This is a genomic window from Amycolatopsis circi, assembly GCF_003385235.1.
Taxonomy (GTDB): domain Bacteria; phylum Actinomycetota; class Actinomycetes; order Mycobacteriales; family Pseudonocardiaceae; genus Amycolatopsis; species Amycolatopsis circi.
This window is the reverse complement of sequence record NZ_PQIA01000049.1, coordinates 1-57,671: the sequence shown is the minus strand read 5'-3', so window position 1 is coordinate 57,671 and position 57,671 is coordinate 1. Positions and strand designations below refer to the sequence as shown.

Here is a 57,671-nt window from a genome sequence, read left to right as displayed (position 1 = left end):
CCGCACGGAGCGCAGGTCTTCGAGATCGCCAGCTTGGGCGAAGTTGCGGTCTCAAGGGCGATAGGGAAGACGGCAGACGCCGACCGTCGGTGGAATCGTTGCGCTGCAGCAGCATTTGACGAGCGACATGCCGAACGCGCCGCGGCAGGTGAAAGAGTGGCCGTGGCGAATGGCGGCGGGTGGCGGAAGCGTTGCGCCACAAGAGAACAACTACATCGTCCACAACGGACGACACGGGGACAGGTCCAAGATCCATATTTCCAAACTACCGCTGCCAGTCGAACATCTGCACGGTATCGATCCGGTGAATCAGGTGCGCGCGGTGGCGCGGTCTAGGTGGTCACGTCTCGCAGGCAGCGCGAAGAAGAGCAGCGCCGGGTCCACGATCCCTACCCGTTGCCGGTGCGATGGCAGCTGGCTTCAGGAAGCTTTGGACCGCGCGGAGGCGGCGGTCTGGGGCTCAGGCGTGCACGGCGGTGCTGTCCAGGTAGGTCAGAACGGCGCGGATGCGGCGGTTCTGGTCCCGGCTTGCCTCCAGGCCGAGCTTCGCGAAGATGTTGCTGATGTGGTTCTCGACCGCTCCCTGAGTCACCACCAGGGCCTTGGCGATGGCCGTGTTCGACAGGCCCTGTGCCATCTGCGCCAGCACCTCGGTCTCCCGTGCAGTCAAGGCCTCCAACGGATCCCGGCTGCGGGACAGCATCTGCGCGACCACGTCCGGGTCGATCGCCGAGCCTCCGCCGGCGACGCGGCGGACTGCTTCCAGGAAGTCCGCGACATCGGCGACTCGTTCCTTCAGCAGGTAGCCGACGCCGGAGGTGCCTTCCGCAATCAGGTCTACCGCATAGCTTCCTTCGACATACTGCGACACCACCAGCACCGGCAGGCCGGGGATTTCCTTGCGGGCGGCCAAAGCTGCGCGCAGGCCCTCGTCGGTGAAGGTCGGGGGCATCCGGACGTCGGCGATGACCAGGTCGGGGCGGTGGTCTCGGATGGCCACCAACATGTCGTCGCCGTTGTCCACCGCGGCGGCGGTTTCGATGCCGACGTCCGCCAGCAGGCTTTGCACTCCGGCGCGCAACAACACCGAGTCTTCCGCGATCACGACGCGCATTTTCTTGCCTCCACAACAGGATTCACCAGCGGACGGGCAGATCGGCTCGCACGACGGTGGGGCCGCCGGCGGGGCTGACGACGGTGAGCACACCGTCGATCGTGGCGGCGCGGTCGGCCAAGCCGGTCAGACCGCCGCCGGGGCGCATCGACGCGCCGCCGTGGCCGTTGTCGGTGATTTCGACGACCACGGTGTCGTCGTCGCGGGTCACTCGCACGGACGCGCGGTCGGCGCCGGAATGTTTGGTCACGTTGGCGAGCGTTTCGCTCACGATGAAGTACGTCGTCGTTTCCACAGGTGCGGGAGGACGGGGTTGTACGGTAACCTCGACCTCAATAGGGATAGGCATTCTTGCGGTAAGAGAAGACAACGCTGCGTCCAGGCCACGATCCTGGAGCACCGGCGGGTAGATGCCGCGCGCCAGGTCGCGCAACTCCGAAACCGCGAGTTTCGCGTCGGCGTGCGCGGCTCCGATGAGTTCGCGGACCGCGGTCGGGTCGTCGAGATCGAGTTTGAGCTGGGCCCGGCCCAGGCTCATCGCGACGGACACCAGCCGCTGCTGTGCGCCGTCGTGCAGATCGCGTTCGATCCGGCGTCGTTCGGCCTCCACCGCGTCCACTCCGCGTGCTCGCGAGTTCTGCAGCTGCACCGTGCGCGCTTCCAGTTGCGCGGTGCGGTTCGGGCCGAGGAACGACGTTGCCAGTTCGCCGTGCATCGCCCCGATGCGCGGTGCCACGAAAATCCCGAAAGGAGGTACCGCGGTGGACACGACGCCCGCCACGAATTCCACGATGCCCAACGGAAAAGCGATCAGCACGAACGCGAACTCGCGCCAGGTGGCGGGGTCGAGCAGCCGCGCCTGCCACACCGCGAGCATGCCCGGGCCGGCCGGACGGCGGCGGACCGGTTCGGCAATGGTCACGCCGAGCATCTGGTGCGCCCAACGGCGTTCGAAGGCACAGTACGAACGCATCAAGGAGGTCGCGACCAACAGGATCGGGATGCCGATCCACAGCATTGTCGTCCCGACGCCGACCAGCATGGTCACCAGGATCAGCACGAACGCCGCGAGCCGGATCGGGAGGCTTAGCACGAGAAACCCGATCGTCCGCATGGTCGGCGGCCGCGTCACGGGCATCGCGCGATCCGTTCCAGTTCCGGCACGAGGTCGTCGAGAGTGGGCGTCGCCAGCATCTCGTCGCGCACCTCGAGCGCACAGTCTCGAAAGGACGGTTCTTCCAACAGCCGGCACACTCCGTCGCGGACGCTCGACGACGTCACGTCCTCGAGGTCCACCAGCAATCCGTTGCCGCGCTTCACCTGAGCCACCGCGGAGCCGCGTTCGCTCCACGTGGTGCCCGGGATGACCAGCTGCGGGACGCCGTTCACCACCGCGTTGCCGATCGTCGCGCCGCCGCCCTGGTGCACGATCGCGGAGCACGAGGCGAGGAGTTCGTTCATCGGCACGAAATCGACCGCGCGGACGTTGTCCGGGATCGCGCGCACGGACGCGAGCTGTTCCGCGTTGAGCGTGGCGATCACTTCGATGTCGAGGTCGGCGAGCCCGTCCAGCAGGTCCCCGACGGAGGTCTCCTCGACGCCGAGCGTCTGCCGGTTGGAGATGCCGAGGGTGAGCATCACTCGCGGCCGCTCCGGCCGGTCCAGCACCCAGGAAGGGATCGCCATCGGCTTGTTCTGCGGCACGAACCGGGCCGGGAGGTAGTCGACGTCCACGCCGTCGTAACGCAGATACGACGGATGACAGTCGATGGTCCGCACGCCGTAGCGGAGGGCTTCGTCGTAGTCGGCTCCGAACCGGCCGACCTCGGCGGACATCCACGTCTCGAACGGGTCCGGCGAGCTGTCCTCAGGGCGGCTGGCTCTGAGGTCGCGGTACTGCGCGCCGATGCGGGCGGTCTGGTCGGCGGCGTACATCATCCGCAGGTGCGGCACCCCCATGGCGTGCGCGACGATCGGCGCGGCGTAGATCAGCGGGTCCCACACCACGAGGTCCGGCTGCCACTGCCGGGCGAAGCGGACGAGTTCGTCGAGCAGCAGGTCAGGCGTGGTCCAGCGGAACACGTCGACCCAATGCTCGTACACGTTGCGCACGTACTCGTCGGTGTAGCGCTCGGGACGGCTTTCCGAGAGCCGGAATTCGCCGTGCATCGCGTTGTTGCCGTCGACCTGCTGCTGCCGGTGGCGGGCGATGTCGAGTTCGTCGCCGAACCACATGGCGTCCAGCCCGGTTTCGGTGAACGACGCGACCTCGCGCGGGTTGCGCTGCCCGACGAAGCGCACCTCGTGCCCGGCCGCGGCCAGCGCCCAGCCCACCGGAGCCATGCTGTAAACGTGCGTCCTCGTCGGGAAGACCATCAGCATCACGCGCATCGTGGCAGCTCCGGGTTCGTAGTCGCAGAGAGGGCAAGGGAAACGGTAGGGCCGCGCCAGGCCCAGGCCCACCCGGTAGGGGACCCCTGAATCCGGTGCCGGGCAGGAGGATTTGGCTCGGCTTTAGATGCCCCTTAGGGGCTAGTGGCGCGCGGGCCGCGGCGGATAGACAGGTAACCGGATCCGGCCGCGCTGCGCCGGAGACGGACGAGGGAGGCGAACGAGGTGATGAGCATGGCTCTGGAGCCCGCCGCGAAAGGCTGGGTCCCGTTCGGCGAGCACCGCACCTGGTACCGGGTCACCGGGCAACCGGGAGGAGCGGCGCCCGCGGTGGTCGTCGTGCACGGCGGGCCGGGCAGCACGCACGACTACCTGCTGAGCCTGGCCGAACTCGCCGAGCACGGATTCCCGGTCGTGCACTACGACCAGCTCGGCAGCGGCGGGTCCACCCGGCTGCCGGACGCCGGACCCGGGTTCTGGGACCCGGAGCTGTTCGGCGACGAGCTGGACAACCTGGTGCACCGGCTCGGCATCGAGGACAACTACGTCCTCTATGGACAGTCGTGGGGCGGCCTGGTCGTCGCGCGGCACGCCGCCGAGCGTCCGGACGGCCTGCGCGGGCTGGTGATCGCCAACTCGCCGGCGTCGTACGAGCTGTGGCGCAGCGAGATGGACCGGCTGCGCGCGCTGCTCCCGCCCGGCGTCGACGAAGGCCTGCGAGCGCACGAAACGGCGGGCACCACGGACACGCAGGAGTACTTCGACCTCATGCGCGTCTTCTACGACCGGCACGTCTGCCGCGTGCTGCCGTGGCCCGCCGACTATGTCGCCTCGTTCATGGAGATGGCCGACAACAACACCGTTTACTCGGTGATGAACGGCCCCAGCGAGTTCACCGTCACCGGCACGCTCGCGGACTACTCGGTGATCGACCGCCTCGACGACATCGAGGTGCCGACCCTGCTCATTTCCGGCGCGCACGACGAGGCCACCCCGGCCACCGTGCAGCCGTACTACGACCGGATCCACGACGTGCGCTGGGAGATCCTCCCGGAATCGAGCCACGTCCCCCATCTCGAGGAGCCGGAACGGTTCCGCGAAATCCTGCTGGGTTTCCTGCAGGAAGTCCATTCCCCCGCCGAAAGAGAGGTCGCCAGTCATGGATGAGGCCAGCCAGGCCGGATCGGCGGTCGTGTTCCCCGGGATGAGCCCGTGCCGGTTCGTCGACTTCGGCAAGTTCCTGCTCATCAACCCGTTCGCGCGCAGGCTCATCAAGGACGCCGACGACCGGCTGGGCTACTCGCTGGTCGACCGCTTCCGCGAGGCCGAGGGCGACTACTCCGAGTACGCCCAGGTCGGGTTCATGCTCACCTGCGTCGCGCTCGCCGAGTGGGCCGAACAGGAGTACGGGATGAGCCCGGACTACTGCACCGGCCCGAGTTTCGGCGAGAAACCGGCCAGCGTGTATGCCGGTGCGCTGACTTTCCCGGACGCGGTGTGGATGACCGCGAAGCTCGCGCAATGCCTCGACGAGTTCTTCGCGACCGAGCACACCGACGTCGTCACGCACTCGTTCGTCCGCACCCCGGAAGAGAAACTGCGCGACGCGCTGACGGAACTCGACGGGCGCGGCGAATGGGCCGACATCTCCTGCTACATCGACCACGACTTCTACATGGTCTCGGTGCGGGAGCGGAACCTCGACTGGCTCAAGCAGACCGTGCGGAGCATGGGCGGCCTGTCGCTGTACACGATGCGTCCTCCGCTGCACTCGCGCGCGTTCGGCGCGTTGCGGCGCAAGGCCGAGGACGAGGTGCTGGGCGGCCTCGACTTCCATGATCCCCTCCTTCCGATCATCGCTGACCAGGACGGTTCGGTGCTGCGGTCCGGCGAGCAGGTCCGCACGATGCTGCTGGACAGCATCGTCGAGCCGCTGCGCTGGCCGGACGTCGTCTCGTCGCTCGAACAACTCGGCGTGCGCAAGCTGTGGGTGGCCGGGCCGGACACGCTGTTCGGCCGCGTCCGCGCCACTACCAGCCGGTTCGAGGTGACCACGGTGAACCCGCGGCTCGCGCTGCAGCCGCGGCGGCGCGGCGCGGGTCCCTCGCGGGTCAGCTAGCCGGCTGCAGCTTCGACAGCGTCGTCCAGAGGCGTCCGGGGTTCTCGAACGTCTCCAGGTTCAGCGCGTCGTCGGAGAACCGGACGTTGTACTTCTCCTCCAGCACCGCCAGCAGTTCCACCGTGGCGAGCGAGTCGAGGCCGTACTCCTTGAGCGGGGTCTCGGGGCTCAGCGCCTCGTCGGCGGGCAGGAACGGGAGGTACGGGCGGAGGGCTTCGTCGAAAGAGCTGTCCCACATGGCTACTCCGGTGGCTGGGTCGGGCACTTCACCAGGCAGGGAAACCGACCGCCCGGTTCGGTTTTGAACTTTACCCCGCGCAGCCGCTCCCGGGCGACGCGTCGGCACCCCTATTGCTAATCCGGCCAAAAGCAGGCCGACCCCCCACCCGGCACGCAACCGTTGCTACGAAGCCACGAGGCCGTGACTGTGGTCGGGTTGGCAGCGATCGGCACAGTACGCGGAGGACCACGATGGACACGACGACCACCTCGGGACTGCACGCGCGGTTTCTGCGCGGGCTGGCCCGTTCCGAGTCCCGGCCGGCGGTCAGCGTCGGCGGGCAGACGCTGACCTACGGCGAATTGCACGAGCGGGCGTTGCTGTGGGGCGGGGCGCTGGCCGAGTCCGGCGCCCGCACGGTAGGGGTGCTGGCCGGGAAGGGCGTCACCGCCTACGCCGGGATTCTGGCCGGGCTGTACGCGGGGGCGACGGTCGTCCCGCTGCGGCCGGACTTCCCGGAGGCCCGAACCGCGCAGATGGTCGAGGCCGCGGAGGTGGACGCGCTCATCGCCGACGAACGCGGCCTGACCGTCGCTCCGTCGGTGAAGACCCTGCTGGCTCCGGAGGTCAGGCAGAAAGGACTGAAAGCGGCCCAAGCCCTCAGTGAGCCCAAGGACGTGCGGCCTGAGGACTCCGCGTACGTGCTCTTCACCTCGGGCTCCACGGGACGGCCGAAGGGAGTCCGGATCGGCCACGGCTCCACCGAGCACTACTTCGGCCTGCTCGACGCGCGGTACGACTTCACCCCGGACGACGTCTTCTCCCAGACGTTCGACCTGAACTTCGACTGCGCGATGTTCGACCTCTTCTGCGCCTGGGGCGCGGGTGCGGAAGCGGTGGTCCTGCCGGGCGCGGCGTACCGGAACGTGCCCGCGTTCGTGGAGGAGCGCGGCCTCACCGTGTGGTTCTCCACGCCGAGTGCGATCGATCTGGTGCGCCGCACCGGCCGTCTCAACCCGGGCGCGCTGCCGGGCCTGCGGTGGAGCTTCTTCGCCGGGGAAGCGCTGACCGTCCGCGACACCGCGGACTGGCGGGCAGCGGCGGGCAATTCCGTGACTGAGAACCTCTACGGCCCGACGGAGCTGACCATCACCGTCGCCGGGTACCGCTGGGACGACGAGGAAACCCCGCGCGTAGCGGTGAACGGCGTGGTGCCGATCGGTGCGGTGCACGAGGGACACGAGTACCTGCTGCTCGACGAGAACGAGGCGGGGGAGGGCGAACTCGCCATCGCCGGACCGCAGTTGACGCCGGGTTACCTCGACCCGGCTGACGAGAAGGGCCGGTTCCTCGACCGCGACGGGCAACGGTTCTACCGCACCGGTGACCGGGTGCGCCGTCTTGGCGGGGACGATCTGGCTTACCTGGGGCGGCTCGATTCGCAGGTGCAGGTGCTCGGCTGGCGCGTGGAGCTGACCGAGGTGGAGCACGCGCTGCAGACGTGCGGGGTGCAGGCGGTGGCGCTCGGCGTCCAAGGGGACGGCGGGACCGAATTGTTCGTCTTCTACACCGGCCCGCGGCGTCCGGTGATCGAACTGGTGCGGGCGTTGCGGGCGGTGCTGCCCGAGGGCGTGATCCCGCGGCGGTACGAGCACGTCGAGGAGTTCCCGCTGAATTCGAACCGCAAGATCGACCGGAAGACGCTCGCCGCGCGCGCCGCCGACCTCCGGAACCCGGTCCCCGCTTGAGGTCCGTGAAGGGCTCCTTGAGGGAATCAGATTCCCGGAAGGAGCCCTTCACGGACCGGCAGAGTGCCAGCTAGGGGCCGTTAGGGGTGTGGATCACCGCCTGCGCGCGGATAGCTTTCCGACGTCGGGGAGCTGTCCCGCGCAGGCACGGTGATTCTACGAATCCTTTCGGGAGTGGCAGTCGTGAACGAATCCGGTTCTCTCGTCCATGCCCTGCTCGACGCGGCGGTGGCCAGTGCGCCGGACGCCGCCGCGGTGCGCGACCGGGCGGGGGTCTGGACGTATGCCGAGCTGGCCGCCTGGAGCCACGCGGCGGAGGCGGTCCTCGCGCGGCGCGGGGTCGGACGCGGCGATCGCGTCGTGGTGCAGTTGCCCACGGACCGGGCGCTGGTCGCGCTCTTCCACGGCACTTCCCGCCGGGGCGCGGTGTTCGTGCCGATCAACCCCGCGATGAAGAAGTTCCATTTCGATTCCGTCGTCGAGAACGCCGAACCGGTGCTGATCGTTCAGCCCGCAGAGTTTGCTCCACTGTGGACGGAAGTCGAGGCAGCGTACCGCGAAGGAACGCGCGTCGAGCCGACTGACGTTGACCTGGACGACGTCGCAGTCCTCGTCTACACCTCCGGAAGCACGGCCGCGCCCAAGGGCGTCATCGGACCGCACCGGCAGGTCACCTTCGCCGCGGGAGCGATCCAGGCGGTGCTCGGTTATCGCCAGGACGACGTCGTCTTCTGCCGGTTCCCGATGTCCTGGGACTACGGCCTGTACAAAGTCCTCCTCTCGACGCTCGGCCGCAGCGAGATCGTGCTCGCCGACGCCGAGTCCGATCTTCGTCTCCTGCAACGGATGCGCGAGGTCGGCGCGACGGTCGTCCCGATCGTGCCTTCGCTCGCGACGATGATCGCCACGCTGGCCGAGCGCGACCAAGGCGAAGCGGCTCCGGTCCGGCTGTTCACCAACACCGGTGCGGCGCTGCCGGATTCGACCATCGAGAAGCTCCGCAACGCTTTTCCCGGCGTCCGCGTCGTCCGCCAGTTCGGCCAGACCGAGTGCAAACGGATCACCGTGATGCCGCCGGAGGAAGACACCGAACGTCCGGGATCGTCGGGCCTTCCGCTGCCCGGCACGACCGTGCACATCCTCGCCGCCGACGGAACTCCGTTGCCTGCAGGAGAAATCGGCGAGATCGTAGCCGCCGGACCGCACGTGATGCCCGGCTACTGGCGCGCCCCGGAGCTGTCCGCGCGAGCGTTCCGCCGTGACGAGGCCACCGGCGAGCTTCGCCTGCACACCGGCGACTACGGCCGGCTCGACGAGGACGGCTACCTCTACTTCGAAGGCCGCCGCGACGACATGTTCAAGCGCAAGGGAATCCGGATGTCCACTTTGGAGATCGAGGCGGCCGCGATGGACATCCCGGGCGTGCGCGCGGCGGGTGCGATCCCGCCGAGCGAGACGCGCGACCTGGCGATCTGCGTGGAAAGCGACCTGCCGCCGACCACGGTGCTCAAGGAACTGGCGCAGCGGCTCGAGCCGCAGAAGGTGCCCGCGCTGTGCCACGTCGTGGACGAGTTCCCGCTCACCGCGCACGGCAAGAACGCGACGAAGGAACTCGCCCTGCTGGTGGAAGGTGCCCGCAAATGAGCAAGTACGACGAGCTGGCAGCCCGGTTCGGCACGCCGGCTTACGTGTACGACCTGGACGTGACCGCCCAGTCGCGCGATCAGCTGTTCAGCCTGCTGCCCGAGGGGTTCGGGGTCTATTACGCGCTGAAAGCCAACCCGCATCCGGAGATCGCCCGCGAACTCCGCGAGGGCGGTTGCCGCGCGGAGATCAGCTCGACCGGCGAGCTGGCCAACGCGCTGACCGCCGGGTTCGCGCCGGAGGACATCCTCTACACCGGTCCGGGCAAGACGGACGGCGAGCTGGACGCGGCGCTCACCGCGGGCGTCCGGCTGTTCTCCGTCGAATCGCTGACTGACCTGCAGCATGTCGGTGCCGCGGCGGAACGGCAGGACACTGTCGCGCGTTGCCTGCTGCGAGTGAACACCACGCAGGGCAGCGCGTCGACCGGGATCCGGATGATGGGCCGTCCGTCGCAGTTCGGTGTCGACGCTGAGACGTTGCCCGAGTTGATGCCGCTGTTCAAGGCGGTTACTGGAGCCAAGATCGTCGGTGCGCACTTCTTCACCATGAGCAACGCGCAGGACGAGGACGCGCTGCTCGGCGAGTACGAGTTCGTGCTGCAGTCGGCCGCGCAGTTGCGCCAGGAAGTGGGACTGCCGCTGGAACTGCTCGATATCGGCGGCGGATTCTCGTCGCCGTACGCGGTTCCCGGCGAGCGCACCGACTACCCGAAGCTGCGCAACGGTTTGGAGCAGCTGCTGGATCTCTACCTGCCTGAGTGGCGCAGCGGCGAGGTCGAGCTGGCGTGCGAATCCGGCCGGTATCTCTCCGGGACTTGCGGGACGCTGCTGGCCAGCGTCGTGAACGTGAAGGAGAGCCGTGGCCACCGGTTCGTCATTCTCGACGCCGGGATCAACGTGGTCGGCGGGCTCTCCGGCATCGGACGGCTCCTGCCCGCCGCGGTCGGTGTCGAGCAGGTCGGAGACAACCCGGGGCAACTCGTCGGTCCACTGTGTACTCCCGGTGACTCGCTCTCGAAGACCGCGAAGCTGCCTGACCTGGCCGCTGGAGACCTGCTGACCGTGCCGAATGTGGGCGCGTACGGCGTCACCGCGAGTCTGATCAGCTTCCTCGGCCGTCCCGCGCCCACCGAAGTCGTGGTCCGCGGCGACGAGGTCATCTCGGTGTCGCGTTTGGACTATCAGCGAGCCTATGAGGTGTCGCTATGAGCGAGGAAGTCCGCGCTTACGGCGGCAGCATTGTCGAAGAACCCAGCGGGCGCACGGTGATCGTGAGCAGCATGGCGTCGGACTCGCACACCTGGAACCTCGTCTACCTCGAATTGCTCGTGGCGGAACTTGGTTTCGACGTCGTCAACCTCGGTGCGTGCGTGCCGGACGAGCTGCTGGAGTCCGAATGCGTCAGCCGCCGTCCGGCGATGCTGGTGCTGAGCAGCGTCAATGGGCACGGTTACCAGGACGGGCTCCGGGTCGTGCAGCGGCTGCGGGCGATTCCGGAGTTGCGCCGGCTGCCCATCGTCATCGGCGGAAAACTCGGCACTGGCGGACCGCTTTCCGACGAACAGACCGCGGAACTGCTGTTCGCCGGGTTCGACGGGGTCTTCGACGAGCAGAATGCCGCCGCTTTCCGGCACTTCGCGGCCACGCTTCCCGGCGGGGTCAGCCAGTTGGAGGGAGCGTGAGCTTCGAGCGGTTCGTAGCGCAGCGGCACGCGGCCGGGGAACTGGTCGTGCAGCCGCGCATGGGCTTCGACAGTCCGGCCGCGATGCGCGCCGGGCTGGTCGCGACCAAGCGCGCGAACGCCGCGACCGTCGGCACGCTCACGCTCGACAGCTACACCCGCGTCCGCGACACCGATTCGGCGGAACACGCACTGCGCAACGGAATTCCGCTCAACGGCTACCCGATCGTCAACCATCCGCCCGAAGTAACCCGGGCGATGCTCGACGGTCTCGAAGGCCCGGACTTCCCGGTGCAGGTCCGGCACGGTTCGGCCCGGCCAGCGGACATCTTCCGCGCGATGATCGCCGCCGGTCTGCACGCCACCGAAGGCGGCCCGATCTCCTACTGCTTGCCCTACAGTCGCACGCCGCTCGACGAGTCCGTGCGGAATTGGGCGTATTGCTGCGATCTACTAGTCAACGCCGACCATCCGGGCGGCCGTCCGCATCTGGAAACCTTCGGCGGTTGCATGCTCGGACAGCTGTGTCCGCCGAGCGAACTGGTCGCGATCAGCGTGCTGGAGGCGTTGTTCTTCTACCGCAAGGGTGTGCGCAGCATTTCGGTGAGCTACGCGCAACAGACGAACCTCCAGCAGGACCGCGAAGCCGTCGCCGCGCTGCGCCGGTTGTGCGCCGAGTTCTTGCCGGAAGCGACCTGGCACGTGGTGATCTACGCTTACATGGGTCTCTTCCCACGCACCCCTGACGGCGCGATGTTGTTGCTGGGCAAGGCCGCCGAACTGGCGATGAGCACCGGTTCGGAGCGGCTGATCGTCAAGACCGCCGCCGAAGCCCATCGCATCCCGACCGTCGCCGAGAACGTGACGGCGCTCGAACACGCGGCAGCGTCGGCAAAGGGCATCAAGGCCATTGTGGACGAAGACAATCAGGTTTACCGCGAGGCCTACGCCTTGGTCGACGCGGTCCTCAACAGCCACGCCGATCTCGACCGCGCGCTCGTGGTCGCCTTCAAACGCGGCCTGCTCGACGTGCCGTACTGCCTGCACCCGGACAACGCGGGCCAGGCGCGCAGCACGCTCGACGCGGACGGCCGGCTCGGCTGGTCCGCGCTCGGTTCGCTGCCGTTGCGCGGGATCGCCGAACGCGCGCCGAGCGGCCGGATCACCTCGTCGACGCTGATGTCGGCGCTGTCCTACGTCCAGCACACCCATGACACCCAGGCATTGGAGCAGCCGATGACCGCGATCGGAGGGGAACCGCGATGAGCACTCGCCGGACTGTCCGGGCGTATCCGTTCGACATGCACGAGACGTCCGTTTCCGAGACCTACCACCAGTTGCAGCGCGACGAGCCGATGAGCCGGGTGCAGTTGCCCTTCGGCGAGCAGGCGTGGCTGGCGACGAAGTACGCCGACGTCAAGCTGGTGAGCGCCGACCCGAGGTTCAGCCGGGAGCTGGCCCAGGGACTCGACCAGCCGCGGATGCGCCGCCAGCAGATGGGCGACGGCATCATGGGCATGGACCCGCCGGACCACACCCGCCTGCGCCGCCTGGTGATGAAGGCGTTCACCGCACGTCGGCTGGAGGCGATGCGCGAGAGCGTCCGCATCCTGACGCACGAGCTGATCGACGCGATGATCGAGAACGGCGCGCCCGGCGACCTCGTCGAGGATCTCGCGCGGCCGCTGCCGGTCACGGTGATCTGCAACCTGCTCGGCGTGCCCAAGGAAGACCACACGATCTTCCGCGAGTGGACCCAGGCGCTGGTCAGCGACGCCACGGCGAAGGGCGACGTGCTCGACGTCTACGGCGATCAGCTGGACAACTACGTGGCCCAGCTGGTCGCGCAACGCCGCGAAGACCCGACAGACGACCTCCTTGGCGCGCTCGTCTACGCCCGCGACGCCGGAGACAAGCTCAGCGAGAACGAGCTGATCTCGATCGCCGGTGCGGGCCTGCTCACCGGTGGCGTGGAGACGGTTTCCTCTGCCCTGCCGAGCTTCATCTTCACCCTGCTGACCCAGCCGGAGCTGCTCGCGCAACTGCGGGCACAGCCGGAGATCATGCCGACCGCGGTGGAGGAACTGCTGCGGTGGGTGCCGATCAACACCGCGGCGATGTTCGCCCGGTATGCCCGCGAGGACATCCGGATCGGCGACGTCGTGGTGCGGGCGGGCGATCCGGTGCTGCCCGCGCTGCACGCGGCGAACCGCGACCCGGAGGTGTTCGCGAACCCGGACGTCATCGACCTCACCCGCAGCCCGAACCCGCACGTCGCGTTCGGACACGGCCCGCACCACTGCATCGGAGCGCAGCTGGCCCGGCTGGAACTGCAGGAGGCGCTGAAAGCGATTCTGGAGCGTTTCCCGGAATTGCGGCTCGCGGACGGGCGCGACGGCGTGAAATGGGAGTACGGGGTGATCGTGCGCGGCCCGTCGCTGCTGCGCGTCGCCTGGTGATTTCCCGCCCCTAACGACGTTTTCTGGGGATCCGGCGCGGCGCGAGCCCGCCCTACGATCCGATCGACGACCCATGAATGCTGCCTGGCTACCGCGGTGGAGTGCGCAATGCGTGAGAGTGAGAAGAATCGGGAATCCGGCTTCGCGGAGCGGCTGACGCTTCTGCCGCCGGCGGACCGCGCGGGGTTCCTCGCCGGCGTGGTCCACGACGCGACGCGGGCGGCGCTGCAGGCCGCGCTGCCCGAGGTGCCAGCCGTCCTCGACCCGGAGAAAGCGTTCTCCGACCACGGTTTCGACTCGCTCGCGGCGGTGGAGCTGCACGCGCAGCTCACCGACGCGACCGGGCTCGACCTGCCGGTGACGCTGGCCTTCGACTATCCGACCCCGGCCGCGGTCGCCCGTTTCCTGCACGCCGAGGTGTTCGGCGCGGAGGAGTCCGTCGCGACACTTGCCGCCGGGGCAGCGAACGACGAGCCGATCGCGATCGTCGGCATCGGCTGCCGCTACCCGGGCGGCGCGGTGTCGCCGGAAGCATTGTGGCAGCTGGTTTCCGACGAGGTGCACACCATCTCCGGCTTCCCGGAGGACCGCGGCTGGGACCTCGACAGCCTGTATGACCCGGATCCCGACAAGCCGGGCAGCAGCTACGTCACCGCGGGCGGATTCCTGCCCGGCGCCGGGGAATTCGACGCCGGGTTCTTCGGCATCGCGCCGCGCGAAGCGTCCGCAATGGACCCGCAGCAGCGGCTCGTGCTGGAGACCGCTTGGGAAGCGTTGGAGCGGGCCAAGATCGACCCGTCCACGCTGCGTGGCACTCCGGGCGGCGTATTCATCGGCGCGGAGGCGCAGGAGTACGGCCCGCGGCTGCACGAAGCTCCCGACGGTCTCGACGGTTACCTCCTCACCGGCAACGCGCCCAGCGTCGTCTCCGGTCGCGTCGCTTACGCGCTCGGCCTGGAAGGGCCGACGCTGACTGTCGACACCGCTTGCTCTGGTTCGCTGGTCGCGCTGCACTTGGCGGTGCAGTCGTTGCGGCGCGGGGAAACCCAGCTCGCACTGGCTGGTGGCGTCGCGGTGATGGGCGCGCCAGGCACGTTCACCGCGTTCAGTCGTCAACGTGGTCTGGCGGAAGACGGTCGCTGCAAGGCTTTCGCAGCGGCAGCGGACGGAACTGGGTTCGCCGAGGGCGTCGGCGTCTTGGTGCTGGAACGGCTTTCCGACGCAGTCGCGAATGGACACACAGTGCTCGCCGTGGTCCGCGGCTCGGCGATCAACTCCGATGGCGCGTCGAACGGTCTTACCGCGCCGAACGGTCCGTCGCAGCAGCGCGTGATCAAGCGCGCGCTGGCTGACGCTGGTCTGGAAGCGTCCGATGTGGACGCTGTCGAGGCGCACGGCACGGGGACCCGGCTCGGCGACCCGATCGAGGCGCAGGCGCTGCTGTCCACCTACGGTCAGGACCGCGAGACGCCGCTGCTGCTCGGGTCGATCAAGTCGAACATCGGCCACACTCAGGCCGCGGCGGGCGTCGCGGGCATCATCAAGATGGTCGAGGCGATCCGGCACGGCGTGCTGCCGAAGACGCTGCACGTGGACGAGCCGACGCCGCACGTCGACTGGACTGCGGGTTCCGTCGAGCTGCTGACCGAACAGCGGGAATGGCCGGAGAACGAACGTCCGCGCCGCGCTGGTATTTCGTCCTTCGGCGTGAGCGGCACCAACGCGCACGTCATCATCGAACAGGCTCCGGCCGTTGAAGCAGCGGAAATCACCAGTGAAGAGCTGCCGGTCGTACCGCTGGTGGTGTCGGCGCGCAGCGAAGAAGCACTGAAGGCGCAGGCCGCCGCGCTGGTGTCCACTGTGGAATCCCAGCAGCTGACTGACCTCGGCTTCTCCCTCGCCACCAGTCGCGCCGCGCACGATCAGCGCGCCGTCGTGGTTGCGGAGAACATCGCCGACGCCGTGCGTGGGCTGCAGGCGCTGGCGGCAGGAGAGCAGGACCCGAACGTCGTCCTTGGCGAGCGCACGCCGGGCAAGCTCGCGATGCTGTTCACCGGCCAGGGTTCGCAGCGCCTCGCAATGGGGCGCGAGCTGTACCTGGCTTACCCGAAGTTCGCCGAGGTCTTCGACGAGGCCGTCGACCACCTCGACGTCCAAATGGAGACGCCGCTGCGCGACGTTCTCTTCGGCGACAACGCTGAGGAACTGAACGAAACGCAGTACACCCAGTGCGCGCTGTTCGCGGTCGAGGTCGCGTTGGCGCGGCTGCTCGAATCGTGGGGCGTGCGCCCGGACATCCTGCTCGGCCACTCGATCGGCGAGCTGGCCGCCGCGCACATCGCGGGCGTGTGGTCGCTCGCCGACGCGAGCCTGGTCGTCGCCGCTCGCGGACGGCTCATGCAGGCGCTGCCCAGGAACAACACAGCGTCGCGGAGCGACTCCGTTGAGGGTGGCGGTGGGGGCAAGGGCGGAGGTGCCATGGTCGCCATCGCGGCGACCGAGGACGAAGTCCAGCCGCTGCTCGGCGATCAGGTCAGCCTGGCCGCGGTGAACGGTCCGACGTCGGTCGTCGTTTCCGGCGAGCGCGAGGCGGTGGAAGCCGTCGTGTCGGTGTTCCGCATGCAGGGCCGCAAGATCAGCGAGCTGCGCGTGTCGCACGCGTTCCACTCGCCGCTGATGGAGCCGATGCTGGCCGAGTTCCGCGAGATCCTCGAGGTGGTCGACTACGCGGCCCCGACGATCCCGGTCGTCTCGAACGTGACCGGCCGGATCGCGACCGCGGAAGAACTGTGCTCGCCGGGGTACTGGCTGTGGCACGTCCGCCGCGCGGTGCGATTCGCCGACGGGGTCCAGGCCCTGGTCGACGCCGGTGTCACGACCGCGATCGAGGTCGGCCCGGACGCCGTCCTCTCGGCGATGGCCGCCGGCACCAGCGACGCCATCGCGTTCACCCCCGCGCAGCGTCGCGACCGGCCCGAGGTCACCACCCTCGCCGCCGCGCTCGGCCGCCTGCACACCCGTGGCGTGGCGATCGACTGGACAGCGTTCTTCGGCCCGGCTCAAGTGGTCGACTTGCCGACGTATGCCTTCCAGCACAAGCACTACTGGCTCACCGCGCCGACCGGCCACGGCGACGCGGCGGACTTCGGCCAGCTCGCTTCCGGGCACCCGCTGCTCGCCGCCGAGATCGGTCTGGCGGGCGACGACGGCCTGGTCCTTACCGGTCGCGTCGCGCTGCGGACGCATCCGTGGCTGGCTGACCACGCGATCGCGGGCACCCCGGTGCTGCCGGGAACCGCGTTCGTCGAGATGGCTCTGCACGCCGCCGCCCAGGTCGGCTACGGCGTGGTCGACGAGCTGACGCTGCAGGCCCCGCTCGCGCTGCCGGAGACCGGCGGCGTGGCGCTGCAGACGCTAGTCGGTCCGGACGTCGACGGCCGCCGCACCATCGAGTTCCACTCCCGCCCCGACAACGACGCCGACGCGGCCTGGACCCGGCACGCCATCGGTGTCCTCGCTGCTGGTCCGGTGGTCGAGCCCGCGCCGCGTGGTGAATGGCCGCCTGCTGGTGCCGAAGTGGTCGCGACGAGTGAGCTGTACACCGAACTGGCCGAGCAGGGTTACGGCTACGGCCCGCTGTTCCAGGGCCTGCGCACTGCGTGGAAGCGCGACGACGTCGTGTTTGCCGAGGTCGCGCTGCCTGCGACCGGGCGCGACGCGGCGTTCGGCGTCCACCCGGCGCTGCTCGACGCGGTTCTGCACGCCACCGACTTCGCCCCAGGCGAGGCGCGCGAGCCGGACGAGATCCGGTTGCCGTTCGCGTGGACCGGTGTGCGGCTGCACGCTTCCGGCGCGGCCGAGGTCCGGGTGCGGATCACGTCCCCGGCCACCGGCGGTGTCTCGATCGACGTGACGGACGTGGCCGGTACGCCGGTGCTGTCCGTCGAGTCGTTCCGTTCGCGGCCGGTCCGCGAGGCCGACCTCGGCACCCAGGCGCGCGACCTGCTGTACACCGTCGAATGGACGCCGGTCACCGGGTCTTTCGAGCTGCCGACGCTCACTTCGCTGGGCCCGGTAAGCGGCCTCGACGTGCCGGTGACCGACCTGGCCGACCTGCCCGACGCGGCTGAGGCGGTGCTGCTGCCAGTCGTGAGTGCTGATCACGGTTCTAACCGGGACAAACACTCACGAGCCGCCCACTACGTACTGAAGGTTATGCAGCAATGGCTCGCGGCCGACCATGGCTCGGCGCGGCTGGTCGTGCTCACGCGCGGCACGCTGGCCGACTCCGCGGTTCGCGGGCTGGTGCGTTCGGCGCAGGCCGAGCACCCCGGTCGCGTGGTCTTGGTCGAGGGCGCGGCTACCGCGGCGACCCTGGCCACCGCGCTCGGTTCGGGCGAGCCGGAGCTGCGCATCGACGGTGACATGGTCTCCGCTGGCCGGATGGTCCGGTTGGCGGCCGAAGCTGGCGAGCCGACCTGGCGGGCCGACGGCACCGTGCTGATCACCGGCGGTACCGGCGGTCTCGGTGCGCAGGTCGCGAAGCACCTGGTCACGAAGCACGGCGTACGCAGCCTGCTGCTGCTCAGCCGTCGTGGTCCCAACGCACCGGGCGCGGCTGAGCTGGTCGAAGAGCTGGCCGAGCTGGGCGCGACCGCGAAGGTGGTCGCCTCGGACGTCAGCAAGAAGCGTTCGCTGTCGGCGGCGATCAAGAAGGCGGAGCACCCGCTGTCCGCCGTCGTGCACACCGCAGGCGTGCTCGACAACGCGATGATCGGCTCGCTGACCGCCGAGCAACTCGACGCAGTCCTGGCTCCGAAGCTCGACGCGGCGTGGGCGCTGCACGAACTGACTGCGGAGCTAGACCTGTCGGCGTTCGTCCTGTTCTCCTCCTCGGCGGGTCTCGCCGACGGTGCTGGACAGGCGAACTACGCCGCTGGCAACACCTTCCTCGACGCGCTGGCCGAGCACCGCCACGCCGCTGGCCTGCCCGCGACGTCGCTGGCCTGGGGCCTGTGGGCACCCGACGCCGGTCAAGCGATCGGCATGGGCGCGACACTGTCCGAAGTGGACCGTAACCGCATCGCGCGGCTGGGTCTGGCTCCGCTGACTGTGTCGGAAAGCCTTGCCGCACTGGACGCTGCGCTCGGCACCGGCGTTCCGACGGTCGTGCCGACGCGCGTAGACCGGGCTGCACTGCGGTCGCGTGGCGAGGACGTTCCGGCCGTGCTGCGCGGGCTCGTTCCCGCCGGTCGTCGCCGGATCGCGGTCGCTACTGGGGAAGTGACGCCCGAGCAGCAGTTCGCCGAACGGTTCGCGCACCTCGCCGAGGCCGACCGGGACCGCGCGCTGCTCGACCTGGTGCGCACGCACGTCGCGGCCGTCCTCGGCCACGACAGCGCGGACGCGATCAGCCCGGCCCGCCCGTTCGGCGAGATCGGCTTCGACTCGCTGGCCGCGGTGGAACTGCGCAACATCCTCGACTCGGTCACCGGCATGCGGCTGCCCGCGACGCTGGTGTTCGACTACCCGACGCCGCGCGCGCTCGCCGAGTACCTGGCGTCGCGGCTGGCTGGCCTGGCTCCGACGCGTCCCATCGCTCCGGTGACCACTGTGGACCCGGAGGAACCGATCGCGATCGTTGGCATCGCTTGCCGCTACCCCGGTGGCGTCGCGACGCCGGAAGATCTGTGGCGGCTGGTGTCCGAAGGCGAGGAAGCGCTGTCCGGCTTCCCGGTCGACCGCGGCTGGAACGTCGACTCCCTGTACGACCCGGAGCCCGGCAAGCCCGGCTACTCCTACGTCAAGCACGGTGCCTTCCTGCACGACGCGGCCGAGTTCGACGCGGACTTCTTCGAGATCAGCCCGCGCGAGGCGGCGGCGATGGACCCGCAGCAGCGGTTGCTGCTGGAGGTCTCGTGGGAGGCGTTCGAGCGCGCCGGAATCGACCCGGTTGCCTTGCGCGGCAGTGCGACCGGTGTGTTCGCCGGCGTGATGTACCACGACTGGGGCACCCGTCTCGGCACAGTCTCCGATGACATCGCGGGCTACCTCGGCAACGGCAGCCTCGCCAGTGTCGTGTCCGGTCGCGTGTCGTACGCGCTGGGGCTGGAAGGCCCGACGGTCACTGTGGACACTGCGTGCTCGTCCTCGCTGGTCGCGCTGCACTGGGCGGTGCAGGCGCTGCGTCGCGGCGAGTGCACGCTGGCGCTGGCCGGCGGTGTCACCGTGATGTCCACTCCGGACACTTTCATCGACTTCAGCCGTCAGCGCGGACTTTCCTCCGACGGCCGGTGCAAGGCGTTCGCCGAAGCTGCGGATGGCACCGGCTGGGGCGAGGGCGCGGGCATGCTGCTCGTCGAGCGGCTGTCCGACGCTCGCCGCAACGGCCACCCGGTTCTTGCGGTTCTCCGCGGCTCTGCGGTGAACCACGACGGCGCGTCGAATGGCCTTACCGCACCGAATGGTCCTTCGCAGCAACGCGTGATCGCGAAGGCGCTCGCTGACGCTGGTCTGCAGCCGTCCGAAGTGGACGCTGTCGAAGGTCATGGCACCGGAACCACTCTGGGCGACCCGATCGAAGCGCAGGCGCTGCTGGCCACCTATGGGCAGGACCGCGAAGAGCCGCTGTGGCTCGGGTCGATCAAGTCCAACATCGGGCACACGCAGGCCGCGGCGGGTGTCGCGGGCATCATCAAGATGGTCATGGCGATGCAGCACGGCCAATTGCCGCAGACGCTGCACGTCGACCGTCCGTCCACTGTGGTCGATTGGGAAACTGGCGCGGTCCGGCTGCTGACCGAAAAGCGGGACTGGTCACCGGAGCGGCCGCGTCGCGCCGCGGTGTCGTCGTTCGGCATCAGCGGCACGAACGCGCACGTCATCCTGGAGCAGGCTCCGGCGATCCCGGTCGAACGGCCTTCCGAAACGCAGACGATCGTTCCGGTCGCGCTGTCCGGCCGGTCCGCCGCTGCGGTGCGCGGACAGGCGGCGAGGCTGCGTTCCTGGCTGGCTGAGGGCGTTTCCGTCGCGGAGATCGCGCGTTCGCTGGCTGCGACGCGAGCCTCGCTGGAACACCGTGCGGTGGTTGTCGCCGAAACTGCGGCTGAACTCGCCGACGGACTCGACGCGCTGGCTGGCGGCGATGCACCGACCGGTCAGGTCGTGGACGGGAAGCTCGCCTTCCTGTTCTCCGGCCAGGGCGCGCAGCGGGTCGGCATGGGACGCGAGCTGTACGACGCATACCCAGCCTTCGCGACGGCGTTCGACGCGGTGTGCGCAGCGATCGATCCGCTGGTCGACGTGCCGCTGCGAGACGTCGTGTTCGGCACCACCGAACTCGCCGACCGCGGGCTGCTGGACCAGACGCAGTACACCCAAACCGGGCTTTTCGCGGTCGAGGTCGCGCTGTTCCGGCTTGCCGAGTCGTGGGGGTTCCGGCCCGACGCGCTCGCCGGGCACTCGATCGGCGAGCTGGCCGCGGCCCACGTCGCCGGTGTGCTTTCCCTTGCGGACGCAGCGAAACTGGTCGCCGCGCGCGGCCGGTTGATGGGTGCGCTGAACGACCGTCGAGGCGCGATGGTCTCGTTCTCCACGACCGAAGACGCGGTCCGCGACCTGCTGCAGGGCCATGAAGACGCGGTCAGCATCGCAGCGGTGAACGGCCCGACTGCCGTGGTCGTCTCGGGTGACGCGGACGTGGTCGCCGAGATCGAGCGGGCTGCTGGCGAGGTCCAAACGCGACGGTTGCGCGTGAGCCACGCGTTCCACTCGCCTTTGATGACGCCGATGCTCGACGAGTTCCGCGAAATCGCCGCTGGATTGACCTACGAGGCACCGAAGATCCCGATTGTCTCGACGGTCACTGGGAAACCCGCCACCGACGACGAGCTGCGTTCGCCGGAATACTGGGTCACCCATGTCCGAGAGACCGTCCGTTTCGGCGCTGCGGTTACGACCCTGGCGGAGAGCGGCGTCCAGACGTTCCTGGAGATCGGCCCGGACAGCGTGCTGTCCGCGCTCGGCCCGCAGAGCGTCGACGCGGAGTTCGTCCCGTTTGGACGGCGCGACCAAGACGAGGTGCGCACCGCGCTCACCGCTGCGGGTCGTCTCCACATCCGCGGCGCGGCGAAGCTCGGTCTGCTGCTGGGCGACGGTCCGGTCCGGCTCGACCTGCCGACGTATGCCTTCCAGCACAAGCGTTACTGGCTCGATGCGACGCCGTCCAGCGATGTCGCTTCGGTCGGCCAGCAGCCGCTGGCGCACCCGATGCTGGGCGCGGTCGTGGCACTGTCCGGTTCGGACACCACTGTCCTCACTGGACGGTTGTCCGCCTCGTCGGTGCCGTGGGTGGCTGACCACGTCGTCAAGGGCGCGATCCTGGTGCCCGGCACCGGATTCGTCGAGCTGGCCGTCGCGGCTGGCGACCAGGTCGGCCACCCGGTGGTCGAGGAGCTGACGCTGCAAGCGCCGCTCATCCTGTCGCCGGACGGCGCGGTCGCGCTGCAGGTCGTGGTCGGCCCCGCGAACGGAGATCGTCGCCCGGTCACCGTGTTCTCCCGCCCGGTCGAATCGGACGGCGACTGGACGCAGCACGCGCTGGGCACGCTGTCCGCCACCGCGCGGCCGGAACCCGCTGGCCTCACCGAATGGCCGCCGGCGGGCGCGACCCCGATCCCGGTCGAGGGCGCGTACGAGCGGCTCAACGAGCGTGGTTACGGCTACGGCCCGGCGTTCCAGGGCCTCCAGGCCGCGTGGCGACGGGGCAACGAGGTCTTCGCCGAGGTCTCGCTGCCGGAACCGGCCGCGTCCACGGCGGGTTCCTACGGCCTGCACCCGGCGCTGCTCGACACCGCCATGCACGCCGACCTCCTCGGCGACCCGAGCGGTTCGACGCTGCTTCCGTTCGTGTGGAACGGCGTCAGCCTGCACGCGGTCGGCGCTTCGGTGCTGCGGGTGCGGATCGTGCGCCTGGACGGTGACGAGCTGTCCTCGATCGAGGTCGCGGACGGCGAAGGCAACCCGGTCGCGTCGGTCGACTCGCTGGTCTCGCGGCCAGTGCGGACCGAACTGGCCGCGCAGGCGGAGACCACGGATGGTTCGCTGCTCAAGATCGGCTGGCAGTCCGTGCCGGTCCCGGCCGCGGAGCCGGGCGACGTCGTCGCGATTGGCCAGGGCCGGGTCGGCGTGGCCGCCACCTACAGCGGGTTCGCTGACCTGCTCGGTGCGGTAGATCGCGGCGAGCCGGTACCCGGTCTCGTGACGCTCTCGGTGCCTGCCGCGGACGGCGCGGTGCCGGAAGCGGCGCGGGCCAACGTGACCTGGCTGCTCGCCGAAATCCAGGCATGGCTGGCCGAATCGCGGCTGACCGACACGAAACTCGCCATCGTCACGCAGTCGGCAGTCCCAGCCGGTGAGTCCACTGTGGACGTTACCCAGGGTCTGCTGTGGGGCCTCGCCAGGGCGGCACAAGCCGAACACCCCGGACGCGTGTTCCTGATCGACGCTGACGAGTCCAGCACAGCCGCGACGGTCGAGACGATCGCCGCGGTGGTCGCCTCCGGTGAACCGGAAGCGGCAATCCGTGCCGGTGCAGTGCTCGCTCCGCGCTACACCCGCACCGAATCGGCCGGCACCGCCTCGTGGGACGGCACCGTCCTGATCACCGGCGGCACCGGCGGTCTCGGCAGCCTGCTGGCGCGCTATCTGGTGGCCGAGCACGGCGTGGAGAGCCTGGTGCTCACCAGCCGCCGCGGTCTCGACGCTCCGGGTGCCGCGCAGCTGGTCGAAGAGCTGACTGACCTGGGCGCGACCGTCCAGGTGGCGGCTTGCGATGTTGCTGACCGTGCGGCGGTCGAGCAGCTGGTCAACGGCCTGCCGGACCTCGGCGCGGTGGTACACGCCGCCGGTACCGCCGACAGCGGCGTCTTCGACTCGCTTACCGCAGAGCAACTCGACACGGTGCTGCGGCCGAAGGTCGACGCGGCCTGGCACCTGCACGAATTGACCGCCGACCGTCAGCTGTCCGCGTTCGTCATGTTCTCCTCCGCTGGCGGCCAGGTGCTGCCCGCTGGACAGGCGAACTACGCCGCGGCCAACGCGTTCCTCGACGGGCTCGCCGAACACCGGCGCGCGGCCGGGCTTCCGGCAACCGCGCTGGCCTGGGGTCTATGGGCGGAGAACACCGGACTCGGCGGCGACCTCGCCGAAGCCGACCTCGCCCGGATGGCCCGCCTGGGCCTGCCCGCGGTGACCGCCGAGCAGGGCTTGGCTCTGTTCGACGCCGCCGTGGCCACCGAAGACGCGGTCATCGCGCCACTTCGCGTGGACGTCGCGGCTCTGCGAGCGCGCACCGACGAACTGCCCGCACTGCTGCGTGGTTTCGTGCCGCCGAAGGCGCGTCGCGTGGCGAAGGCGGCCAAAGCAGCGGACAACGCGCTCGCTGACGAACTGGCCGCATTGGTCGAGAGCGAACGGGACCGAGTGCTGCTCGACCTCGTCCGCACGCAGGTGGCCACCGTGCTCGGCTACGCGGACAAGTCCGAAGTGGACGGAACGCGGGCGTTCAAGGAGCTGGGCTTCGACTCGCTCGCCGCGGTCGAACTCCGGAACCTCCTCGGCACCGCGACCGGCCTGACGCTCCCGGCGACGCTGATCTTCGACCACCCGACCGCCAAGGCCGTCGCGGACTTCGTGAAGGGCAAGCTGCTCGGCGCGGTCGCGAAGGTCCCGGCGACGACGACCCGGACGAACGCGTCGATGCAGGAACCGATCGCGATCGTCGGCATGGCCTGCCGCTACCCCGGCGGCGTCCGGTCGCCGGAGGACCTGTGGCGGCTGCTGGTCGACGAGGTCGACGCGGTCTCCGGCTTCCCGACCAACCGCGGCTGGGACACCGAGGGCATCTACGACCCGGAACGCGGCAAGCGCGGCAAGACCTACGCCAACCAGGGCGGCTTCCTGCACGACGCGGCGGAGTTCGACCCGGCGTTCTTCGGCATCGGCCCGCGCGAGGCGATGGCAATGGACCCGCAGCAGCGGCTCCTGCTGGAGACCGCGTGGGAGGCCATCGAGCGCGCCGGGATCGACCCGACCGTGCTGCGCGGCAGCCTGACCGGCGTCTTCACCGGCGCGATGTACGACGACTACGGCAGCCGCGCCCCGGGCGCCCCGGCCGACGTCGCCGCCTACATCCCGAACGGCAGCTCCGGCGCGGTCGTCTCCGGTCGCATCTCCTACCTGCTCGGTCTTGAGGGCCCGAGCATGACGGTGGACACCGCGTGCTCGTCCTCGCTGGTCACGCTGCACCTCGCGGTGCAGGCGCTGCGGGCGGGGGAGTGCGGGCTGGCGCTGGCCGGCGGTGTCACGGTGCTGTCGCAGTCGGACCTGTTCGTCGACTCCAGCCGCCAGGGGGTGCTTTCGCCCAACGGCCGGTCGAAGTCGTTCTCCGCGGCTTCGGACGGCGTCGGCTGGGCTGAGGGTGCGGGTCTGCTGCTGCTGGAGCGGCTGTCCGACGCGCAACGCAACGGGCACGAGGTGCTCGCGGTGGTCCGGTCGAGCGCGGTGAACCAGGACGGCGCGTCCAACGGTCTGACCGCCCCGAACGGCCCGTCGCAGGAACGCGTGATCCACGCGGCCCTTGCCGCTGGCGGGCTGCGACCGTCCGATGTGGACGCTGTCGAGGCGCACGGTTCGGGCACCAAGCTGGGCGACCCGATCGAGGCGCAGGCGCTGCTGGCCACCTATGGCCAGGACCGTCCGGACGGGCGGCCGCTGTACCTGGGTTCGGTGAAGTCGAATATCGGCCACGCGCAGGCGTCCGGTGGCGCGGCTGGCGTGATGAAGGTCGTGCAAGCGTTGCGGCACAACATGTTGCCGAAGACGCTGCACGTCGACGCGCCGTCGCCGGTCGTCGACTGGACCACGGGCGACATCGAGCTGCTCACCGAACCGCGGCCGTGGCTGCGGAACGGACACCCGCGTCGCGCTGGTGTCTCGTCGTTCGGCATCAGCGGAACCAACGCGCACATCATCATCGAGGAGGCCCCGCCTGCTCCGGCCGACGAAACCCGGCGCACCGCACCGGAACTCCCGGCAATCCCGTTGCCGCTGGCAGGTTCGGTCGCCTCGGCGCTCGCCGACCAGGCCGCTCGGCTGGCCACGCACCTGCGAGCCAACCCGGACGCCAGCCTGACCGACGTCGGCTACACCTTGGCCACTGCGCGGGCCGCACTCGACCACCGTGCGGTGGTCCTGGCGGCGGACCGCGAAGCAGCGTTGAAGGCACTCGACGGACTGGCCGACGGCCGGACCCCGGCGGGCACCGTGGCGGGCACGGTCAGCGCGGCCGACCTGACGGCGTTCCTGTTCACCGGACAGGGCGCGCAGCAGCCGGGCATGGGACGCGGACTGTACGAGGCGTTCCCGGCCTTCGCCGGAGCGTTCGACGAGATCTGCGGACTCTTCGACGCCGAGCTGGAAACGCCGCTCAAGCAGGTGATCTGGGAAGATTCGCCGCTGCTCAACCAGACCGCATATACGCAATGCGCGCTGTTCGCGATCGAGGTGGCGCTGTACCGGCTGGTCGAATCATGGGGCGTCACCCCGGATTACGTCGCCGGGCACTCCATCGGCGAACTGGCCGCGGCACACGTCTCCGGAGTGTTCTCGCTGGCCGACGCCTGCTCGCTGGTCGCCGCTCGCGGCCGGCTCATGCAGGCGCTGCCGACCGGAGGCACGATGGCGGCGATCGCGGCCACCGAGGACGAGGTGCGAGCCTCGCTTCCGGACGGGGTGGACATCGCTGCGGTCAACGGGCCGCGGTCGGTGGTCATCTCCGGTCCGGAAGACGCGGTGAAGGCTGCCATGGCGACCTTCTCCGACGCTGGTCGCCGGACGAAGCAGCTGGTCGTGTCGCACGCGTTCCACTCGTCGCTGATGGAGCCGATGCTGGCCGAGTTCGCGGTGGTGGCGGAGAAACTGTCCTACTCCGCGCCGTCGATCCCCGTGGTGTCGAACGTGACCGGCAAGATCGCGAGTGCGGCCGAATTGTGCTCGCCGCAGTACTGGGTGGGCCACGTGCGGGAGGCCGTCCGGTTCGCCGACGGGGCCAGCACTTTGCTCGCCGCGGGCGTGACCCGGTTCGTCGAGCTGGGGCCGGACGCAGTGCTCACCGGGATGGCTCGCGAATGCGACACCGCGGTGGCCGACCGGCCGGACCGGGTCGTCCAGGTGCCCGCGATGCGCCGCGGCCGGGCCGAGGTGCCGACCGTGTTCACCGCGCTGGCCACGCTGTTCTCCCGGGGCGCGAAGATCGACTGGAAGGCGCTGTTCACCGGCCAAGGTGCGTCCACTGTGGACTTGCCGACGTACGCGTTCCAGAACAAGTCGTACTGGCTCGACGCGACGAAGCCGACCGGCGACGTCAGCACTTTGGGCGCACAGTCGGCCGGACACCCGCTGCTGGGTGCCCTGGTCGAGCTGCCGGACGGCGGCGCGGTGCTGACCGGACGACTGTCGGTCGCGACGCAACCGTGGCTCGCTGACCACGTGGTGATGGGGCGGACGATGTTGCCCGGCACCGCGTACGTCGAGCTGGCGATTCACGCCGGTGACCAGGTCGGTTGCAACCTGCTGGAGGAGCTGACGCAGCAGGCACCGTTGCTGCTGCCGGAAGACGGGGTCGACCTGCGCGTGGTCATCAGCGCGCCGGACGGCAGCGGACGCCGGGAGCTGTCGGTGCACTCGCGGACCGAGTCCGGCTGGGTCCAGCACGCTGCGGGCACGCTGGCCAATGGGGCGGCGGCGGAATTCTCGCTGAGCGAGTGGCCGCCGTCCGATGCGGAATCGGTTGACCTGACTGGGTTGTACGACGACCTGGCCGGCCTCGGCTTCGGCTACGGGCCGACGTTCCGCAACCTGCGGGCGATCTGGCTCCGAGAAGGCGAGGTGTACGCCGAGGTCGCGCTGCCGGAAAGCACCGCGGCGAACGAGTTCGGCCTGCACCCCGGGCTGCTCGACTCGGCACTCGGCGCGACGGACTTCCTGATCCCGGGCGGTCCGAAGGCATTGACCGAGACGACCATCCCGTTCGCGTGGAACTCGGTGTCGCTGCAGGCCAGCGGTGCGACCGCGCTGCGGGTGCGGGTCCGGAAGACCGAGAGCGGTTCGTCGCTCGACCTGGCCGACGCCGCTGGTGCTCCGGTGGCGCAAATCGCCTCGCTGGTCACGCGGCCGGTGTCGGAAGGCCAGCTCGGCGCGAAGGTGCCGGACTCGCTGTACCGCATCGAATGGCAGCCCGCTTCGGGCGTGCGACTGGTGCCTTCGCTGGACGGCTGGGCTGTGCTCGGCACTGACGACCTCGGTCTCGGCGTGCCGTTGAAGGCCGAGCCGGTCGATGCGGACGTACTGGTGCTGCCGGTCGGTTCGGGTTCCGGTTCGGTGCCTTCTCGGGTGCACGAGGTGGTACAAGAAACGTTGCGGCACTTGCAGAACTGGCTTTCGGTGGGCAATGGCAAGCTGGTCGTGGTCACTCGCGACGAGCTGGCGCAGGCTCCGGTCTGGGGACTGGTGCGGGCCGCGCAGGCGGAGAATCCCGGCCGGATCCAGGTCGTGGACCTCGACGCTTCGGCGGAGTCGGCCCGGGCGCTGCCCGCGGTCGTCGCGTCCGGCGAACCGGAAGCGCGGGTGCGAAACGGCGAGGTGCGCGTGCCTCGGCTGACCCGGGTCACCGAGGTCGGCGAGACGGTCGAGTGGGATCCGGATGGCACGGTGCTGATCACCGGCGGCGCGGGTCTGCTCGGCGGGCTGCTGGCGCGGCACCTGGTCGCTCGCGGTGCCCGTGACCTGGTCCTGACCAGCCGTCGCGGTCTCGACGCGGCGGGGGCGCGGGAGCTGGTCGACGAACTGGCCAGCGAGGGCGCGAAGGTGACTGTCGCCGCGTGCGACGTCACCGATCGGGATGCGCTGGCGAAGCTGCTCGACACGCTGCCGCGGCTGACCGCCGTGGTGCACGCGGCGGGGCAGATGGACAGTGCGGTGCTGAGCGCTTTGACGCCCGAGCAGGTCGAGAATGTGTTGCGCCCCAAGGTCGACGCGGCCTGGAACCTGCATGAGCTGACGGCTACTCGGGACCTGGCGGCGTTCGTCCTCTACTCCTCGGCGGGCGGTCTGCTGCTCGCTGCCGGACAGGCGAACTACGCGGCTGGGAACGTGTTCCTGGACGCGCTGGCCGAACACCGCGCTTCGCTTGGCCTCCCGGCGACGTCGCTCGCGTGGGGCCCGTGGGAAGGCACCGACGGCGAGGTCGACCTGGCGCATATCGCCCGGTCCGGCGTCGCGGAACTGTCGGCGGCTGAGGGGCTCGAGCTGTTCGACGCCGCTCTGGCTGCTTCGGCGGCGGCGTTGGTGCCGGTGAAGCTCGACCTCAAGGACGCCGACCGTGCGTCGGCGCTGCTGAAGGGGCTCGTCACTGCCGGACCGCGGCGGGCGGCTGTTGCCTCGTCGGCCGAGCCGGAGGCCGGGTTCGCCGACAAGCTCGCCGCGCTCCCGGCGGACGAGCGGGACTCGGCGGCGTTGAACCTGGTGCGCGAGCACACGGCGGCAGTCCTCGGGTATGACGAGGCGTCGGCGGTGGGGGTCGAGAAGGGCTTCACCGACCTAGGCATCGACTCGCTTGCCGCGCTGGAGCTGCGCAACCGGCTCGGCGCCGCGACCGGGCTGCGGCTGCCCGCGACGCTGATCTTCGACTACCCGAGCCCGCTGCCTTTGGCCCGGCACCTGCTGGCGGAACTGGCTCCTGCTCCCGCTGAGTCTGCGGTCTCGGTGGAAGAACTGAACGGCACCGATGATGCGGCGGCGGCAGTCGCCTCGATGGACCTGGCCGACCTGGTCCGCTCCGCGATGGGCGGCACCGACGAACGGGGTGAATCCCAGTGAGCGACAAGTCCGCTCCTTCGACCGAGCAGATCGTCGCCGCGCTGCGGCAGTCCATGACGGACAACGAACGGCTCCGTGCGGACAACCAGCGGCTGGCCGCACGGCAGTCCGAGCCGATCGCGATCATCGGCATGGGCTGCCGGTATCCCGGCGGGGTCACCACGCCCGCGCAGCTGTGGGACCTGGTGGCCGGCGGCGTCGACGCGATCGGCGAGTTCCCGGCCGACCGCGGCTGGGACACCGCCGCCCTGCACGACCCGACGGGTGCCCGGCCCGGCACGACGTACTCGAACGAAGGCGGTTTTCTTTACGACGCCGCCGATTTCGAGCCGGAGTTCTTCGGAATCAGCCCGCGCGAGGCGATCACGCTGGACCCGCAGCAGCGGTTGCTGCTCGAAACCGCGTGGGAAGCCGTCGAGCGCGCCGGGATCGTGCCGTCGACCCTTCGCGGTAGCGCGACCGGGGTGTTCACCGGCGTCATGTACCACGACTACGGCGCGGGCAGCAGCGACGGCAGCCTGATCTCCGGGCGCGTCTCGTACACGCTCGGCCTCGAAGGTCCGTCGGTGTCGGTGGACACCGCGTGCTCATCCTCGCTGGTCGCGATGCACCTTGCCGCACAAGCACTTCGGCGCGGTGAATGCTCGCTGGCTTTGGCGGGCGGCGTGACGGTGATGGTCACGCCGGACATGTTCGTGTACTTCAGCGAACAGCACGGCCTGTCCTCGGACGGCCGCTGCAAGGCCTTCGGCAGCGGCGCGGACGGCGTCGGGTGTTCCGAAGGTGCCGGAATGCTGTTGCTGGAACGGCTTTCCGACGCTCGGCGCAACGGACGCCACGTGCTCGCGGTACTCCGCGGCAGCGCGGTGAACTCGGACGGCGCTTCGAGCGGGATCACCGTGCCGAACGGCCCAGCCCAGCAGCGGGTAATCCGGGCGGCCCTGGCTGATGCCTCCCTGGAACTGTCCGATGTGGACGCCGTGGAAGCCCACGGCACCGGCACCAAACTGGGCGACCCGATCGAGGCCCAGGCCCTGATCTCCACCTACGGCAAGGTCGCAACCCCTTCACGCCCCTTGTACGTCGGTTCTTTCAAGTCGAACGTCGGGCACACCCAAGCTGCCGCAGGGGTCGGCGGCGTCATCAAGATGGTCGAGGCGCTCCGGCGGGGTGTGCTACCGCCGACGCTGCACGTGGACGAGCCTTCGCCGCACGTCGACTGGGCGGACGGCACCGTCGCGCTGCTGAACGAATCGACGCCTTGGCCGTCGACCGACCGCCCCCGGCGCGCTGCGGTGTCGTCGTTCGGCATCAGTGGGACGAACGCGCATGTGATTGTCGAGCAAGGCGATCCGGCTCCTGTGCCTTCCTCTTCTGTCGGGCCAGTTACCTGGCTGCTCTCGGCTTCCTCGTCGGAGGCTTTGCGGGCCCAGGCTTCTCTACTGGCTGAGTCTGCTCCTTCGGGCTCTGCCGCGGATGTCGGTCTTTCCCTTGCTACTACGCGAACTCTCAGCGAATACCGAGCCGGAGTGGTGGCTGCTGATCGGGAAGCTGCTGCGCGTGCTCTCGGCGATTATGCAGCAGGCCGCCCTTCTTCCGCGGTGGTTGAAGGCGTGTCTTCTGCGCGACGGACGGCTTTCCTCTTCACCGGCCAAGGCGCTCAACGGGCAGGCATGGGCCTAGACCTCGCCGCCGCTTACCCCGTCTTCGCAGCCGCTCTGGACGAGGTCGGCGCTGCGCTGGACCTCGATGTCCCCCTGCGCTCTCTGCTCGCCGACGCAGACCGGCTCGACCAGACCGGCTACACGCAACCTGCTCTGTTCGCAGTGGAAGTCGCCCTGTACCGGCTTTTGGAGTCGTGGGGCATCCAGCCTGCTTACCTGCTGGGCCACTCCGTCGGAGAAATCGCCGCCGCCCACGTCGCCGGGGTGCTTTCCCTTGCAGACGCCGGAAAACTGGTAGTCGCCCGGGCGCGGCTCATGCAGGCATTGCCCACTGGCGGGGCGATGGTCGCGGTGCAGGCTACCGAGGACGAGGTGCTTCCGCTATTAACCGATGGTGTAGGAATCGCCGCCGTGAATGGCCCTAGGTCGGTGGTATTGTCGGGGGTAGAAGAAGAAGTACTTGCGGTTGCTGGGAAATTTGCTCGAACTTCGCGGTTGCGGGTGTCGCACGCGTTCCATTCGCCGCTCATGGACCCGATGCTGGACGAGTTCGCCGCGGTGGCGCGCACGCTGACGTACTCTGAGCCATCGGTACCGGTGGTGTCCACAGTGGAACTGTCGGCGAATGTGGCGACGCCGGACTACTGGGTGCGCCAAGTCCGCTCGGCAGTGCGCTTCGCGGACGGCGTGCGCGCGCTGGCCGGTGCCGGAGTGAACACGTTCGTCGAAGTCGGCCCGAGCGCGGTGCTGACCGCGATGGGCCAAAACTGCGCCGACACCGCTGCGGCGGGTGCGACTGGTGCTAGGAGCGGTGCCGGTGGCGGACGCTCGGTCGGCGGACGCGCAGTCGGCGGTGAGGCGGTCGGCGGCGGTGCGAACGTGGGCGGCGCTGTCAGCGACGCTGCTCGCGACAGCGCTGCCGGTGCCACGCTCGGCGGTGCGGCTAACGGTGGCGACGCGGCTCTTCGCAGTGCCGCCGGCGCAGGTGGCAACGATGCGCGCGGCGGTGCATCCAGGGCTAGTGCAGCAGGTGCCGGTTCCACGGTCGGCGGTGCCGCCAGCCTCGACCCGGCCACCGTCAATGCCACCCTCGCCAACGCCACCTTCGTCCCCGTCCTGCGCAAGGACCGAGCCGAGGCAGAGTCGGCCGCCGCCGCGGTCGCGGCTCTGTTCACGCTTGGCGGGACCGTCGACTGGGACGCGTTCTACTCCGGCGCGCACGTGGTCGAGCTGCCGACCTACGCCTTCCAGCGCAAGCGTTACTGGCTGGACAACCCGACCGGCGCGCGGGCTCGCGGCGTCGCCGAGGTCGGGCAGCGGGAAGCGGCGCACCCGCTGCTCGGCGCGGTGGTCGGCACCGCGGACTCCGGCGGCGTCGTCCTCACCGGACGGCTGTCGCTGGCCGCGCAGCCATGGCTGGCCGACCACGTCGTCCAGGGCAACGCGCTGTTCCCCGGCACGGCGTTCGTCGAGCTGGCCGTGCGGGCGGGCGACGAGGTCGGCTGCGGACTAGTCGACGAACTCACCCTGGCCGCACCGTTGATCCTGCCCGAACAGGGCGCGGTGCGGCTGCAGGTGACCGTCGGCGCGGAGGAAGCCGACGGCACCCGGGCGCTGGGGATCTTCTCCCAGGCCGAGGACGCCGACGAATGGGTCCAGCACGGCAGCGGCCGGCTCTCCCCAGCCGGTTCGCCGTCCGCACCGCCTGCGCAATGGCCGCCGACCGGAGCCACAGAGATCGACGTGACCTCCCGGTACGACGAGCTTGCCGCGCAAGGCTTCGACTACGGCCCAGTTTTCGCTGGCCTGTGTCGAGCCTGGCAGGCGGGCGACGTGCTGGCCGCCGAGGTCGCGCTGCCCGAGCACGCGGACGGCAGCGCGTTCGGCCTGCACCCCGCGCTGCTGGACGCTGCCCTGCACACGATCGGCCTCGTCGGGCCGACCGAGGACAAGCCGGTCTTGCCGTTCGCCTGGTCCGGCGTCTCGCTGTATGCCGGTGGCGCGGCAAGCATCCGCGTGCTGATCTCGTCGGAGGTCGAGAACACCGTCTCGCTCACCGCAACAGACGCGTCCGGCGCACCAGTGCTGCGTGTGGACTCGCTGGCACTGCGCCCGATCGCGGACGACGCGTTCGCCACCACCGCGCGTTCGGCTGTGGACGATTCGCTGTTCCGCGTCGACTGGGTGCCGTGGCAGGGCGACGACGTCACCGCCGTGACCACCGCGATCCTGGGCAGCGACACCTTCGGCCTCGGCGGGGTGTCCTATGTGGATCTCAAAGAGCTGCTGGAAGCGATCCACAACGGCGCCTTGGTCCCGGACGTCGTCTACGTGCCTTTCGCGGCCCCGGCAACCGCCACCCCAGAAGGCGCTCGCGACGCTGTTCACGACCTCCTTTCCCTGTCCCAAGCCTGGGTCGCCGAGGATGTTCTGGCGGCTTCGCGCTTGGTCGTCGTCGCCGCGGGCGCGATCGCCACTCGTCCCGACGAGGGCGCACCCGACCTCACCCACGCGGCGCTGTGGGGCGTGATCCGTACTGCGCAACTCGAGTACCCAGACCGATTCATGGTGGTAGACCTCGACAACGGCCCACTGCCGATCGGCGCAGTGCTCGGCGCGATGTATGCCGACGAACCCGGCGTCGCAGTCCGCGACGGCGCGGTTTTGGTGCACCGCCTGGCAAAGTACGTCCCATCCGGCACCGTCGCCTTCGACCCGGACGGCACCGTCCTCGTCACCGGCGGCACCGGCGTGCTCGGACAGCTGATCGCCCGGCACCTGGTCATCGAACACGGCGTCCGCAACCTGCTCATCACGAGCCGTCGCGGTGCCGCCGCTCCAGGAGCCGACGAGTTCGCCGCTTCCCTGACCGAGCTGGGTGCCTCAGTCTCGCTGGTGGCCTGCGACCTCGCCTCCCGAGACGCCGTCGCAGACCTCATCGCCGACGTGCCGTCCGACCACCCGCTGACCGCGGTGATCCACACCGCAGGCGTCGTCGACGATGGCGTGCTCCTGTCGTTGACTCCGGAACGCATGGACGCTGTACTCCGCCCGAAGGTCGACGCCGCTTGGCATCTGCACGAACTGACCGCGTCCCTGGACCTGGCCGCCTTCGTGCTGTACTCGTCGGCCGGCGGAACTCTCGGTGCCGCGGGCCAAGCCAATTACTCGGCGGCGAACGTCTTCCTGGACGCACTGGCTCACCACCGCGCAGCGCAAGGCGTGCCCGCCGTGTCGCTCGCCTGGGGTCTGTGGTCCGAAGGCGGCATGTCCAACGATCTGGCCGACACCGACCTGATCCGCATGGCCAGGTCCGGCGTCTTCGGCCTGTCGTTCGCCGACGGCCTGGAACTGTTCGACGCGACCGTCGCCGCCGGCCAGCCCTCGCTGGTGCCGGTGCGACTGGACATGTCCGGCCTTCGCGCCGACGCGCACAGCGTCCCCGCGATGCTGCGCGGCCTGGTCCGAGGCCGCCGCCGCGTCGAGGTCGTCGACGATTCCTGGAACCAGGTGCTGCGCCTGTCCGGGACCGAACGAGTCCGGGCCGCCGTCGACCTGGTCTGCGGAACCGCCGCCGTAGTCCTGGGCCACGAACGCCGGGACGCGGTCGACCCACGAAAGGGCTTCATCGAACTGGGCTTCGATTCCCTGACCGCCATCGAACTGCGCAACCGTCTGGACGTTCTCACCGGTATGCGCCTGCCCGCGACGCTGATCTTCGACTACCCGTCCGTGCAGGTCCTCGGAGAACATCTCGTCGCGGACGGCGCGCCGTCGGCAGTCGAGGTCCAGTTGGACGCGCTGGAAGACGTCGTGCGGAGCATCGAACCGGACGAAGTCTCGGGGGTCGTGACGCGGCTGAAGGCAGTGCTCGCGTCGCTGGTGCCGGACGAGGAAGTGGAAGGAGCCAGCGCAGACGAGCTGTTCGCGCTGCTGGACGAGGAACTGGAAGCCCGCTAACGCTTTGGGGCCGCCCGCCCCACCGGGCGGCCCCATCGCTCTCTACTTGGCCGTGGCCCACTTAGGCAAGTCCCGGGCAACCTCATCGGGCGACGGCATGCGCGCGATCTCCTCAGCGATCGCCCGAGCCGCGTCGCGGTGTCCGCTGTGCCGGGACAGCAGCGTCCGGACGCCCTCGGCAACATTGTCTGTACTCAGTTCACCGGGAAGAATGCGCAACGCAGCTCCCGCGGCGCTGAGGGCTTCCGCGTTGGCGAACTGATCCGCTCCCTGCGGCAGCATCAGCTGTGGCGCTCCGACCGCGAGCGCGCCGAGCGTCGTACCGCTGCCGCCGTGATGCACGACCGCGTCGACGTACGGCAACAGCTCAGCCTGCGGTACCCAACTCTGGACCGTGACATTCTTCGGCACCGCACCGAGTTGGACGTTCCCAGCGGCGACCACCACATCGACGCCAAGCGCCGTCAGTCCCTCGATAGCCGTCGCGAGCACCTCTGCGGTGCCGAACGCGGTACCGAGCGTCAGGTAGACCAACGGTCGCGACGTCCTCTCGACACGCCACTCGGGCAGCGGCTCGGAATAGGCGACCGGTCGAAGTTCGATCCGCTCGGCCGTCGCGAGGAAGTCCTTGTCCTGCAAGGACGGCGGGCAGATGTCGAGATGCGGTGCGTCCGGGACAGGCCGCTGAAGCCCGATGCCGTCGGGAAACAGGCGGCCGAACCCGTGCCAGAGACTGGGAATCCCGGCCCGCTGCGCCGCGACGGCTGGGCCCGGCTGCCCCCATTCGTGGACGACGAGGTCGGGCCGCAGCCGCGCGAGGTCGGGCTCGAGGTCCTCGGCGTAGATCTCGTAGAACGAGTCCGCTGGCCGAAAGGGGCGCAATCCGTTGCGGTGCAAGGACGCGTGGACGTTCTCCCCGGCAGCGAAATGCACCTCGTGCCCGGCCTCCCGAACGGCGACCGCGAGCGGGATGAGCGGGTAGGTGTGCCCGACCGACGCGAGGCTGGTGAAGAGCACGCGCATTGCTGACCGGTTCCTTTCGAGTTCAGCATAGCGATGTCATGATCAGATGCTCTTAACATCTGAAACGATAGTAGCCTGTTCTCAGCCCACCTGGGCAACTCGGTCAGCGAGCTGTGCCGCCAGGGCCGGTGAGGAAGACCGGCCAGCCGATCTCGGTTCGCCACTGGGTCTCGTCGGCGGTGTCGCGCTGGCCGATCAGGTAGTACTCGCGGATGGGACCGTCGACGGCGAGGGCGTGCCGGGCGACGTGCCCCCCGAGGGCAGAATAGGTGCGGTCGACGTCGGCGGGCGGTCCGTGGTGCGTCATGACCGCAAGTTCGGTGGCGGGAACGGTCTGAGCCGAGACTCGGCCCACGGGACGGAGGGGCTCGGCACACGGCACGAAGACGGTCACCTGCCCGCGCTCGTGAGTGAACAGTTCGTCGGCATAGATCCCGCCGGCGGGACCGGTGCCGGGCAGATGCTGCGCGGCGAGGGTCGCGTGAAGCTCGCCGAGCGCACCTTGAAGCCAAGTCACCGAATCCTCGGCATCGACAGTCTCGACAATCACCGCGGCCGGAACGGCGGGCACGCGACGCAACTCGACATCGGGAGCGCTCGCGGCGGGTTCGGGCGCGAGGAGGTCCCGTAAAGCGCTGACGGTGCGCTGGGTGTGGCTGAGTTCGTCCTCGAGGCGGTTGAGGTGCGTGGTGATCCGGTCGTTGCGGGCTCGCAGGTCGCTGGTGGCCAGCACCGCCCGAATCTCGTCCAGCGGCATGCCCAATTCGCGGAAGCGGCGGATGACCTGGGCGGTAGGCAACTGCGCGTCGGTGTAGCGCCGGTAGCCGGTGTACGGGTCCACGTCGGCCGGTTCGAGCAGCCCGGCCTGGTGGTAGTGGCGCAGCATTTTGACGGTGAGGTGGGTCGCGCGGGAGAAGTCGCCGATCGACAGATACCCGGTCATGGCTGCCATTGTGCAGTCTCCCACCGGGGAGAGTCCGGTCCGGTAATCGGGGTCGACCCTCCCGCGACGGCAGCGGCGAGGCTGGTCCGCAGATCTCAACCGGACCGAAGGAAGCGAAATGCCCCATCTCCGTACCGCGGACGGAACCGAGCTGTTCTACCGGGACTGGGGTTCCGGACGCCCCGTCGTGTTCGTCCACAGCATGCTGATGAGCGGCGACATGTGGCAGCACCAGATGCTGCACCTGTCCGACCACAGATACCGTGCCATCGCCTACGACCGCCGCGGCCACGGCCGGTCCGACGACCCTGGCACCGGGTACGAGTTCGACACTCTCGCTGACGATCTGGCCGCAGTGCTCGACACCCTCGACCTGGCCGACGTCACCCTGGTCGGCCACTCGATGGGCGGCGGCGAGGTCGTGCGTTACCTCAGCAGACACGGCGACGAGCGAGTCGCCCGCATCGCGCTGGTCGGTGCGACGGCACCGAAACTGGACGTCGATCCGGAAGCCGCCACCGCGCTGCTGGACCAGCTTCGGACCCAATACGGCCAATGGGTGACCGAGAACGCCGCGATGTCTTTCGGCGATCAGTTGCCGGGCTGCGCGATACCGCAACTGGAGAAGGATCGTGCCATTCGCGACTGGATGGGTGTGTCGCTCCAAGCCGCGGTGGCCTGCACTGAGGCAAATCTGGCGGCGGATTTCAGGCCGGAAATGCGCGAAATCCGGGTCCCTGCCCTGATCGCGCACGGCGACCATGACGCGTTCGCTCCGTTCGAGACCTGCGGACAACTCTCGGCCGACCTGATCCCCGACAGCGCGCTCGTGGTCTACCGGAACGCGTCGCACATGCTCCATCTCTCGCACCGCCAGCAGCTCAACGCAGACCTGCTGGCCTTCGTCGGAGCGGAGCACCCTCCGGCGAAGGCGGGCCGCTAAGCCTCGAGGGCACCGAGATCCCGCACCACCTGAGCGAGTGCGGGGTTTTGGCTCCTTTGCGCCAAACCAGGTCCCGGCCTAGAGCTTGTGGTCTGAACTCGCTGCCACGGCGGAATTCCCGGTCGCGTGCGCCAGGTTCAGCCATTCCCCGACAGGCAGAATGCGTGCGCGCCGACCGGCATGCAGGCGGAACTCGGCTTCCGGGTCGGAAACCTCGACGTAACCCGCGATCTTGTCCGGCTGCTCGGCCTCGTAGTGCATTGGCACCGCGTACCGGGCGTCGAGGATTTCCGCGGCCGCGACGGCTTGCCGGGGATCCATCGCGGCGGGGAACGGACTCGGCGGCTGGAGGTGCGGCGCGTCGACCACCGCGCCGTTGGCGGGCAGGAACGCCGCGTCGAACGGGCTGAACCGGCGCGCGATGAGCCACCAGCAGCCGTGGAACATCGTGTCGCCGCCGTGGAAAACCCGCTGCCCGTCGGCCTCGACGACCCAGTTCAGCTGCGGGTCGCCCAGTCCGTCGACGGCAGGGACCGCGGTGGCGCGGAACGGCCCGATTTCTCGGGTGGACCAGGGCTCCACGACTTCGGCGGCCAGTCGGTGCAGGACCAGCTCGTGCTCGGCGGGCAGCGTGGTCACGTTGTCGACATCGTCGCCGTGTCCGGGTGCTGGCCGGAGTACTGGCGCTTCTGGGGTGAGCACGTCTGCGAGAGCGGCCGCGTCGGTGTGGTCGCGGTGCAGGTGAGTGACCAGTGCGGCGGTGACTTTCCCGCTCGGCGTCGCCAGTCCTTCGCCGGACTTCCATCCGGTGAACAGCGGTGACAGGTCCCGGACGTAGTCGATCACCAGGCGCTCGCTGCCTGCCTCGATCTCCAGCCCGGCCCAGCCCAGTCGTCGCATCCGCATTTCGTGCTCCTTGGTCGTGGTGGTCGCGGTGGTCGCCGGAAATTTAGCGTACGGACGTACTCTAATCAATAGAGAACGACCGTACGCTATCCTTGGGGCATGTCACCGCGACGCTCAGCGGCCGAAGCGCAGGCCACCAGGGGCCGGATCCTCGACCGCGCGGCCGAGATCGCGTCCGCGGAGGGGCTGGACGGGATTACGATCGGCCGGCTCGCCGAGGAGCTGGAGATGAGCAAGTCCGGGGTGCACAAGCACTTCGGCACGAAAGAGATGCTGCAGATCTCCACGCTGGACAAGGCGTTCGTGGACTTCTGGCATCGGGTGGTGGAGCCCGCGCTGCCCGAACCGCCGGGTCTGCGGCGGCTGCGCGCGGTGTGTGCCAACTCCGTGGACTACCTGGAAGCGCCACTGCTGCCTGGCGGCTGCCTGATGACCGCGGCGCTCACCGAGTACGACGGCCGTCCCGGGCGGGTCCGCGACGCGGTGGCCGAGGTGTGGTCGCGTTGGCGGGAGCAGTTGCGTGCTGATCTGGCTGCGGCGGTGGAGAACGGTGAGTTGCCTGCTGGGTTCGACGTCGACCAGGCGCTGTTCGAGATCATCGCCGCCGGGCTGGCATTGAACGCGGCCATGCAGTTACAGCATGACCGGACGGCCGCAGGGCGGGCGCGTCGTGCGATCGAGCGGGCTTTGGAGCAGTCCTGACGACTGCATTTGGCAGAGCCGTCTCGTTCTCTTCGGGGGCGACCGTGTTCAGACCGTGCCTGGCCGGAGTTTCCTAAGCAGGGACGGGCCGCGGCGGTTAGTGCACGCAGGCGTGGCGTGGCGGGTGGCTGTCGGGCGGAGCGGCGTTGGCCGCGTATCGGGGGTTGGCCTGGCCACATTCGCTAGGGTTGGCCCAGCCTCGGTTTCGTTCGGGCTGGCCCGGTATTTGCGAGGGTTCGAGGCAGTTCCGGTTACGACTCGGTCGCCATGCCCAGCGAGCACAGGGAACCGGCGAGGGCGATCAGGTCGTAGCGGGTGTCTTCCTCGTTCGTCTCCCACAGGGTGGAGAGCGTGGTCGCGGCCTGGTCGACGTCGCCGTTGTGCTGCTTCAGGGCGATCCACATCGCGGCGGCCACCGGCTCGCATTCGATGTGGCGCTTGGTGGTGCGGCAGGTCAGCTCCAGGTGGCCGTTGGCGAGCATGCGCTGGGTGACGCCGGGGGCGGTGGTGATCGCCATCATGATGGCCTCCTGGGTTGAGGGGGTGTTTCCTTGATGTACCTAGTTTCTCGGAACCGGGGAGCGAGGACCATGGGGTGTGCTCCTGAGGCTTCCCTGGGGTTTCCCCACCCTTATCCCCGGTGGATTCCCGGTTGCCATCCGGCCAGGGATGTGGTGATCGTCTTGAGGACGGCGTTGAGCTGGTCGTTCAGATAGAAGTGGCCGCCGGGGAAGATCTCGACCTGGCAGGTTCCGGTGGTGTGGTTGCGCCAGGCAGTGGCCTCGTCCAGGTCGGTTACCGGGTCTGCGTCGCCGACCAGGACCTGGATGGGGCAGCTTGGCTCCAGACCTGGTTGGTGCCGGTAGGTTTCGACGGCGGTGTAGTCGCCGCGGATCGCGGGCAGGACCATGCGCAGCAGTTCGTCGTCGCCCAGTACGCCGGCGTCGGTGCCGCTGAGTTCCTTGAGGGCGGCGATCAGGCCGTCGTCGTCGCGTTGGTGGACGAACTCGATGCGTTGCGCGGACGGGGCTCGGCAGGCGGAGGCGAAGAGGCCTAGCGGCGAGTTGCCCTGAGCCTCCAGGCGGCGGGCCACCTCGTAGCCGACGGTGGCGCCCATGCTGTGGCCGAACAGAGCCACCGGCAGGTCGGGCCAGCCGGCCAGGTCGTCGGCGATCGCGTCGGCGATGGCGGCGACCGTGTCCAGGCAGGGTTCGCTGCGGCGGTCCTGGCGTCCGGGGTATTGGACGGCGACCACCTCGAAGTCCTGCCCCGCCGCGGCTGCGGAGAGCGGGAAGTAGGCGGTCGCCGAACCTCCGGCGTGCGGGAGGCACACCAGACGCGCCCGTGCCCCGTCGGTCGGGTGGAAACGGCGGATCCACCGGCTTGTGCGTGCGTTCGCGGGTGTTTCGTCCACTGCGGTCACAAAACCAGGAGTGTTCGGGGCGGCTCGGCACTGGACAACCCCTAGCTGGCCCGGCGTGGCCGGGGAGGGGTGCTGCTCACGGCCGGGACTGCGGTTCGCAACGGAGCGGGTGGCGGGTTGTGGGCGGTGTTGCGCAGAGGTTTCTGCTCTGGATCGAGGATGGACGGCGGGATCCAGTACACGGCGCCGTCGCGGATGACGATGTGCCAGCCGCTGTGGTGCAGGAGGCGGTGGTGGCGTTCGCAGCAGGACGCGAGGTTGTCCAGGTCCGTCGCGCCGCCGTTGGCCCAGTGGACGACGTGGTGCGGAGTTGTCCACTTTGGACTTCGGTCGCAGCCGGGGAAGGTGCAGCCTCGGTCTCGAATCGCCAGGGCCCGGCGCTGGGCGTTCGTGGCGGTGCGGGCCGAGCGGCCCAAATCGAGGACTTGGCCTTCGGTGCCCAGGACGGCGGGGTAGACCTTGGCGTCGCACAGGATTCGCCGCAGGTGGGAGGCGGGCAGGACGGATTCGTCGTCCGTGAAGACCGCTTTCGCCGTGCTCTGAAGGGTTTCCAGGCTGACCGTCACGGTGGCGACTGCTCGTTCCCCGGCTTTGCTCGGCAGGTCCGGAGCGCGGGCAGCCAGGTCGACGATCGCGGCGATGGCGTCGCCGTGGCGTTCCGCTGGAGTGCGGGGGTCCGGGGTGCCGGGCGCGGACGCGGGGTCCGGTGCGGCCAGGGGGACCAGCAGTTGTTCGATCAACGTGCCGGTCTCGTGGTCTACGTTGCCGGTGAAGCGGAAGCGGCCGGTTCGGGTCCAATGCCAGCGGAACTCTCGCCAAGGGCGCGCGGACGAGTCAGGACCGGAACCGGAGTCGGGACCGGAGCTGGAGTCAGGACCGGAGCCGGGAACCGAGTCAGGATCCAACCCGTGGTCCGAGTCAGGCGACGGGGAATCATCCGCCGAAGAGTCTGCGCCGGGCATCTCGGAAGGATCGTTGTCCCAGTAGATCTTCAGCCGGGTAGCGACGCGGCGAACCGTGCCAGGGTTGGCCTGCACCGCGAGCGTCACCAGAGTGTCCTCGGCGACGGTGTAGTCCTCGGGAGTCAGCCATCTAGGCGCGTCAGCCAGGAACTCGGCGATCACCGCCGCGTGCTGGGCGGTGATTTCGCCAGCGGTCAGGGCTTTCCAAGTCAGCGGCAGGGTGCCGTTGGCCTGGGCGAGTCGGCTGCGGGCCTCGCGCGGCGTCACGTGCAGAATCGTCGCCAGGTAGGCCGCGGTCGAGGAGTAGCCCTCGGGTACGGCACCACGGGATTCCAGCTCTCGGATTGTCTCCAGCTGCGCGGCATAGGCGACGTTCTGTTGTCTTTGGGTGGTCAGGAGTCTGGTGGTCAGGTCCCGGTCTGACAGTTGCCAGGCCGGAAGCGTCGTTGTGGTGGACACCTCTTGATTTTCTCGAACGCACGTTCGATTACGCTATAGCTCGAAGTGGTCAACCCCGACTGCGGAAGCAGGTGCACCAAGATCACTGTCCGGAGCCAAAACGCAGGCCTGGCAGCGGAAAACAGCCCCTCGCAACCAGGCGGCAGCACAACGAGGACAAGGCAACTGCAACGCCACGTAATCGTGATCACCTGATTGAGTGACTTTAGATCGCGGTTGGCTGTGCTTAGGGGGCGGCTGCGACTGTGGCACACGCAGGAAGATGACCGTTGGGTCGAGGAGCTTGCGATGGGCGTGAACTGGGGGCAGAACCGCCGCACCGAGCCGAATGAAGCAGTGTCCCTCCTTGAGGGCCTGCTGATCGAATGCGATGCGGGGGCAGGAGACACGGTATTGGTCGGCGGAGGACCGGCCAGCGGGAAGACTCAGGTACAGAACCAAGTGGTGGCGCGAGCCCGTGAGCTGGGCGTTCTGACGCTCACCGCGGCGGGCGCGGCTGACGAGCGCGACGTTGACGGAGGCGTGCTCGACCAATTGCTGGCAAGCCCGGCGTTGCCGCGTGAAGTGGTGGCCGCGGCGGACGGCGAGGATCGGATCGCCGCGTTGTGCAGTGCGTTGCACCGGCTGGCGCGGGAGCGGTCGCTGCTGATCGCGGTCGACGATTTGCAGCACGTGGACGAGACCTCGGCGCGGTTGTTGCTGCGGTTGCAGCGGCGGGCGCGGTCGGCCGCGATGTTGCTGGTGCTGACGCAGCCGGACGGCTGGTATTCGGGCGAGGGCGTCGAATTCGCCGCGCAGCCGCACCGCTACGTGCATCTCACGCCGTTCACGGTGGAGGCGATCGCGCAGTTGGTCGCGGACCACGGCGAGGCCGAGCGGATCCACGGGCTCAGCGCGGGGAATCCGTTGCTGGTCAGTGCGTTGGTCGACGCGGGTCGCAGCTCGGTGGACGACGGCGCAGCGTATTCCGAGGCAGTGCAACGGCTTTTGCGTCGCTACGGTTCACCGCTGCGCGAAGTGGCGACGGCGATCGCGGTGCTGGACACCGACGTGACGACAGACGCGGTAGCGACAGTCGCGGGCGTTGACCCGGTCGAGGCGGAGGCCTCGGCGGGGCTGCTTGTGGAGACTGGGCTGGTCGACGGCGTGCGGTTCCGGCAGCAGCCGGCCGCGGCGGCGGTCGTCGGCGGCTTGCGCGGGTCCGAGAAGGTGCGGTTGCACATCCGGGCTGCTGAGGTGAAGCACGCACGCGGGTTGTCGGCACCGGAGGTCGCGCGGCATCTCGTGGCGGCGGGCGAAGCTCAGGCGGAGTGGGCGTTGCCGGTGCTGGTCGCGGCGGCGGAGCAGGTGATGCTCGGCGACGACGTCGACTTCGCCACCCGCTGTCTGCAGCTGGCGGCATCGACGACCACCGCGTCCTGGGAGCAGCAGATGATTTCGCAGCTGCTTGCCAAGATCACCTGGCGGGTCAACCCGGCAGCGGCCGCACCGCATCTCGCGGCGTTGCGGGAAGCCGGTTCGCTCGACCAATCCGACCGGATCGCGCTGGTGCGTCAGTCATTGTGGTTCGGTGACCGGGAAACGTTCGAGTCCGCGCTGGTCCGGCTGGGCGACGACCTCGAACCGCTACACCCGCGTACGGCAGCGGAGCTGACCCTCGCCGCGCACTGGCATTACGGCACCGCGCCGGAGTTGACGGTCGATGCGTCGGATCCGTGGATGCGCACGGCAACCACGCTTGCGTCGGTGTGGCACGCCGGCGGCAGCGAAGAGACTTCGGTGTGCGCGGAGCGGATTCTGCAGAACTGCCGACTGTCGGACACTTCGCTGGAAGCGTTGGCCACAGCCATTCTCGCGCTCGCGTACGACGGCAAGGCGGAGCGCGCGGAAGGCTGGTGCAGTTCGCTGGCCGAGGAGGCCGAGTATCGCGGCGCGGTGACGTGGAAGGCGATGCTCGACGCTCTCGGCGCGAGCCTGCTGCTGCGTCGCGGTGAACCGGCCGAAGCGGCGGAGGCGGCGAGCCGTGCGCTTGCGCTGCTTGACGAACCGAACTGGGGCGTCGCGATCACGTACCCGCTGGCGACAATGCTGACCGCGTACACCGCCGCAGGCGCGTTCAAGGCCGCAGCAGCGGTGTTGCGACACGCTCTCCCCGAAACCGTGTACACGACACTCGGCGGCGTACGGTTCCTCAGGGCGCGCGGGCAGTTCCACCTGGCGACGAATCGCGGGCTCTCGGCGGTGAGCGATTTCCAGCAGTGCCAACGGATTCTCCGCGACCGCAATCTCGACCTGCCTGCGGTGGCACCGTGGCGGACCGACCTCGCCGAGGCGAACCTGCGGCTGCGCAACCCGACCCTGGCGGTCGAGCTGGCGAAACAGCAGCTGGCGGACACGACGGACGCGTTCTCGCAGGCAGTGGCGTTGCGGGTGCTGGCGTTCGCCGGGGACACCGGTGCGCGGTCCGGTCTGCTGAACCGGGCCGCGGAGGCGTTCAAGGAATCCGGCGATCGGCTCGAGCTGGCCCGCACGGTCCGCGCGATCAACCAGCTCGGCCAGCGCGCGGAACGCTCAGCGGGGCTGGTGAAACCGGTGCAGGTGCCGCGGCAGCCGATGCGTCCGCTCACGCCTCGTCCGACCGCATCGAGACCGGAACCGCCGCGCGCGGACCCGGAGGGAGCGGTGGCGACGGCGCTCAGCGACGCCGAGCTGCGCGTCGCGGAACTAGCGGCGCACGGGCGGACCAACCGACAAATCGCCGAAACGTTGTACATCACGGTGTCCACTGTGGAGCAACATCTGACGAGGGTGTACCGGAAACTCGGCGTGGCCGGACGTAGTGCGCTGGCGGGCGAGCTGGCCGGTGCCGGACAGTGATCGGGAACAACGACGTGAGCGTGTTGACCGACGTAGAGCTGCGAGTCGCCGAACTCGCCGCACAGGGCACGCCGGTGGCGGTGATCGCGGAGGTACTGGGAGTGTCCGCGAACACCGCCGCCAGCCACCTGACGACCGTCTACGTCAAGCTCCGAAACGCGTGAAGGGCCTCTCGCGCGACATCCGCAAGAGGCCCTTCACCGGAACCGGCACCAGGTCAGGAACGGCGGTCGGCGACCACCGCTTCGATGATGTCGTCGAGGCTGCGCGTCGGCACGAAGCCGATCTGGTTGTACGCGCGGGTGCAGTCGGGAATGCGACGCTGCATGTCCTCGTACCCGTCGCCGTACGCCTCCTCGTACGGCACCTTCGTGATGGTGCTGCTCGAACCGGTCGCGCCGATCACGCGCTCGGCCAGTTGCGAGATGGTGGTCTGCTCGTTGCTGCCGAGGTTGAACACCTTGCCGTACGCGGATTCGTCGGCGAGCAGGTCCGCCAGCGCGGGCACGACGTCGTGCACGTGGCAGAAGCAGCGGGTCTGCTGTCCGTCGCCGAACACCGTGATCGGCTCGCCGGCCAGCGCCTGCGTGACGAAGCGCGGGATGACCATGCCGTAGCGTCCGGTCTGGCGAGGGCCGACGGTGTTGAACGGTCGCACGATCACCGTGCGCAGGCCGTGCTCCACCGCGTACAGGTGGGCGAACGTCTCGTCCAGCGCCTTCGCCTCGGCGTAGGACCAGCGGTTCTTCAGCGGCGACCCGATGATCCGGTCGTCGTCCTCTCGCAGGCCGTCGGCGGTGTTCTTGCCGTAGATCTCGCTCGTGGACGCGACAAGGATCGGCACGTCGTGCCGCAGCGCCGCGTCGAGCATGTTCTCCGTGCCGTGCAGGTTGGTGCGCAGGCTGTCCATCGTCTTGTCGAGGATGGTGAAGACGCCCACCGCGGCCGCGAGGTGGAACACCGCGTCGATGCCCACCATGCACGATTCGACGGCGTTCGGGTCGGTGATCGAGCCGCGCACGAAGCGGAAGCCGGGGTGCCCGGCGAATCCGGTGAGGTTGTCCAGCGTGCCGGTGCTGAGGTTGTCCAGTGCGACGACCTCGTCGCCGCGGGCCAGCAGGTGCTCGGTGAGGTGGGAGCCGATGAACCCGGCGCCTCCGGTGATCAGGTAACGCACTGTGTTTTCCTCTCAGTGTCATTGGAGGCTCCGCCATGCGGAGCCCCGAAAAGAATCAGTGTCATGTGGGGCTGCGCCCCAGGCCGGGGGCTCCGCCACCCGGAACCCCCGAAAAGAATCAGTTAGCGAAGAGCGCGCGGTCGAAGCGGTAAGTGGCGTCGATGACGGTCGGGCAGTCGGCGAGCCATTCGTAGTCATGGCCCGGCTGGACGGTGTGGATGAGCGCGACGTCCCAGTCCTGGCCTTCCGGCTCCGGGACGGTGTCGAGCGAACCGCCGGTGACGCGCACGTTCGGGACCAGCGGGTCGTAGTAGCCGACCTTCGCGCCCTTCGCGGCGAGAAGGTCGAGGATGTCGAGCGCGGACGACGAACGCACGTCCTGCACACCGGGCTTGTACGTCACGCCGACCACCAGCACGCGCGTACCCGCCATGCCCTTGCCTTCGCGGGACAGTGTGTTCAGTACGCGGTCGACAACCTGCTTCGGCCGCTCCGCGATGGCGTGCATCGCCTGGGTCACCAGTGGCGCGTTGCTCTGCGTCGCGCGCAGTTGCCACAGCAGGTAGTGCGGGTCGCAGGGGATGCAGTGGCCGCCGACACCGGGACCGGGGTGGAAGGCCATGAAGCCGTACGGTTTGCTGGCCGCCGCGTCGATGACCTCGATCGGGTCGATCGCGAAGCCGTCGCTGATCTCGGCGAACTCGTTGGCCAGCGCGATGTTCACCGCGCGGAACGTGTTCTCGTACAGCTTGGTCATCTCGGCCGCTTCCGGCGAGCTGACGCAGTGCACGCTCGGGGTCAGCACGTTGATCACGCGCTGCGCCATCGCGGTGCATACCGGGGTCACGCCGCCCAAAACGCGCGGCGTCTCGGACTGGGTGTGCGTGACGTTGCCGGGGTCGATCCGCTCCGGGCTGGACGCCACGAACAGGTCACGGCCGATGGTGAATCCCTTGGCCACCAGCGGTTTCACCAACAGCCGGTTCGAGGTGCCGACGTAGCTGGTCGAGGTGAGGATGAACGTCTGGCCGCGCCGGGCGTTCGCGACCAGCGCCGCGCACGCCGCCTCCAGCGGGCCGAGGTCCGGCATCAGGTACTCGTCGAGCCCGGTCGGCACGCACACCAGCACCGCGTCCGCCTCGGCCATCCGCGCCGAGTCCGCGGTGAGCTGGAAGTCCTCCTGGTGCACGGCTTTCTCGAGCCGGCGGTGGTCGGCTTCGATGAGGTCGACCTCGCCGGAGCGGATCGCGTCGAGCCGGTTCTGCGAAAGATCGATGCCGATCACGCCGACGCCGCCGGCGTGCAGTCCGAGGGCGGTCGGCAGGCCGACGTAGCCCATCCCGATCACCGCGACCGACGTCAGTTCGTTCCGTTCGGCGATGGTCTCGAATTCAGCGACAGTACTGGTCATTCCTGGTCACCCGTTTCTGGATGGGCTGGGAAAAGCGAGTAGAAAAAGCGGAGAAAAACGCGGTCATCGGACCGAACGGACGATTTCGACGGCCTCGGCGAGGCCGGCGCTGACCTGCGAGCCGCGGTATTCGGCCAAGGCGCGGACGCCGCGTTCGCTGCGCGGACTCGGCCACGGCTCGAGTTCCTTGCCGTAGGCGCGCAGCGCTTCGATTTTGCGTTCGAGGTGGCTCTCGTCGAGAATCTGCCAGCAGTTCGGCCGGAACGTGACCGGCAGCCCGGAGGCCTCTCCGACGTCGGTGGCGGAGCGGATCTCGAAGGTGCGAACCTCGCGCACCGGGCCCTTGCCCGGCCGTCCGGCGACCCGCGCGGCGCGGCTGACCAGCGCGTGGTCGGTGCTCAGGTCGCACATGCTCGTGGCGAAAATGGTGTCCGGCTCGAATTCGCGGACCTCGCGCTCGACGACCTGGTTCAGTTCGAGGTGGCTGACCGTGTCGAGCCGGTTGTCGCCGAATTCGTGGACTCGCACGCGCTCGATGCCGAGCGTTTTCGCGGCCAGTTCGATCGCGTCGGTGCGATTGGTGACCTCGGTGCCGGCGGCCGAACGCGAACCGTCGTCGTTGGTGAGAATGCAAAGCGAAACGGTGACGCCCTCGTCGGCGAGCCGGGCGATAGTCCCGCCCGCGCCGAGCGTTTCGTCGTCGCCGTGGGCTCCCACCACCAGCAGCCTGCGTGTCAACGTGTGCATACGATTCCCCAGTCCTTGTCCGGGCGGTGAAACCCCCAGCGAAAACGAGCCGTGCGAAATGGCTTGGAACGCCAGCAAAATCTGACATCCGGCAGTGCTTGCGACAACCCCTAAAGACTGTCTAAAGCGGACCTTGGCCGGCCGGGCGGACCGGTGCGGCAGGGGCTGTTAGGGGTGGGTCCGCGCGCGGACGCACTCGTATCGTCACGGCGTCGGGCGAGCAGGCGACGCGGAAGGAACGTGGGCACGTGGGCAACTCCGAAGAGAAGCTGGTCGGTGCGCTCCGGGCTTCGGTGAAGGAAACCGAGCGGTTGCGGGAGAAGAACCGCAAGCTCACCGAAGCCGCACGGGAGCCGATCGCGATCGTCGGGATGGCCTGCCGGCTTCCCGGCGGCGCGGGCACCCCGGAAACGTTGTGGGAATTATTGTCCGGCGGTGTCGACGCGATCGGCGAATTCCCGTCGAACCGCGGCTGGGATCTGGAACGGCTTTACGACCCGACCGGCGAACGGCCGGGTTCAAGCTATGTGCGCGAAGGCGGGTTCCTGCACGACGCGCTCGATTTCGACGCCGACCTGTTCGGCATCAGCCCGCGCGAGGCGCTGCTGATGGATCCGCAACAGCGGCTGCTGCTCGAAACGTCCTGGGAGGCGTTCGAGCGCGCCGGGATCGCGCCGCATTCGGTGAAGGGCAGCCCGACGGGCGTTTTCGCGGGCACGATGTATCACAACTATCAGGGCAGCTACGGCTCTTCCGGCGTCATTTCCGGCCGCCTCGCTTACACTTTCGGGCTCGAAGGACCCGCGGTGACCATCGACACCGCGTGCTCGTCCTCGCTCGTCGCGTTGCACTTGGCGGTGCAGGCCCTGCGCAACGGCGAGTGCACGCTCGCGCTCGCCGGCGGTGTCTCGGTGATGTCGACGCCGCGTACGTTTGTCGAGTTCTCCCTCGACGGCACCCTCGCACGCAGCGCCCGTTGCCGTACTTTCGCCGACTCGGCGGACGGTACTGGCTGGTCTGAGGGTTGCGGCATGCTGCTCGTGGAGCGGTTGTCCGACGCGCGGCGCAACGGGCATCCGGTGCTGGCGCTCGTCCGCGGCACCGCGATCAACCAGGACGGCGCGTCCAACGGCATGACCGCGCCGAACGGGCCCGCGCAGCAGCGCGTGATCCGGCAGGCGCTGGCGAACGCGCGGCTGCGGCCGGACGAGATCGACGTCGTCGAGGCACACGGCACCGCGACCAAGCTGGGCGACCCGATCGAGGCGCAGGCACTGCTCGCGACGTATGGCCAGGAGCGCGAAGAGCCGCTGTGGCTCGGGTCGATCAAGTCGAATGTCGGACACACACAGGCCGCGTCCGGTGTCGCTGGTGTGTTGAAGATTGTGCTGGCGTTGAACAACGACCTGTTGCCGAAGACGCTGCATGTCGACAAACCGACCCGGCACGTGGACTGGGCGGCGGGCAAGGTCGAGCTGCTGACCGAGGCGCGGCCGTGGGAGCGCGGGGAACAGCCGCGACGCGGTGCGGTGTCGTGCTTCGGGCTGAGCGGGACCAATGCGCACATCATCATCGAGGAAGCACCCGCCCCGGAAGCTGCGGAGAACCCGCGCGACAAGGCGGCGGTTCCGGTGGTCGTTTCCGGCCGGACTCCGCAGGCGTTGCGGGCGCAGGCGGCACGGCTGGCCGAACACCTTGCGGCACAGCCGGAACTGGAACTGCTCGACGTTGCCGCCACCTTGGGCGCGTCGCGGACGCATCTGGACCATCGGGCCGCGGTGATCGGAAAGTCCACTGAGGACGTTCTGCCCGCATTGAACGCGCTAGCGAATGGTGAGCTGGGCGCGGTGAGCGGTCTGGCCCGCGGCGAGGCGTCGTTGGCGTTCCTGTTCTCCGGACAGGGATCTCAGCGAGTCGGGATGGGGCGTCAGCTGGAGGTCTTCCCGGTCTTCGCCGAGGCTTACGCGGCGGCGTGCGCGGAACTGGACCGGCATCTCGACCGGCCGATCCGCGAGATCATCGACGGCGACGCAGACGTGTTGGCGCAGACCGCGAACACCCAGGCCGCGCTGTTCGCGTTCGAGGTTGCGCTGTTCCGGTTGGTTGAGTCGTGGGGGCTGACCCCGGCTGCGTTGTGTGGCCACTCCATCGGCGAGCTTGCCGCTGCGCACTGCGCGGGCGTGTTCTCGTTGGCTGACGCGGCAAAGCTGGTCGCCGCTCGTGGGCGGTTGATGCAGGCGCTGCCGAAGGGCGGCGCGATGGTGGCCGTCGAAGGAACTCCGGACGAGGTCGCGGAGCACGATCCACAAGGGACAGTCGATGTCGCTGCGGTGAATGGGCCGCGCTCTGTGGTGCTGTCCGGTGCGGAAGACGCCGTGGTAGCGGTAGCCGCGAAGTTCAGCGACGTCGGACGCCGGACGACGCGGATCAAGGTCTCGCACGCGTTCCACTCGCGCCTGATGGAGCCGATGCTTGCCGAATTCCGTGCGGTCGCGCAGAGCATCGCTTACGCGCAGCCGACAATTTCAATGATCTCCAGTGTCACGGGTGAAGAGGTCTACGCCGAGCTGACCGACGCCGAGTACTGGGTGCGCAACGTCCGCGAGCCAGTTCGGTTCGCTGATGCTGTTCGCGCGCTCGCTGCCGACGGGGTCAACCGATTCCTCGAGTTGGGCCCAGACGCGCCGCTGACCGCGGTGGTTCCGCAGTCCGCCGGTGACGCCGTTGCGGTGCCAGGCCAGCGTCGTGACGTCCCTGAGGACGTGGCGTTGCTGACCGCGCTGGCGACCCTGCACGTCCGCGGCGTGGTCCCGAATTGGGCCGCGCACTTCGCCTCGCGGGGTGCGAGTCGCGCAGCCTTGCCGACGTACGGGTTCCAGCACCAGCGTTACTGGCTGGAGGTTTCGTCCGAATCCGGGGATGTCTCGTCGATGGGCCTCGACCCGGTCGACCACCCGCTGCTCGGCGCGGCGACGTTGCTCGCCGACTCGGACGGCGTGGTGCTGTCCGGTCGCGTGTCCACGGCGACGCATCCGTGGCTGGCTGACCATGCCGTGGGCGGCTCGATCCTGTTGCCCGGCACCGCGTTTGTGGAGCTCGCCGTGCGCGCTGGGGACGAGGTCGGCTGCGGTCGCGTCCGGGAGTTGACCCTGCACGCGCCGCTCGTGCTGCCCGCGAAGGGTGCCGCGCGGATCCAGGTCCGCATCGGAACTCCGGCCGCGGACGGGTCCCGGCCGATCAGTGTCCACTCGCGACCGGACGATCTCGCCACCGCGGTCGGTTGGACCCGGCACGCGGACGGCACGCTCGCGCCCGCCGCTTCTGGAACGAACTTCGACCTCAGCGAATGGCCGCCGTCCGGCGCGGAGACGGTCGACGTGGAGGGAATGTACGACCTGCTGGCCGAGCACGGAATGGCTTACGGGCCGGTGTTCCAGGGCCTGCAGGCGGCGTGGCAGCGCGGCGAGGACGTGTTCGCCGAGATCGCGCTGCCTGAGCAGGAACGGATCGGAGCCGAGGCATTCGGCCTCCACCCGGCGGTGTTCGACGCGACCCTCCACGCCGTGGGGCTCAGCGCGGCGGCCGGAGAAGGGACGACGCTGCCGTACGCCTGGTCCGAAGTGGAGCTTTTCGCTACCGGTGCGTCCTCGCTGCGTGTCCACGTGCGACCGACCGGCGAGCAGGCGGTCGAACTGCGTCTTGCCGACAGTGCCGGGGCGCCGGTCGCGCGGGTCGGGACGCTGAAGTTGCGGCAGATCAGCGAGGAACAGCTCGCGGCGGCAGCTCCGGCTGGTTCGGACGAATTGTACGAAGTGGACTGGGTTCCGACAACGCTGCCCGACGCGCAAGCGGCCTACGAGGTCTACTCGGCTAAAGCCGGGAATGACGCCGCGAAGGCAAAGAAGGCCGTCCACAGTGCACTGTCCAAACTGCAATCGGACAGCAAAGAGAAGCTTCTGGTGGTCACCGGTAACGACCTCGCTGGAGCTGCGGTGGCGGGTCTCATCCGGTCCGCACAGGTGGAGAACCCCGGCCGGATCGTGCTCGTCGAAGGCGACGCGACCGCCGAGCAGCTCGCGGCCATCGCGGCGGCGGACGAATCGGCGGTGCGGGTTTCCGGTGCTGAGGTGCGCGTGCCGAGGCTCGTCCGGGCGACGCCGGAGCTGGGGGAGCCGGTCGACTGGTCGGCTGGAACCGTGCTGCTCACCGGCGGTACCGGGGCGCTCGGCCGGATCGTCGCCACGCACCTCGCGAAACAGGGCGCAAAGCGGTTGCTGCTGGTCAGCCGTCGTGGCGACCAGGCACCCGGAACTGCGGAACTTGTCGCTGAGCTGACCGAACTCGGCGCGGAGACCACCGTCGCCGCGTGTGACCTCACCGATCGCAAGGCCGTGGCCCGGCTGCTGAAGAAGCACCCGGTCGCCGCGGTGGTGCACGCTGCCGGGGTCTTGGACGACGGCGTGCTTCCGTCGATGACTCCGGAGCGGATCGACGGCGTCTTCAACCCGAAGGCGCTCGCTGCCTGGCACCTGCATGAACTGGCTGGCGACGTCTCGGCGTTCGTCACCTTCTCGTCGGCCGCCGGCGTGCTCGGCGCTCCTGGCCAGGCGAACTACGCCGCGGCAAACGCGTTCCTCGACGCTCTCGCCGCGCACCGCCGCGCCGAAGGCAAACCAGCGCACTCACTCGCGTGGGGCATGTGGGAATCGGCGGCCGGGATGGCTGGCGAAACGAACGGCAAACGCGGGCTCGGCGCGTTCAGCGCGGCCGAGGGGCTGGCGCTGTTCGACACCGCGGTCAGCTCGTCCGGAACAGTCTTCGTGCCGGTGAAGCTCGACCTGCCCGCGTGGCGCGAAGCTGGTGCCGTGCCGGACCTGCTGCGCGGCCTGGTCCCGGCGGCTCGGCGTACTGTCGCTGACCGTGAGGCCGGGACGGACTCGTTGCTCGGCAAGCTGGTCCGCCTTCCCGCCGACAAACGCCTCGATCACCTGCGTGACCTGGTCATCGAGCACGCGGCGGCGGTGCTGGGGCACGCCTCGACGGACGTCATCGACGCCGACCGGGCGTTCAAGGACCTCGGCTTCGACTCGCTGACCGCGGTCGAGCTGCGCAACACGCTCAACGAGGCCACCGGCCTCAGCCTCACCGCGACCCTCGTCTTCGACCACCCGACCGCCGGCGACTTGGCCGCGCATCTGCACGACGAGTTGCTCGGCGACCTGGACGCGGACACGGCCGGGCCGGAGACCACCGTCGTGGGCAGCGACGAGCCGATCGCGATCGTGGGCATGGCCTGCCGCTTCCCCGGCGGCGTGACCACGCCAGACGAGCTGTGGCAGCTGGTCGCCGCCGGGCAGGACGGGACCAGCGACTTCCCGACCGACCGGGCCTGGGACATGGACCACTGGCTCGAGCAGGTCGCGCCGGAAGGCGGCACTCCGCGGGGCGGGTTCGTGCCGGACGCCACCGACTTCGACGCGGCGTTCTTCGGCATCAGCCCCAACGAAGCCGTGATGATGGACCCGCAGCAGCGGATGCTGCTGGAGTCGTCGTGGGTCGCGCTGGAGAACGCGGGCGTGGACCCGTTGGCGCTCAAGGGAAGCATGACCGGGGTGTTCGTCGGCGTGATGCAGTCCGATTACGACCCGGGCGACGCGCTCGAACAGGGCGGCGGGGCTTATCGCGGGTCTGGTGCGTTGAGCAGCGTGGTCTCCGGACGGGTTGCGTACGCGTTCGGCCTCGAAGGACCTGCGGTATCGGTGGACACGGCGTGCTCGTCGTCGCTGGTGGCCTTGCACCAGGCGACCCAGGCTTTGCGCGGCGGTGACTGCTCGCTCGCGTTGGTTGCGGGTGTCTCGGCACTCGTCTCGCCTGCACCGTTTGCGCAGTTCGTTGACGGAGCTGTTGCTCGCGACGGCCGGTGCAAGCCTTACTCGGCGGCGGCTGACGGGTTTGGCTGGGGCGAGGGCGTCGGCGTGCTCGTGATCGAGCGGTTGTCCGACGCGCAGCGCAACGGGCATGACGTGCTCGCTGTGGTGAAGTCCAGCGCGGTCAATGCGGATGGTGCTTCCAACGGCCTTAACGCGCCGAGTGCTCCGGCGCAGGAAAAGTTGATCCGGCGGGCCTTGTCGGCGGCTGGTCTGTCTTCGTCCGATGTGGACGCTGTCGAAGGGCACGGCGCGAGTACTCCGCTGGGCGACCGGATTGAGACCGCTGCGTTGCTTGCCACCTATGGGCGGGAGCGCTCCGCGGACCGTCCACTGTGGCTTGGTTCGGTAAAGTCGAACATCGGGCACACTCAGGCAGCCGCGGGTGTCGCCGGCGTAATCAAGATGGTGCAGGCGATGCGGCACGGAGTGTTGCCATCGACGTTGCACGTCACTGAGCCTACGCACGACGTCGACTGGGCGGCCGGAACTGTACGGTTGCTGGACGAGTCTCGCGACTGGCCGGAAGTGGATCGGCCGCGACGCGCTGCGGTGTCGGCGTTCGGGTACAGCGGGACCAATGCGCACGTGATTCTGGAGCAGGCTCCGGACGTGGTGGCGGACGCGGCTGAGACGGTTGATTCCGGCGGGGTATTGCCGCCGCTCGTGTTCTCCGCCCGGACTGCGGCGGCGCTTCCGGATCAGGCTCGGGCGTTGCTGACGCACCTGGAGGCGTACCCGACGTTGGATGTCGTGTACTCGCAGGCGAACCGTCAGCCGTTGTTCTCGCATCGGGCCGCGGTGGTCGGTTCGGACGCGGCTGAACTTCGCGCCGCGCTGGAAGCTTTGTCCACTTCGGACTCGGTGGTGACGGGACGTGCTCGCTCTGGCGGGCGGACCGCGTATCTCGTGCCGGGCCAGGGCAGTCAGCGGGCTGGGATGGGGGCGGAATTGTCCGCTGCGTTCCCGGTGTTCGCGCACGAGCTGGAGCGGGTTGCTTCGAAGTTCGATCAGCATCTCGGACGGTCTTTGCACCCGGTGATGTTCGCCGAGGCTGGCTCGGTGGACGCGCAGTTGCTGGACCGGACTCAGTTCAGCCAGGCCGCGGTGTTCTCCTTCTCGGTGGCGTTGTATCGGCTGCTGGAATCGTGGGGGCAGCGGCCGGACGTGCTCGTGGGGCATTCGGTCGGCGAGATCGCGGCCGCGCATCTGGCCGGGGTGTTCTCTTTGGACGATGCGGTGAAGCTGGTTGCGCACCGGGGCCAGCTGATGGCGGAGACTCGGGCTGGTGCGGTGGTCGCGGTCGAGGCCAGTGCGGACGAGGTGTGGCCATTGCTGGGCGACGACGTTGCCCTGGCTGCGGTTAACGGGCGGCGATCGGTCGTGGTGTCTGGTGTGGACAGTGATGTCCAGGCGATCGTCGATCACTTCGAGAAGCTTGGCCGACGTACTAATCGGCTGGCGATCGACTGTGCGGTGCATTCGCCGTTGCTGGACGAGATTCTCGAAGAGCTGGAAGAGATCGCGCAGGAGTTGACCTTTGCGACGCCGACAGTGCCGGTCATCTCGACGGTCACTGGTGCCGAGGTGACGGACGAGTTGTCCGATCCGGCGCATTGGGTGGCTAACTGCCGTAACACGGTTCGGTTCGCGGACGCGGTGAAGGCTTCCGGGGCCACTCGCTTTGTCGAGTTGAGTACGAATGGGGTGCTCACCGCGGCCGCGGAGGCGGTCGTTGCGGACGCGGAGTTCGTTCCGGTGCTTCGGCGTAATCGGGGCGAGGTTGCTTCTACGCTGCTGGCGGCTGGGCAGTTGCACGTTCTGGGCGCGGGTCTGGAGGTTCGGCGGATGTTCGCCGGACGGTCCGCGGATAGCGTTCCGTTGCCGCCGTATGCGTTCCATCGGACGCGGTACTGGCCGTCGGTGGACATGGAGGCGCGGCGGGCGACTGGGACTGGGCTTGGGACGTTGTTCGGGCCTGCGTTGACTGTCGCTGGATCGTCCACTGTGGTGTTGAGCGGCACGTTGCCTGCTGATGAAGCGTTCCCGGTGGCGGGGTTTGCGGAGCTGGCGGTTCGGGCCGGCGACGAGGTCGGGTGCGGACGCGTGGTGCGGTTGACTGTTGAGTCGCCTTTGGCTTCTGAGCAGGTGCAGGTCGTGGTGGGCGAGTCGGATGATGCTGGGCAGCGTCCGGTGACTGTCCACTCACGACATGACGGTGCGTGGACGCGGCATGCCGAGGGTGTGCTGGCGGCGGATGGCGGTGGTGAGCCGGCGGGGATTGGCCAGTGGCCGCCTGCTGGGGCGGAATCGGTGGCTGCTGGGCGGCTTGATGCTGCTTGGACTGTCGACGGGGTGGTGGTCGGGGAGATTGAAGTCGCTCCGGACGAGCGGTTTGGGTTGTCTCCGGTGGTGCTTGATGCCGCGCTGTCCGTTGTGGGCGGGGATCCGGTGGAGTGGCGGGACTTCCGGTTGTTCGCTACCGGGGCGGCGAAGCTTCGGGTCCGGTTGACTCCGGTTGGGGATGATCGGGTGGCGGTGTTGTTCGCTGATCGGTCTGGGCGGCCGGTTGCTGCGGCTGAGTCAGTGACGCTGCGGGAGCTGGTGGCTCCGGAGGCTGCCTCGGTGGAGCAGGCTGTGGTGAAGAAGCGGCGGGCTGTGGCTGACGATGTCTCGGAGCTGGAGCTTACTGAGAAGGGGTTGCGGGCGTTTGTTTTGGAGCAGGTTGCCGGGCTGCTTGGGTATGCCGATCCTGCGGAGCTGGACGAGGACGCGCACTTCTTGGAGATCGGGTTCGATTCGCTGACTGCGGTTGAGTTGCGGAATCGGATCGTCGGGGTGGCCGGGGTTTCGTTGCCTGCGTCGATTGCGTTCGATCATCGGACGCCGGCTGGGTTGGCGAAGCATTTGCTCAGCGTGTTGACGGGGCCTGCGGTTGAGGTTGGCGGGGATCCGGTTACGGAGATGTTCTTTGCGGCTGTCCGGGGCGGGCAGGTGGAGAACGGTCTCGCGCTGCTGGGGGCGGCGGCTCGGTTGCGGCCTGTTTTCCATAGTGTGGCTGAGCTTTCGGAGGAGCCGCGGCCGGTGGAGTTGGCCGATGGGCCTGCTGGGGTGAGGTTGCTGGCGGTGCCTACTCCGGCTGGGATGGGTGGGGCTTATCAGTATGCGAAGCTCGCGGCTCGGTTCCGGGGGGTGCGGGGGGTTGCTGCGTTGCCTACGCCGGGGTTTGTGGC

The 57,671-nt window shown here is 69.0% G+C and carries 27 protein-coding genes and 1 pseudogene; 15 read left to right on the top strand and 13 right to left on the bottom strand.

The features are described 5' to 3' along the window. Nucleotides 1-460 precede the first annotated feature (460 nt). The 3 genes from D0D37_RS21720 to D0D37_RS21710 are packed head-to-tail and all read right to left on the bottom strand — an operon-like array spanning nucleotide 461 to nucleotide 3,505. Nucleotides 461-1,114: a response regulator transcription factor gene (locus D0D37_RS21720; RefSeq protein ID WP_162834380.1), complete on the bottom strand. Its 654-nt coding sequence runs from the start codon at nucleotides 1,112-1,114 to the stop codon at nucleotides 461-463. Between the two features lie 22 nt (nucleotides 1,115-1,136). After that, complete coding sequence (locus tag D0D37_RS21715) at nucleotides 1,137-2,252, bottom strand: sensor histidine kinase (RefSeq protein WP_162834379.1); 1,116 nt, start codon at nucleotides 2,250-2,252, stop codon at nucleotides 1,137-1,139. Beyond that, on the bottom strand, nucleotides 2,243-3,505 hold the full coding sequence (locus D0D37_RS21710; RefSeq protein WP_116202396.1) for a nucleotide disphospho-sugar-binding domain-containing protein: 1,263 nt from the start codon (nucleotides 3,503-3,505) through the stop codon (nucleotides 2,243-2,245). Before D0D37_RS21710 ends, D0D37_RS21715 begins: the two co-directional genes overlap by 10 nt. Before the next feature lie 234 nt (nucleotides 3,506-3,739). Between D0D37_RS21710 and D0D37_RS21705 the strand changes: the two genes are divergently transcribed. Then, nucleotides 3,740-4,672 (top strand): proline iminopeptidase-family hydrolase, encoded by a 933-nt coding sequence (locus D0D37_RS21705; RefSeq protein ID WP_116202395.1) that lies wholly within the window; start codon nucleotides 3,740-3,742, stop codon nucleotides 4,670-4,672. After that, entirely contained in the window at nucleotides 4,665-5,624 is a 960-nt protein-coding gene (locus tag D0D37_RS21700; RefSeq protein WP_116202394.1) for an ACP S-malonyltransferase, read from the top strand. The genes D0D37_RS21705 and D0D37_RS21700 overlap by 8 nt, the downstream gene beginning before the upstream one ends. Here the strand turns inward: D0D37_RS21700 and D0D37_RS21695 are convergent. Beyond that, nucleotides 5,617-5,889, bottom strand: a complete 273-nt coding sequence (locus tag D0D37_RS21695) for an acyl carrier protein (RefSeq protein WP_244223618.1) — start codon at nucleotides 5,887-5,889, stop codon at nucleotides 5,617-5,619. The two genes, D0D37_RS21700 and D0D37_RS21695, sit on opposite strands and share 8 nt — an antisense overlap. A gap of 206 nt (nucleotides 5,890-6,095) precedes the next feature. Here D0D37_RS21695 and D0D37_RS21690 point away from each other — a divergent pair, with 206 nt between their 5' ends. The 8 genes from D0D37_RS21690 to D0D37_RS48045 all read left to right on the top strand — a co-directional run bounded on the left by D0D37_RS21690 (nucleotide 6,096) and on the right by D0D37_RS48045 (nucleotide 34,938). Continuing rightward, entirely contained in the window at nucleotides 6,096-7,592 is a 1,497-nt protein-coding gene (locus D0D37_RS21690; protein WP_116202392.1) for an AMP-binding protein, read from the top strand. 174 nt (nucleotides 7,593-7,766) lie between these two features. Further along, nucleotides 7,767-9,236, top strand: coding sequence for an AMP-binding protein (locus D0D37_RS21685; protein ID WP_244223617.1), 1,470 nt, complete (start codon nucleotides 7,767-7,769; stop codon nucleotides 9,234-9,236). Then, complete coding sequence (locus tag D0D37_RS21680; RefSeq protein ID WP_116202391.1) at nucleotides 9,233-10,447, top strand: type III PLP-dependent enzyme domain-containing protein; 1,215 nt, start codon at nucleotides 9,233-9,235, stop codon at nucleotides 10,445-10,447. Before D0D37_RS21685 ends, D0D37_RS21680 begins: the two co-directional genes overlap by 4 nt. Next, nucleotides 10,444-10,920 carry a cobalamin B12-binding domain-containing protein gene (locus D0D37_RS21675; protein WP_116202390.1) on the top strand — a complete coding sequence of 159 codons (477 nt, stop codon included), beginning with the start codon at nucleotides 10,444-10,446 and terminating at the stop codon, nucleotides 10,918-10,920. The genes D0D37_RS21680 and D0D37_RS21675 overlap by 4 nt, the downstream gene beginning before the upstream one ends. Further along, on the top strand, nucleotides 10,917-12,185 hold the full coding sequence (locus D0D37_RS21670) for a methylaspartate mutase (protein WP_116202389.1): 1,269 nt from the start codon (nucleotides 10,917-10,919) through the stop codon (nucleotides 12,183-12,185). The genes D0D37_RS21675 and D0D37_RS21670 overlap by 4 nt, the downstream gene beginning before the upstream one ends. Continuing rightward, complete coding sequence (locus D0D37_RS21665) at nucleotides 12,182-13,378, top strand: cytochrome P450 (RefSeq protein ID WP_116202388.1); 1,197 nt, start codon at nucleotides 12,182-12,184, stop codon at nucleotides 13,376-13,378. The genes D0D37_RS21670 and D0D37_RS21665 overlap by 4 nt, the downstream gene beginning before the upstream one ends. Nucleotides 13,379-13,486: 108 nt before the next feature. Next, entirely contained in the window at nucleotides 13,487-29,314 is a 15,828-nt protein-coding gene (locus D0D37_RS21660; protein ID WP_208720079.1) for a type I polyketide synthase, read from the top strand. Beyond that, nucleotides 29,311-34,938 (top strand): type I polyketide synthase, encoded by a 5,628-nt coding sequence (locus D0D37_RS48045; RefSeq protein WP_244223616.1) that lies wholly within the window; start codon nucleotides 29,311-29,313, stop codon nucleotides 34,936-34,938. The genes D0D37_RS21660 and D0D37_RS48045 overlap by 4 nt, the downstream gene beginning before the upstream one ends. 42 nt (nucleotides 34,939-34,980) lie before the next feature. Here D0D37_RS48045 and D0D37_RS21645 read toward each other — a convergent pair whose 3' ends face one another. Beyond that, nucleotides 34,981-35,961, bottom strand: a complete 981-nt coding sequence (locus D0D37_RS21645) for a glycosyltransferase (protein ID WP_116202386.1) — start codon at nucleotides 35,959-35,961, stop codon at nucleotides 34,981-34,983. 103 nt (nucleotides 35,962-36,064) lie between these two features. Then, nucleotides 36,065-36,904: a MerR family transcriptional regulator gene (locus D0D37_RS21640; protein ID WP_116202385.1), complete on the bottom strand. Its 840-nt coding sequence runs from the start codon at nucleotides 36,902-36,904 to the stop codon at nucleotides 36,065-36,067. Between the two features lie 118 nt (nucleotides 36,905-37,022). On the opposite strand from D0D37_RS21640, the gene D0D37_RS21635 reads away from it, so the two are divergent. Beyond that, entirely contained in the window at nucleotides 37,023-37,847 is an 825-nt protein-coding gene (locus D0D37_RS21635) for an alpha/beta fold hydrolase (protein ID WP_116202384.1), read from the top strand. Nucleotides 37,848-37,925: 78 nt separating this feature from the next. On the opposite strand, the gene D0D37_RS21630 is transcribed toward D0D37_RS21635, so the two are convergent. Further along, the gene (locus D0D37_RS21630; protein ID WP_116202383.1) at nucleotides 37,926-38,753 is read right to left on the bottom strand and encodes an MBL fold metallo-hydrolase; all 828 of its coding nucleotides are present in this window, start codon (nucleotides 38,751-38,753) and stop codon (nucleotides 37,926-37,928) included. Between the two features lie 99 nt (nucleotides 38,754-38,852). On the opposite strand from D0D37_RS21630, the gene D0D37_RS21625 reads away from it, so the two are divergent. After that, the gene (locus D0D37_RS21625; protein WP_116202382.1) at nucleotides 38,853-39,455 is read left to right on the top strand and encodes a TetR/AcrR family transcriptional regulator; all 603 of its coding nucleotides are present in this window, start codon (nucleotides 38,853-38,855) and stop codon (nucleotides 39,453-39,455) included. Nucleotides 39,456-39,706: 251 nt separating this feature from the next. Here D0D37_RS21625 and D0D37_RS21620 read toward each other — a convergent pair whose 3' ends face one another. The 3 genes from D0D37_RS21620 to D0D37_RS21610 all read right to left on the bottom strand — a co-directional run bounded on the left by D0D37_RS21620 (nucleotide 39,707) and on the right by D0D37_RS21610 (nucleotide 42,299). After that, nucleotides 39,707-39,973 carry a hypothetical protein gene (locus D0D37_RS21620; RefSeq protein ID WP_244223615.1) on the bottom strand — a complete coding sequence of 89 codons (267 nt, stop codon included), beginning with the start codon at nucleotides 39,971-39,973 and terminating at the stop codon, nucleotides 39,707-39,709. A gap of 113 nt (nucleotides 39,974-40,086) precedes the next feature. Further along, nucleotides 40,087-40,869 carry a thioesterase II family protein gene (locus tag D0D37_RS21615; RefSeq protein ID WP_116202380.1) on the bottom strand — a complete coding sequence of 261 codons (783 nt, stop codon included), beginning with the start codon at nucleotides 40,867-40,869 and terminating at the stop codon, nucleotides 40,087-40,089. A 50-nt stretch (nucleotides 40,870-40,919) separates the two neighbouring features. Next, nucleotides 40,920-42,299 carry an HNH endonuclease signature motif containing protein gene (locus D0D37_RS21610; protein ID WP_116202379.1) on the bottom strand — a complete coding sequence of 460 codons (1,380 nt, stop codon included), beginning with the start codon at nucleotides 42,297-42,299 and terminating at the stop codon, nucleotides 40,920-40,922. A 288-nt stretch (nucleotides 42,300-42,587) separates the two neighbouring features. Here D0D37_RS21610 and D0D37_RS21605 point away from each other — a divergent pair, with 288 nt between their 5' ends. Then, nucleotides 42,588-45,176 carry a helix-turn-helix transcriptional regulator gene (locus D0D37_RS21605; RefSeq protein ID WP_116202378.1) on the top strand — a complete coding sequence of 863 codons (2,589 nt, stop codon included), beginning with the start codon at nucleotides 42,588-42,590 and terminating at the stop codon, nucleotides 45,174-45,176. 14 nt (nucleotides 45,177-45,190) lie between these two features. Beyond that, nucleotides 45,191-45,340, top strand: a complete 150-nt coding sequence (locus tag D0D37_RS21600; protein ID WP_162834378.1) for a LuxR C-terminal-related transcriptional regulator — start codon at nucleotides 45,191-45,193, stop codon at nucleotides 45,338-45,340. A gap of 53 nt (nucleotides 45,341-45,393) precedes the next feature. On the opposite strand, the gene D0D37_RS21595 is transcribed toward D0D37_RS21600, so the two are convergent. The 3 genes from D0D37_RS21595 to D0D37_RS21585 all read right to left on the bottom strand — a co-directional run bounded on the left by D0D37_RS21595 (nucleotide 45,394) and on the right by D0D37_RS21585 (nucleotide 48,511). After that, entirely contained in the window at nucleotides 45,394-46,353 is a 960-nt protein-coding gene (locus tag D0D37_RS21595; RefSeq protein WP_116202376.1) for an NAD-dependent epimerase/dehydratase family protein, read from the bottom strand. 118 nt (nucleotides 46,354-46,471) lie between these two features. Then, the gene (locus tag D0D37_RS21590) at nucleotides 46,472-47,764 is read right to left on the bottom strand and encodes a nucleotide sugar dehydrogenase (RefSeq protein WP_116202375.1); all 1,293 of its coding nucleotides are present in this window, start codon (nucleotides 47,762-47,764) and stop codon (nucleotides 46,472-46,474) included. A 63-nt stretch (nucleotides 47,765-47,827) separates the two neighbouring features. After that, nucleotides 47,828-48,511: a PIG-L deacetylase family protein gene (locus D0D37_RS21585; protein WP_208720078.1), complete on the bottom strand. Its 684-nt coding sequence runs from the start codon at nucleotides 48,509-48,511 to the stop codon at nucleotides 47,828-47,830. Between the two features lie 248 nt (nucleotides 48,512-48,759). Here D0D37_RS21585 and D0D37_RS21580 point away from each other — a divergent pair. Beyond that, nucleotides 48,760-57,671: pseudogene (locus D0D37_RS21580) on the top strand (SDR family NAD(P)-dependent oxidoreductase); the annotation flags it as partial.

What these genes read in the sequence shown, in the direction of transcription:
- D0D37_RS21720 (WP_162834380.1), bottom strand. Translation starts at nt 1,114, where the DNA reads ATGCGCGTCGTGATCGCGGAAGACTCGGTGTTGTTGCGCGCCGGAGTG.
- D0D37_RS21715 (WP_162834379.1), bottom strand. Translation starts at nt 2,252, where the DNA reads ATGCCCGTGACGCGGCCGCCGACCATGCGGACGATCGGGTTTCTCGTG.
- D0D37_RS21710 (WP_116202396.1), bottom strand. Translation starts at nt 3,505, where the DNA reads ATGCGCGTGATGCTGATGGTCTTCCCGACGAGGACGCACGTTTACAGC.
- D0D37_RS21705 (WP_116202395.1), top strand. Translation starts at nt 3,740, where the DNA reads ATGGCTCTGGAGCCCGCCGCGAAAGGCTGGGTCCCGTTCGGCGAGCAC.
- D0D37_RS21700 (WP_116202394.1), top strand. Translation starts at nt 4,665, where the DNA reads ATGGATGAGGCCAGCCAGGCCGGATCGGCGGTCGTGTTCCCCGGGATG.
- D0D37_RS21690 (WP_116202392.1), top strand. Translation starts at nt 6,096, where the DNA reads ATGGACACGACGACCACCTCGGGACTGCACGCGCGGTTTCTGCGCGGG.
- D0D37_RS21680 (WP_116202391.1), top strand. Translation starts at nt 9,233, where the DNA reads ATGAGCAAGTACGACGAGCTGGCAGCCCGGTTCGGCACGCCGGCTTAC.
- D0D37_RS21675 (WP_116202390.1), top strand. Translation starts at nt 10,444, where the DNA reads ATGAGCGAGGAAGTCCGCGCTTACGGCGGCAGCATTGTCGAAGAACCC.
- D0D37_RS21665 (WP_116202388.1), top strand. Translation starts at nt 12,182, where the DNA reads ATGAGCACTCGCCGGACTGTCCGGGCGTATCCGTTCGACATGCACGAG.
- D0D37_RS21660 (WP_208720079.1), top strand. Translation starts at nt 13,487, where the DNA reads ATGCGTGAGAGTGAGAAGAATCGGGAATCCGGCTTCGCGGAGCGGCTG.
- D0D37_RS21645 (WP_116202386.1), bottom strand. Translation starts at nt 35,961, where the DNA reads ATGCGCGTGCTCTTCACCAGCCTCGCGTCGGTCGGGCACACCTACCCG.
- D0D37_RS21640 (WP_116202385.1), bottom strand. Translation starts at nt 36,904, where the DNA reads ATGACCGGGTATCTGTCGATCGGCGACTTCTCCCGCGCGACCCACCTC.
- D0D37_RS21635 (WP_116202384.1), top strand. Translation starts at nt 37,023, where the DNA reads ATGCCCCATCTCCGTACCGCGGACGGAACCGAGCTGTTCTACCGGGAC.
- D0D37_RS21630 (WP_116202383.1), bottom strand. Translation starts at nt 38,753, where the DNA reads ATGCGGATGCGACGACTGGGCTGGGCCGGGCTGGAGATCGAGGCAGGC.
- D0D37_RS21625 (WP_116202382.1), top strand. Translation starts at nt 38,853, where the DNA reads ATGTCACCGCGACGCTCAGCGGCCGAAGCGCAGGCCACCAGGGGCCGG.
- D0D37_RS21620 (WP_244223615.1), bottom strand. Translation starts at nt 39,973, where the DNA reads ATGGCGATCACCACCGCCCCCGGCGTCACCCAGCGCATGCTCGCCAAC.
- D0D37_RS21605 (WP_116202378.1), top strand. Translation starts at nt 42,588, where the DNA reads ATGGGCGTGAACTGGGGGCAGAACCGCCGCACCGAGCCGAATGAAGCA.
- D0D37_RS21590 (WP_116202375.1), bottom strand. Translation starts at nt 47,764, where the DNA reads ATGACCAGTACTGTCGCTGAATTCGAGACCATCGCCGAACGGAACGAA.
- D0D37_RS21585 (WP_208720078.1), bottom strand. Translation starts at nt 48,511, where the DNA reads ATGCACACGTTGACACGCAGGCTGCTGGTGGTGGGAGCCCACGGCGAC.